Source organism: Streptomyces sp. NPDC031418, from assembly GCF_055581605.1.
Map to the genome: position 1 here is coordinate 344,878 of NZ_JBVIJC010000005.1, position 47,233 is coordinate 392,110.

The window sequence follows — 47,233 nt, forward strand, 5'->3', positions numbered from 1 at the left end:
AGCTGGTCGACCATCGTGTTGATGGTGTTCTTGAGTTCGAGGATCTCGCCGCGGGCGTCCACGGTGATCTTCTGCGACAGGTCGCCCTTCGCCACCGCGGTGGTCACCTGGGCGACATTGCGGACCTGGTTGGTCAGGTTGCCCGCCATGAAGTTGACCGAGTCGGTGAGGTCCCGCCACACCCCCGCGACACCGGGCACCTTGGCCTGGCCGCCGAGGCGTCCTTCGGTACCGACCTCGCGGGCGACGCGGGTGACCTCGTCGGCGAAGGCGGACAGCTGGTCCACCATCGTGTTGACGGTTTCCTTCAGCTGGAGGATCTCGCCGCGTGCGGGCACGTCGATCTTCTGCGACAGGTCGCCCTTGGCCACGGCCGTGGCGACCTGGGCGATGTCCCGGACCTGGGTGGTCAGGTTCCCGGCCATGGCGTTGACCGAGTCGGTCAGGTCGGCCCAGGTCCCGGAGACCCCGGGCACCTCGGCCTGTCCGCCGAGGGTCCCCTCGGTGCCGACCTCCCGGGCTACGCGCGTCACCTCGGAGGTGAACACGGACAGCTGGTCGACCATGCCGTTGAACACGGTCGCGATATCGCCCATGAGGCCGTCGGCGTCCTCCGGCAGACGTGTGCCGAAGTCACCGTCCCGTACGGCAGTCAGCCCCGCCAGGAGCTGTCTGAGCTCCTCGTCACCCGGCCCGGCGTCGATGAGCTCGGTCCTGTCGCTGGTCATGCGCACCCTCGTCCCGCTCCCCTGGAGCCCTCAGCGATGAAGACTCGAACACCGCGGCGGCCCGCGGTGGGTCCGAAAACGCTCTGCATTTCCTCACCTCAACGGCCTGGGGCGAGGAGAAAAGACGTCGCAGGCTAACCCACTCGGCACCCGCCGAACAAAGCGTCCCCTCGCCGCCCACCTGGGAAGGGATCCGCCATGAAGAGCCATGCATGACATCGGAATCACGGGGTACGTGATCTGGTTTCCCCTCTCGATGTCCGCCAGGATCGCGGGGCTGGGGGAGGGCGTCGGATCAAGCCCGCGAGGTACGGCGGAGCCGGCTGTTCGAATACAAGCGCCGCTGTCCCGATGCCGACGGAGCGGCAACGGTCAGCGGCCGATGTAGAAGCGGATCGTGGTGCCCGCCTCGCCGGTGTGGATACGCACGAGGTCGGCGACGTGGTTGACGAGGAGCAGGCCCCGGCCGCCGGGCCGTTCGGGTGCCGCGGGACGCCGGCCTGCCAGTGGGTCGGTGAGCCGGCCCGCGTCCTGAACCTCGCAGACGACCTGCTCGTCCTCCGCCCAGATCCGCAGCGTGCCGCCGCCCGCGCCGTGCACGACGCTGTTGGTGGTCAGCTCCGCCACCGCCAGCTGGAAATCCTGCAACCGTGTCCCGTCGAGCCCCAGCCGCTCGCCCTGCCGTACGGCGAACTCACGCGCCATCGGCAGGTGGCCACTGCCCTCGAAGCGCGTCGCCCTGGCGGCGGGCGGCACGGGCAGAGCCTGGTTGTACCGGGCGACGACCGCCTCGGGACTGTACGCGGCGGAGGCCGTCTCACTCCCCTCGGCGACCACCACCGGGTGGGTGGCCCACGCGTCCTCCAGCACCTCCTGGTCGAGCCCGTCGACGTCGTACGGACACAGGATCGTGACGGCGCGCCCGGTGAACGCCTCGTTGATCAGCGCCTCGTGCTGCACACACGCGGGATACTCCACCGCGCTGCGACCGGGCCAGATCGGCTCACCGATGATGCGGACCCGTCCACCGGTATGGGCATCGGCGAACCGGCGCAGCACGCCGGGGATGATCCGCCCCGGGTTCCGGCCCGCCTGCGTCATGTCCACGAAGTGAACCCGACTGGCCTGGTCACCGAGCTGGTCCCTGATCAGCTTGAGCCGGTCCGGCGGCGCGGCGACCGCAACCGGCTCCTCCCTGCCCAGCCCCTCGAGAACGAAGGGGACTGTACCTGCCACATACTGCTGCTCCCCGCTGTAGAACAGCGCCGGATGCACGAAGTCCCGGGAGCTGGGGGCGGTGCCGGTCATGCGGTCACCTCGATCCCGCTCAGGCCGGACCAGAACAGGTCGAGAATGCGCGGTACCTGGGGCGGTGGTTGCTCGAGGACGAACAGACGGTCCCCGCTCAGCGACCGTGCGGCCAACGCCAGATCCGTCACCCCGGCCACGTCGATGAACGTCAGCTGGGACATCTCGACGTACAGGCAGCTCTCGCTCCGCCGTGACAGCCGGCCGAGGGCCTCCTGCCACACCGCCCGGGTACTCACGCCGACCTCGCCTTTCGCACACACGCCTGGGCGTTCCGACAGCGGACGCACTTCCAGCCAGGCACCGCCGTTCGACGGCGTGGCCCAGTGTCCCTCCGAATCGAGTGGGACATCCACGCTCTTCCCCTCACTCTGCCGGAATCGCCCCTCGACGGTGGTGTACCCGGCTCAGTACCACCGCTGTCCATCTATCAGGGTGCGACGCGAACCGGCAATCCGGCGGGCTGTGTCCTGCCCCGACCACGGATGCGGGTACCCCGAGCGGGCGAGTTCACCGGAACCCGCCGGGCCCAGTGGTGATGGGCCACCGCTCCGGCATACATCCCATGTAATGGCTTCGAAGCGGCGGCGTTCGTCGGCCAAATCCCGGTCCGTGGCAGGAATCTTTGCCGCACGTCTCGACAATCGCTGCATGCGCGCCCCTTAATTCATCCGATGTCTCGGGAGGGAACGACGGAGCAGGAGGAACCCCCGTTGCCGCACTCCATGTCACGCAGATCGGTCCTCGCCGCCCTGGCGGTCACGACGGCGGCCGCCGCGGCCGGTTCCGTCCCGGCGGCACCCGCGTACGCCGCGACGGACGCGCCGCTGCCCCTGCCACCGCTGCGGATCCCGCAGACCGACCTGGGCATCGAGCAGCAGCCGGACGCCGCGATCCAGTGGCTCCAGGACGCCAAGCTGGGCATGTTCGTCCACTGGGGCGTGTACGCGGGACCGGCCAAGGGCGAGTGGTGGATGCACGCCGCCCCGGTCACACCGGCGGACTACCGGAAGTACCTCACGGACGCCACCGACGAGCAGTTCACCGCGGACGCCTACGACCCGGCGGCCTGGGCGCAACTGGCCAAGGACTTCGGGGCGCGGTACGTGACCCTGACCACCCGCCACCACGACGGTTTCGCGTTGTGGCCGCTGAACCATCCCAACAGCTGGAACTCCGGTCAGGCGCCGCTGCACCGCGACTTCGTCAAGGACTACGTCGCGGCGGTACGGGCGGCCGGACTGAAGGTGGGCCTCTACTACTCGCCGATCAACTGGCGCTATCCCGGCTACTACGACGTCCACGGCACGAACTGCGCGCCGAACCCCTGGCACTACACCACCGATCCGGCGCACAAGGAGAACGCGCGGGTCCTGAAGACCGAGGTGTACCAGTCGGTCAAGGAGCTGGTCACCCGCTACGGCCCCATCGACGACCTGTGGTGGGACGGCGGCTGGCTGGCGGAGCAGGGCAGTGACGCGGACGCCGCCTTCTTCTGGGAGCCCGGCCGCTTCCGCGACCCCGCCAACGAGTGGCCGGTGGACGCCGCCTACGGCGAGACCGACGGCGACGGCAGGCCGCTGGGACTGATGGGCATGGTGCGCAGGCACCAGCCCCATATCGTGGCCACCTCGCGGTCCGGCTGGATGGGCGACTACGCCAGCGACGAGGGGCCTTCGGTCCCCAGCGGGGCGATCCGCACCGGCCGTCTCGTCGAGAAGGTGTTCACCGTCGACGGCAGCTGGGGTTACAACGCCGACGCCACCGTCATGCGGTACGACACCGCCATGGACATCCTGGTCAACTGCTGGGTGCGGAACATGACCGCGATGGTCAACGTCGGCCCGGACCGGCACGGCACGGTGTCCGAGGCGCAGGCCGGCCTGCTGCGGCGGATCGGCGCCTTCATGGCGTCCTGCGGCCAGGCGGTCTACGGGACCCGCGGCGGCCCGTGGAACCCGGTCGACGGCCAGTACGGCTTCACCTACCGGGACGACACCTTCTACGTGCACCTGCTGCCCGGCTACGGCGGCACGTCCTTCACCACACCGGCGGTGGGCGATGCCAGGGTCGTGCGGGTCTTCGATGTGCGCTCCGGTGCCGACCTCGCCCACTCGGTCGACGGCGCCCGGGTCACGATCACCGGCATCGACCGCACCGGCCACCCCGAGGACAGCGTCGTCGGGGTCACCCTGGACCGGTCCGTGGAGCCGGCCGACATCGCCCTCGGCCGGACCGCGACGGCCGACAGCGAGGAGTCCTCGAAGGGCAACACCGCGGCACGGGCGGTCGACGGGTCCACCTCGACCCGGTGGTGCGCGAACGACGGCCGCACCGGCCACTGGCTCACGGTGGACCTCGGCTCGCCCCGCCCGCTCACCGGCAGCCGCATCGCCTGGGAACGCGACGGGACGGACTACCGCTACCGGATCGAGGGCTCCGTCGACGGCCGGACGTGGACGACGCTGGTCGACCACACGGCTGGCACCGGCACCGCTCAGGTCCACGTGGCCATGTTCCGGGCCCGGGCACGGTACGTGCGCGTCACGGTCACCGGGCTGCCCGCCGGGGCATGGGCGTCCATCCGCACACTGGAGGTCTACGACCGGCCCTTCGCCGCGGCCCCGGGGAACCCCGGCGGGTGACGGCGCGGCATGGTCACCGACCGGTTTTCACACTCGGGCGGTGGGTGAAGGCGCTCCGGTAGGCGGCCGGGGTCATGCCGATCTGGCGGCTCAGATGCTGGCGGAGTGACTCGCCGGAGCCGAGGCCGCTGCGGCGGGCGACATGGTCGACGGTGAGATCGGTGGTCTCCAGCAGCTCGCGAGCCCGCAGCAGCCGCTGCTGGAGCAGCCATTGGAACGGGGTCACACCGGTCTCGGCGGTGAACCGGCGGGTCAGGGTTCGCACACTGACCTTGGCCTGACCGGCCAGCTCGTGCAGAGAGATCGGCCGGTCGAGGTGCTGGAGCGCCCAGGTGCGAGCCGCGTCCAAGGAGGAGTCCGTCTCGGCCGGCAGCGGAGTCTGTACGAACTGCGCCTGCCCGCCGTGGCGGACCGGGGTGACGACGGCGGCACGAGCCGCCGCGTTGGCCGTGGCCGCGCCGTAGTCGCGGTTGATCAGATGCAGACACAGGTCGATCCCGGCGGCCGAGCCCGCTCCGGTGACGACCTGCCCGTCCTCGGCGAACAGCCGGTCGGCGTCCACGCGCACGGCAGGGAAGGCGCGTTGCAGTTCCTGGGCGAGAGCCCAGTGGGTGGTGGCGACGCGGCCGTCGAGGAGCCCGGCCTGGGCGAGGACGAAGGCGCCGCTGCAGATCGAGGCAACGCGCTTGCCCGCGGCGGCCGCCTCCCGCAGGGCGTCCAGCGCGGCCGGTTCGGCGTCGTGCCGGCTGGCGGTCGAGGGAACGATCACCGTGTCCGCCGCCGCTACCGCCTCGAGCCCGTGCCGGATCACCACATCGATACCACCGGAAGCGGTGACCGTACCCGGCACAGCGGTGCACACCGTCACCTCATAGCAGGGGTGTCCGCCCAGCGTGGCGGCGCCCAGCAGCGTCGACGGCATGGACAGGTCGAAGGGCTTGACCGCCGGGACGGCCAGGACGGCGACACGATGCATGGCTGGATCCTTGGACCTCGTGGCTATCAGGCCACTCACCCTACCCCGCGGCCGCACGACAGAGTGGGGCGTGCGGACGGGCCCTCCGCGAACCACGAACCAGGTTCCCCCCTTCGGGGAACGTTCCGCTTTTGAAGGTGAACGGAGACAAGATCATGGGTGGATCAGTCGTCATCGGGGCAGGCGCGACCGGCGTCGCGACCGCCAGGCAACTGGCCGACAGCGGCAGGCGGGTCCGCCTCATCACCCGCAGCGGCAGTGGTCCCGACCACCCCGGCATCGAACGGATCGCCCTGGACGCGGGCCGCACGGACGAGCTGGCCGAGGCCATGGCCGGAGCGACCACGGTCTTCAACGCCGCCATGACCGCCTACCAGACCTGGCCGGAGACCATGCCGCCGTTGTTCGCCTCGATTCTCGCCGCGACCGAGCGGGCCGGGGCCGACTATGTGATGCTCGGCAACCACTACGGCTATCAGCGGACCACCGGGCCGGTCACCGAGCGCACCCCGATGGTCCCGAACACCCGGAAGGGCCGGGTGAGGGCCGAGCTGTGGCGGCAGGCCAAGGACGCCCACGACGCAGGGCGGCTGCGGGTCACTGAAGTGCGAGCCGGCCAGTACCTGGGCCCGGGCGCGGTCTCGGCGTTCACGCTGCTGGTGGCGCCCCGGGTCCGTGAAGGTGAACTGGCTCTCGTCCATGGCAACCCCGATGCGGCGCATTCGTTTTCGTACACCGAGGACGTCGCCGCGGCGCTGGTGGCGGTCAGCGGTGACGACCGCTCCTGGGGACGGCCCTGGCACGCCCCGGTCATCACCACGACCCTGCGTCGGGCTGCGACCCACCTCGCCGAACTCCACGGAGCACCCGAGCCGCGGTTGGAGCCGCTCACCGAACGGGACTTGGCGCTGCTGTCCTTCACCGACCCGCTGTGGCGGGAGTTCGCCGAGATGAGCTACATGTCCGAGCGTCCGTTCGTCGTCGACGACAGCGATGTCCGCGACACGTTCGGGCTCAAGCCCTCCAGCCTCCGCGAAGCACTGGCGGCCTGATGCCATGGCGGGCGGGCCGGGGCTCCCGGCCCGGTCCCGCCCGCTGTCCCTCGGCTACGGGTGCCGGTGTCGATTCACGGCGTACGGCGTCCATCATGCTGCCGTGGCCCGGGAAGTCAGGACAGCCCCGAGGCCCGGAGCACCGCCTGCACCGTTTCGTCGTCGATACGGTGCCCCAGCCGCTCCAGGACATCCGCTCCGTGGCGCAGCGTGCCGCGTTCCAGGGAGCGACGGACGCCGGTGTCGAGTTCGTGCCACAGGAGCGGATTCGCGGAGAGGACGCGGGGGTCGAGTTCCAGGCGGTGGCCCTGGACGTCTCGCAGGACCAGGTGCGAGGAGACGCCGTCGTACTGCCGTACCGTCGTCAGCGCGTCCGTGCGGACCAGGTGCCGGCCCCAGGGGGTGCGGACCGCGAGCCAGCCGGGTCCCGCGCTCACCCGCGGGGGGAACAGGACGGCGCCCACCGCGGCCGACAGAGTGACCCAGAGCAGGGCGCGCGGCGGCGTCAGGCTTCCCGCGTCCCAGTCGACCAGGAGGCTCAGGGCGCAGAACAGCAGGGCGCAGCCCACCGCGAGCCGGGCGCTGCCACGCCAGTGGCGGTCGCCGGCCGTGCCTGATGGCGGTCCGCTCTGTCGCATGAGGCCGACGCTAGGCGGCCGAACGGGGTCCGGCGACCGCTGCTGACGCGATCCTGGCGCCGTACGCGCGAATCCTGACGCCGTCCTGACGCCCCCGGGCGGAGCCGGTCCTCAGCCGGTGTGGACGCGAGGGCGCCTGTCGCGGTCCGGTTCGGCCTCGCGCAGGACCTCGCGGGTGACGGGGGCGACCTCGCCCTGGCCGAAGAGGAAGAAGCGCAGGAAGTTGGTGAAGGGGTTGCCCTCGGTCCACTCGAAGTACATGTGCGGGGTGCAGCCCGTCATGTCCCGGACGTGCAGGAGGAGCGCGGCGAGGGCGTTGGGGATGGAGGCGGACTCCACCGTCAGCACGCGGTAACGGCCGTGCAGGACCTCGCCCCGCACGGTCAGGCCGGCCTCGAACTCGGACGGGTCGGTGACCGTGACCTCGACGAAGACGAAGTCCTCCTGCTCGGGCATGTCGTTGTCGGCACGGATCTGCTCGACCTTGTCGCGGTACTCGGCCTTGTCCCGCGCACCGGGCTCGTTGGCGATGAACCGGATCTTGCGACTGGACATGTCGCGGATGAATCGTTCCGCCATGTCGTCCAGCTCCACGTGCGTGACGCGCAGCTCGAAGGCGCGGGCCAGCCGGGACGCCAGGGAGATGAGGATGATGCCGACGATGAAGCAGGCACCGATCTTCACACCGTCCGGGCGCTCGACGACGTTCGCCACGGTGACGTAGAGCAGGACGGCCGAGACGACGGCGAAGCCGATGGTCCAGCCGCGCTGGCCGGCCCTGCGGGCGGCGATGGTCACCGCGATCGCGGCGGAGGACATCAGGACCAGCACGCCGGTGGCGTAGGCGCCGCCCTGCGCGTCGACGTCGGCGTCGAAGATCCAGGTCACCAGGAAGGCGACCAGGGTGAAGACGATCACCATCGGGCGCACGGCGCGGGCCCAGTGCGGGGCCATGCCGTAGCGGGGCAGGTAGCGCGGCATGAGGTTGAGCAGGCCGGCCATCGCGGACGCGCCGGCGAACCACAGGATGGCGATCGTGGAGAGGTCGTAGACCGTGCCGAAGGCGTTGCCCAGGTACTCGTGGGCGAGGTAGGCGAGGGCGCGGCCGTTGGCCTGGCCGCCCGTCTTGAACTCGTTCGCCGGGATCAGCACCGTGGTGATGAAGCTGGTGGTGATCAGGAAGACGCTCATGATCAGCGCGGCGGCCGTGAGCAGCTTCTTGGTGTCCCGGATCCGTCCGGTCGGCTTGTCCTCGGTGTCGTCCGGGTCGCCCTGGACGTGGGGCATGACGGCGACGCCGGTCTCGAAGCCGGACAGGCCCAGGGCGAGCTTGGGGAAGACCAGCAGCGACACGCCGATCATGGCGAAGACGTTGCCGTGCTGGGCGGTCAGGGCGCTGGTCCAGTCGGTGACCAGGTGTCCGGCGGTCAGGACGTGCCAGAAGCCGACGACCACGACGACGGCGTTCAGACCGAGATAGACCACCACCAGGGCGACGGCGACGCCGATCGCCTCCAGGAAGCCCTTGAGGAACACCGCCCCCAGCAGAGCCACCAGCAGCAGGGTGATCACCATCTGCCGGCCGTGCAGCACATGGGTCAGGTGCGGGTTCTCGATGAGGTGGGTGGAGGCGTCGGCCGCCGAAAGAGTGATGGTGATCAGGAAGTCGGTGGCGGCGAAGCCCAGCAGCGCCAGGACGAAGAGCTTGCCCTGCCAGAAGGACAGCAGCCGCTCCAGCATGGCGATGGAGCCCTCGCCGTGCGGACTCTCCTCGGCCACCCTGCGGTACACGGGGAGAGCGCCCGCGAGGGTGACGACGACGAGGACAAGGGTGGCTATGGGGGAGAGCAGCCCGGCCGCCAGGGCGGCGATGCCGGGCTGGTAGCCGAGGGTGGAGAAGTAGTCGACACCGGTCAGACACATCACCCGGTACCAGCGCTGGCCCTGGTGCGGGGGCTCGGGCTCGGCGTGCGGGCCGGTGTGGCCCCCCGCCTTGCCCATGTCGGACAGCCCCTCCAGCATCCAGGTCCGCAGGCGGGTCGTACTGGGAGGGTGTTCGGTGGTGGCCATGGACGTGCTCTCCTGATGTGCGGCTCAGCGTGGGGTTCCGGCCATCACGCGGACGGCGGCACCAGCCTAAGCACGGAGTGACGTGGGGGCCCACCTGTATGTGCGCTTGACGCATCAAGACCGCGTTAAGGCCGAGCCTGTCGTGTGCTGCGCCTCCTGAGCGTCAAAGTCCCGTCAAGATCGCGCCGATTGGCGCGAAGAAGCCGCAATGAAGCGTCGAAGCCTGTCGGAAACGGTCAGAACCTGAGGGCACCGCGCACATCTCGACGTAGCTGCGCGGTTTTCACCGAAGGAGTACCGCACCCATGACCGTCCTGACCACCGAGCCGGATGCCGTTCCCGCCGGCGAGGAGCCCCCGGATACCGGGGAGCGCCACCGGCTCACCGCCGTCACCGGGCTTGCCGCGCTGTCACTGGACGCGCTGGCGTCCGTGGCCTACGGCCCGGAGGCCATCGTGCTGGTGCTCGCCGCCGCGGGCGGGCACGGACTCGGCTTCACGCTGCCGGTGACGCTGGCCGTCGCCGCCCTGCTGGCGGTGCTGGTGGCGTCGTACCGGCAGGTGATCGCGGCCTTCCCGGACGGCGGTGGTTCCTATGCGGTCGCGAAGACGCATCTGGGGCCGCGGACCAGCCTGGTGGCGGCGGCCTCGCTGATCCTGGACTACGTCCTCAATGTCGCCGTGGCGGTCACGGCGGGGGTGGCCGCGCTGACGTCCGCCTTCCCGGCGCTGTACGGCGACCGGCTGTGGCTGTGCCTGGCCGTGCTCGGGCTGATCACGCTGGTGAACCTGCGGGGTGTCGCGGAGTCGGCGAAGGCGTTCATCGTGCCGACGATCGCCTTCGTGGGTGCGGTCTTCGTGCTGATCGGCGTCGGTCTGTTCCGCTCCGAGCCGGTCAGTACGGCGGCAACGGCCGGACACGCCCCGGCCGTTGCCGGCCACGCGACCGGTGTCGGCGTCCTGCTCCTGCTGAAGGCGTTCGCCTCCGGGTGCTCCGCCCTCACCGGAGTCGAGGCGATCGCCAACGCCGTCCCCTCCTTCCGCCGCCCGCGCGTCCGGCGGGCCCAGCGGGCGGAGATCGCGCTCGGTGCCGCACTCGGTCTGATGCTGATCGGTCTGGCGGTGCTGATCGGCCGCTTCCACCTCCAGCCGGTCGAGGGCGTGACGGTCCTCGCCCAGCTGGCGGACGCCGCGCTCGGCCACAACTGGGCCTTCTACGTCATCCAGTTCGCGACGATGACCCTGCTGGCCCTGTCCGCCAACACCTCCTTCGGCGGGCTGCCGGTGCTGCTGAAGCTGCTGGCCCGGGACAACTACGTGCCCCACGTCTTCGCCCTGAAGGCCGACCGCCAGGTGCACCGGCACGGTGTGCTGGCCCTCGCCGTCGTCTCCGCCGTGCTGCTGGTCTTCTCCGGCGGGGACACCAACACCCTGGTGCCGATGTTCGCCATCGGTGTCTTCGTCGGCTTCACCATCGCCCAGACGGGCATGGTCCGGCACTGGCGGCTCGAACAGGGCCCCGGCCGGCGAGGCAAGGCCCTGCTCAACGGCTTGGGCGCGCTGCTCACCGCGGTCTCGGCGGTCGTCGTCACGGCGAGCAAGTTCACCGACGGCTCCTGGCTGGTCGTGGTGGCGCTGCCGCTGCTGATCGCCGCCTTCGTGGCCGTCCACCGCGCCTACGACCGCATCGGCGAGCGACTCGGCCTGGGCCGCGTCCCCGAGCCCCCGCACCGCGAGCGTTCGCTGGTGATCGTGCCGGTGTCCTCGCTGTCCCGACTCACCTCCGAGGCGCTGACCGCTGCCACCTCCCTCGGCGACGAGGTCCGTGCCGTCACGGTCGGCCACCCGGACCCCGAGGACCGCGCCCGGCTGCACGCGCTGGAGCGCGCCTGGACGGCGTGGGGCCCGGGCGTCCCCCTGGTACGGCTGTCCTCCGAACGGCACAGCGTGGGCCGCCCCATCGCCGCGTACGTCCGTCAGGTGGCCGCCGCCGAGCCCGGCACCCGGGTCACCGTGCTGATCCCGGAGACCGAGCCGCGGCGACTGTGGCAGCGGCTGCTCCAGAACCAGCGTGGCGCGGTCGTGGCGCACGCGGTGCGGCGGGAGACGGACGCGGTGATCTGCCGGCTGCGCTTCCGGCTGCTCTGAGGAGAAAAGCTCCGCCACCGGCCGGTTCGGATCGGCGGCCGTAAGGGTCCCGTCAAAGCCAGGGGCGAGGCCGTAAGAGGGCCGTCAACGAGCGATCGGATCCGGTCAGGAGGAGGTTTCCTCTGATTGTCCTTGTTCCACCCCCGAACCTCTTCAGGAGTTCACGATGGCCGATCTGGCCTTCGTCGTCACCGTGCTCGCGGGCTTCGCGCTGGTGGCTCTCGTCGCCCGGGGGGTGACGAAGCTGTGACCGCCGAAAACGTCGTCGGCCTGGTCGTGGCCGTCGCCCTGCTGGGCTATCTCGTCCTCGCCCTGGTCTTCCCGGAGAGGTTCTGAAGCCAGACATGAGTCCAGAAGTCGCAGGCTTCCTCCAACTGCTCGCCCTCATGGGCGCGCTGGCGCTCGCCTACATCCCCCTTGGCACCTACATGGCCAAGGTCTACTCCTCGGAGAAGCACCTGCGGGTGGAGAGGTGGATCTACCGGGCCATCGGCGCCGACCCCGACGCCGAGATGGCCTGGCCCGCCTACCTGCGCGGGGTCCTGGCCTTCTCCGCCGCCGGCGTCCTCTTCCTGTACCTGCTCCAGCGGCTCCAGGGCGTGCTGCCCGGCTCGATGGGCTTCTCCTCGGTCGACCCGGCCCAGTCGTTCAACACGGCTGTCTCGTTCGTGACCAACACCAACTGGCAGTCGTACTACGGCGAGCAGACGATGGGGCACGTCGTGCAGACCGCCGGTCTGGCGGTGCAGAACTTCGTCTCGGCGGCCGTCGGCATCGCCGTCGCCGTGGCGCTCGTGCGTGGTTTCGCGCGCTCGCGCACCGGTGAACTGGGCAACTTCTGGAGCGACCTGGTCCGTGGCACGTTGCGCATCCTGCTGCCGGGTGCCGCGATCGCGGCCGTCGTGCTGGTGGCGTGCGGTGCCATCCAGAACTTCTCCGGCATCCACGAGGTCGGCCAGTTCATGGGCGGCTCACAGCAGTGGAACGGCGGCGCGGTCGCCTCGCAGGAGGCCATCAAGGAGCTGGGCACGAACGGCGGTGGCTACTTCAACGCCAACTCGGCCCACCCCTTCGAGAATCCGACCCCCTTCACCAACCTGTTCGAGATCTTCCTGATCCTGGTGATCCCGTTCTCGCTGACCCGCACCTTCGGCGTGCTGGTCGGCGACGTGAAGCAGGGGTACGCGATCCTCGCCACCATGGTCACCATCTGGCTGGGCTTCACCGCCTTGATGATGTGGACCGAGTTCGCCCACCACGGCGCCGCGCTCCAGGCGGCGGGCGGTGCGATGGAGGGCAAGGAGACACGCTTCGGTGTCGGCTCGTCGTCGATCTTCGCGACCTCGACCACGCTCACCTCGACCGGTGCGGTGGACTCCTTCCACTCGTCCTTCACCGGCCTGGGCGGCGGAATCGCGATGCTCGGCATGATGCTGGGCGAGATCGCGCCCGGCGGCACCGGCTCCGGCCTGTACGGCATGCTGATCATGGCGATCATCGCGGTGTTCATCGCCGGTCTGATGGTGGGTCGTACGCCGGAGTACCTGGGCAAGAAGATCGGCGCCCGTGAGATGAAGCTGGCCGCCGCCTACATCCTGGTCACCCCGGCGCTGGTGCTGGTCTTCACCGCGGCCTCGATGGCGCTGCCGACGCCGCCGCACTCGATGCTCAACTCCGGTGCGCACGGCTTCTCCGAGGTGCTGTACGCCTTCACATCGGCGTCGAACAACAACGGTTCGGCCTTCGCCGGGCTGAACGCCAACACCGACTGGTTCAACACCACGACCGGGCTCGCGATGCTGCTGGGCCGCTTCCTGCCGATGGTGTTCGTGCTGGCACTGGCCGGCTCCCTCGCCGGGCAGCAGCCCGTCCCGGTCACCGCAGGCACCCTGCGCACCGAGAAGCCGCTGTTCACCGGGCTGTTGGTGGGCGCGATCCTGATCATCACCGGTCTCACGTACTTCCCGGCCCTCGCGCTGGGCCCGCTCGCGGAAGGGCTCGCGTGATGACCACCCGTACAGAGAAGACAGAGAACCCAGAGGACTCCATGTCCACAGCCACTCCCACCAGGGCGCCGCACAGCGACGTCCCCACCGGGCACAAGCCGGCCGAGGGCCGTGTCGGTTCCGGCCTGTTCGATCCCAAGGCGCTGATCACGTCGCTGCCGGACGCGTTGCGCAAGCTCGACCCGCGGGTGATGGCCAAGTCCCCCGTGATGTTCGTGGTGTGGATCGGGTCGGTCCTGACCACCGTCTTCTCCTTCCAGCACCCGGCCGACTGGTTCGGCTGGACGATCAGCGCCTGGCTGTGGCTGACGGTGGTCTTCGCCAACCTGGCGGAGGCGGTCGCCGAGGGCCGGGGCAAGGCGCAGGCGGACACGCTGCGCAAGGCCAAGACGGACACCGTGGCCCGCCGGCTGCTGCGGGACGGCTCCGAGGAGCGGGTTCCCGGTACCGCGCTGACCATCGGTGACCTGGTGGTCTGCGAGGCCGGCGACATCATCCCCGGCGACGGTGACGTCGTCGAGGGCGTCGCCTCGGTGGACGAGTCGGCCATCACCGGTGAGTCCGCCCCGGTGATCCGCGAGTCCGGCGGCGACCGGTCCGCGGTCACGGGCGGTACGCGGGTCCTGTCCGACCGGATCGTCATCAGGATCACGACGAAGCCCGGTGAGACGTTCATCGACCGGATGATCAACCTGGTCGAGGGCGCGGCCCGGCAGAAGACGCCGAACGAGATCGCCCTCAACATCCTGCTGGCCTCGCTGACCATCGTGTTCCTGCTGGCGGTGGCCACCCTGCCGCCGTTCGCCGGCTTCGCGCACGCCGAGCTGAGCATGGTCGTGCTGGTGGCCCTGCTGGTCTGTCTGATCCCGACCACGATCGGCGCCCTGCTCTCCGCGATCGGCATCGCGGGCATGGACCGGCTGGTGCAGCGCAATGTGCTGGCCATGTCCGGGCGTGCGGTCGAGGCCGCCGGTGATGTCTCGACCCTGCTGCTGGACAAGACCGGCACGATCACCCTCGGCAACCGGCAGGCGGCGGAGTTCGTGCCGGTGCGCGGGACGACGGAGGCGGAGGTGGCCGACGCCGCCCAGTTGTCCTCCCTCTCGGACGAGACCCCCGAGGGCCGTTCCGTCGTCGTCCTGGCCAAGGAGAAGTACGGGCTGCGCGAGCGCCACCAGGGCGAACTGGCCGGCGCCGAGTGGATCGAGTTCACCGCCCAGACCCGTATGTCCGGTGTGGACGTCGACGGCCGCAGGATCCGCAAGGGCGCCACGGCCTCGGTCATCGCCTGGGTCGAGGAGCAGGGCGGCACGGTCGCCGAGGACGCCCAGGCGCTGACCGACCGGATCTCCGAGGCCGGCGGCACCCCGCTGCTGGTCGCCGTCCAGGACGGCAAGGGCACCCGGGTCCTGGGTGTCATCCACCTGAAGGACGTGGTCAAGGAGGGCATGCGGGTGCGGTTCGAGGAGCTGCGCCGCATGGGCATCAGGACGGTCATGATCACGGGGGACAACCCGCTGACCGCGAAGGCGATCGCCGAGGAGGCGGGCGTCGACGACTTCCTCGCGGAGGCCACCCCCGAGGACAAGATGGCCCTGATCAGGCGGGAGCAGGCCGGCGGCAAGCTGGTCGCGATGACCGGTGACGGCACCAACGACGCCCCGGCGCTCGCGCAGGCGGACGTCGGCGTGGCCATGAACACCGGCACGTCGGCCGCCAAGGAGGCCGGCAACATGGTCGACCTCGACTCCGACCCCACCAAGCTGATCGAGATCGTCGAGATCGGCAAGCAACTCCTGATCACCCGGGGTGCGTTGACGACGTTCTCCATCGCCAACGACGTCGCGAAGTACTTCGCGATCATCCCGGCGCTGTTCGCGGCGGTCTACCCGGGCCTGGACAAGCTGAACATCATGCAGCTGTCCAGCCCGAACTCCGCGATCCTGTCCGCCGTCATCTTCAACGCGCTGATCATCATCGCCCTGGTGCCGCTGTCCCTGAAGGGCGTGCGCTACCGGCCGATGAGCGCGGACAGGATGCTCCGCCGCAACCTGGGGATCTACGGCATCGGCGGCCTGATCGCCCCCTTCATCGGCATCAAGCTCATCGACCTGCTCATCTCTCTGATCCCCGGAATCGGGTGAAGGACATGAACAACTCCTTTGTGAACACAGCCCGGTTGCTGGGCGCGGGTCTGCGTGCGCTGCTGGTGCTGACCCTCGTCGCCGGCGTCGTCTACCCGCTGGTCGTCACCGGCATCGCCCAGGCGGCGTTCCCCGGCAAGGCGAACGGCTCCGAGATCACGGCGCACGGCAAGGTCGTCGGCTCGTCCCTGATCGGGCAACAGGGCTACGGCCTCAGCTACTTCCAGCCCCGCCCGGCGAACGGCCTCGGCACGAACAGTGTCAACACGCGGTACAAGCTGATCCTCTCCGGTGCCACCAACCTGTCCGCGGACAGCAAGGTGCTCCGCAAGCAGATCGACGACGCCAAGGCCAAGGTGGTCAAGGACAACTCCGTCCCCGGCTACACGGTCAAGCCGTCGGAGGTACCCGCGGACGCGGTGACCTCCTCCGGCTCCGGCCTGGACCCGGACATCTCCCCGGCCTACGCCGAACTCCAGGTCCACCGCGTCGCCGCGAAGAACGACCTGCCGCTCGCGCAGGTGGAGAAGCTGGTCGAGGACCACACCGAGGGCCGGACCCTGGGCTTCATGGGCGAGCCCCGGGTGAACGTCCTGGAGCTGAACATCGCGCTCAAGGACCTTGTGGCGAAGAAGTGACCGCCTTACGCGATCCGCGACGGGAGTCGGCACCCCGGGGTGCCGACTCCCGCAGGCATGACAGGAGAGGCACACACCCATGACCCGGGTGCTCGTGGTGGAGGACGACCCGCAGCTCGTACGGGCCCTCGTGATCAACCTACAGGCACGTCACTACGGCGTGGACGCCGCTCCCGACGGCGCCACAGCGCTCCGGCTCGCCGTCGCCCGCCAGCCCGATGTGGTGCTGCTGGACCTCGGTCTGCCCGACATGGACGGCGTCGACGTCATCAAGGCCTTGCGCGGCTGGACCCGTGTCCCGATCCTGGTCCTCTCCGCCCGGCAGGCGTCCGACGAGAAGGTCGCGGCCCTCGACGCGGGCGCGGACGACTACGTCACCAAGCCGTTCAGCATGGACGAGCTGCTGGCCCGGCTGCGGGCCGCTGTCCGCCGTACCGAGGACACACCGCTGGTCCGCTCGGCGCCCCTGGTCGAGACGGCGCACTTCACCCTGGACCTGCTGGCCAAGAAGGCCGTACGGGACGGGCGGGACGTACGGCTGACCCCGACCGAGTGGCATCTGCTGGAGATCCTGGTGACCCATCCCGGCCGGCTGATCACACAGCGGCAGCTGCTCCAGGAGGTGTGGGGGGTCGCGCAGAGCAACAAGTCCAACTATCTGCGGGTCTACATGGCGCAACTGCGCAGAAAGCTGGAGGCGGACCCCTCCCACCCCCGCTATCTGATCACCGAGCCCGGCATGGGTTACCGCTTCGAAGGATGACGTGGAGGAGAGTGAACTCCTCAGGCGGGCTCGACACGTACGACGAGCGCGTAGGACCCGAGGCCGAGGAGACGGTCTCCGGAGATGTCCCCGAGGGCTGTGTAGAGGGTGTGCAGGCGTCCGGTCGCATGGTCGAAGGCGATGTCCTTGACCGTGCCGTGCGCGACGCCGTCCTCGGTCAGTATCCGGTGTCCGAGAGCCTCGTGATGGACGGGGAGACTGCTCTGCCCGGGATCGGCGGCGGTGCGGGAGCGCACGATCACGGCGTCCCGCCCCACCGCCTCGATCGAGTTCCAGGCGATGGTCGTGGCGTGCTTCGGAGCTCCGGACAGGCGCAGGCAGGCGATGCTCCGGCTGTGCGCGTCGATGGTCAGGCCCTCCACCCTGCCCAGGAGTTCGGCCTCGGCGGCGGTGATCACTGGAAGGCCCTGGGCCTGAGTGAACAGCATCATGCAGGGCCCCCTTCTCCAGTGCCGGGGGTACTGGTGTACGACCGTGCCGTGTGCGCATGGAAGGCTTCGACCTGGGCGCTGAAGCTGGGCAGGTCGTCGGCGACGAAGTGCGGGGCGTGTGCGGGGACGACCAGCGCTCGCCCCGAGACGGCCAGCGTGTCTCCGCGTGGAATGAAGACCTTCCGCTTCCGTTGGTCCAGGTTCTCGTTGGAGCCGATCTCGAAGCCGACCACGCGCCCGCCGGCGCCGGCCTCGATCACGACATCCAGGACGGTACCGACCTCGGTGCCCTGGTCGGTGAGGACGGGCGCGCCGATGACCCGGCCCTGTCCGGCTTCGCCGGACCCCACGGCCATGCCGCCCTTCTCCAGGACCGCCTCACTCGGAACCATCACGGCGGACGGCCCGATGGCGTGCACTCCCGGGAAGGGCAGGATCTTCTTGAGCGGGCCGGCCAGCAGACCGCGCCCGCTCAGGGTGAAGCCGGTGATCCGGCCCGCCCGAGCGTCGAAGACGGTGTCCCTGATCTGGGCGACCGCCTCGCCGCCCAGCGTCACGACCACCCGTCCGGTCAGTTCCGAGGCGAGCATGAGGGTGTTCACCGCGGACCCTCCCGGCCGGGCCGGTGGGCCGTGCGTACCGCGATCACCGTGCCGCTTCGGCGCCTGGCCTGCACCACCAGCGTCGCGGCGGTGAGCAAGCCCACCACCGCGATGAGGAGAACAACCCAGCTCCACCACACCATTTGCCGACCTCCTCGTACCGTCTTCACCATGGCCGTCGTTCTGTCCGGCGGTCCCTGGGCTATCCACTTGCCCGCAGGACGGATGTGCACGCCTGGGGACCGCCGGCGGTGGGGTGGGGGGGGCTGGGGCCGCTCAGCCCAGTTCGGCTCCCTTGGCCGCGGCCTCCTCCTCCGTCCGGGCCTGTCCGGTGGCGAGACTGCCGCCCGCGCTCTCCAGGTGGGCCCGCACGAACCACTGGAACTGCTCCAGGTCGCGCAGCTGCTCGATGAGCAGGTCCTCCGTGGCGGGATCGATGTCACCCGCTTCCTTGATCGCGGCGCGGACCCCTTCGATCACTCCCGTGTAGACCAGATCGAGCGCACCCAGATGGGCGATCGCGTCGGCCCTTCCGATGGAGTAGTCGTCCCAGGTCCGCTCGGCGACGAGCGCTCCCGGCGTTCCCTGTGCGACGCCACCGAGCGCGGCGATGCGTTCCGCCACGTCGTCGGCCATGTCCCGGACGCGGTCCACCTGCGGGTCGACCATTTCGTGCACGGCGATGAAGTGCGGCCCGACGACGTTCCAGTGGACGTGCTTGAGGGTCAGGTGCAGATCGTTGAGGGCGTGCAGGCGCAGCCGGAGCAGACCGATCAGCCGGCCGGCGGCCTCGCGCCCGATGCCGGGGACCGTGTACTTCGGGGTCGGATCCTGCGTCATGACTCACCTCGGTTTTCGACGGAGTGCGTGGTTGCATCTCCACGCGTGCCCCGGTTCGCCCAGGTCAGACATGGGCCGTACCGACCTGGACGGGTGCGGTGCGCGGTTGCCGTGCATGGTGAGGGACAACCCGGCAATGCGGGGATGTGTGACTCGTGTGGGAATCGTGCTCCTGACTCTGGTGACCGGCCTCGGGGCTGTGGCCGCGGCGGTCGTCATCTCGCCCTTTTGGCTGTTCGCGGCCCTTCCGCTCACGTTCTTGGGTGCTCTGGGCGCCTGGGACCTGGTACAGCGTCGGCACTCGGTGCTGCGCAACTATCCCGTCCTCGGTCATGTCCGCTTCCTTATGGAGCGCATTCGTCCAGAGCTCCAGCAGTACTTCGTCGAGCGGAACTACGACGGACGCCCCTTCGACCGGGACGTGCGCAGCATCGTCTACGAGCGCGCCAAGGGCACCGACGCGGAGGAGCCGTACGGCACCGAACGGGACGTCTACCAGCCCGGTCACGAGTTCTTCGTCCCGTCGATGGCGCCGTGTCCGGTGCCGGAGAACCCGCCCCGTGTGCGGATCGGCGGCCCGGACTGCGACCGGCCGTACGACATGGCGCTGCTGAACGTCTCGGCGATGAGCTTCGGCTCACTGTCCGCCAACGCGGTTCTCGCGCTCAACGGGGGTGCCGCCGCCGGAGGTTTCGCCCAGGACACGGGCGAGGGCGGGCTGTCCGAGTATCACCTCCGTCCGGGAGGCGACCTCGTATGGGAGATCGGCACCGGGTACTTCGGCTGCCGTACCGAGGAAGGCGGTTTCGACGCGGCCGAGTTCGCCGCCAAGGCCGCACACGACCACGTCAAGTGTGTGTCCCTGAAGCTGTCGCAGGGAGCCAAGCCCGGTATCGGAGGTGTCCTGCCGGGGGCCAAGGTGAACGCCGAGATCGCCCGGGTCCGGGACGTGCCCGAAGGGCGGACGGTCGTCTCCCCGCCGTATCACCGGGTGTTCTCCACCCCGCGCGAACTCGTGCGTTTCATCGCCCGCATGCGCGAGTTGTCCGGTGGCAAGCCCGCCGGATTCAAGCTGTGCGTGGGCTCGCGGCGCCAGTTCCTGGCCGTGTGCAAGGCCATGCTGGAGGAAGGCACGTCGCCCGACTTCATCGTCGTGGACGGCGCCGAGGGCGGGACGGGTGCCGCGCCGCTGGAGTTCGCGGACCATGTGGGCACCCCGCTCACCGAGGGCTTGCTCACCGTGCACAACGCCCTGGTGGGCATGGGCCTGCGCGACCGGATCAAGGTCGGTGCGAGCGGCAAGATCGCGACTGGCGCCGACCTGGTCAAGCGCATGGTGCAGGGCGCCGACTACGGAAACGCCGCGCGGGCGATGATGTTCGCCGTCGGGTGCATCCAGGCACAGAGGTGCCATACGAACACCTGCCCCACCGGCGTCACGACCCAGGACCCCCGCCGCGCCCGCGCCCTCGACGTCGGCGACAAGACGGCGCGCGTCCAGCGCTTCCAGGAAGCGACCGTGGCCGGCGCGTTGCAGATCATGGCGTCCATGGGCGTCACCGACCCCGCGGACCTGCGCCCGCACATGCTGCGCCGGCGCGTCGACCCCTTCACCGAGCGCTCCTACGAGGAGCTGTACGAGTGGCTCGCGCCAGGGCAGCTGCTCGCCGAGCCGCCGGCCTCCTGGGCGGCCGACTGGAAGGCCGCCGACCCCGACCGCTTCACCGTATGACCCGACCGTTCGACCTGGAGGACTCACGTGCCCCGTACTGTTGCCCGCGTCATCGTGGACGCGCTGAGCGAGCTCGGCGTGCGCCAGGTGTTCGGCGTCGTGGGAGACGCACTCAATCCCCTGACCGACGCCATCCGCACCACCGAGGGCCTGGAATGGGTCGGCTGCCGGCACGAGGAGGCCGCGGCCTTCGCCGCGAGCGCCCAGTCGCAGCTCACCGGAACCCTCGGCGTGTGCATGGGCACCGTCGGACCCGGTTCCGTCCACCTTCTCAACGGACTGTACGACGCGGCCAAGAGCCATGCTCCGGTCCTGGCCATCGCCGGCCAGGTTCCGCTCGCCGAACTCGGCACCGACTACTTCCAGGAGGTCGACAACGACGCCGTCTTCACCGATGTGGCCGTCTTCCGCGCGACCGTCACCTCGCCCGACCAACTGCCGCAGATGCTGGAGACGGCGGTGCGCAACGCGCTGGGGCGCAAGGGCGTCGCCGTTCTCACCGTGCCTGGCGACCTGGGCGAGCGGGAACTGACCGCCGACCGGCCCGCCAGGTTCTCACTGACCCCTGCGGTGAGCCGGCCGGACGACACCGCGGTCCGCCGCGCCGCGGAACTCCTCGACCGCTCCGAACGCGTCACCCTGCTCGTCGGGGAGGGCGCCCGCGCCGCCCGCGAGAACGTCCTCACCCTCGCCGACCGCCTGGCCGCACCGATGGTGCTCACGCTGAAGGCCAAGGCCGGATTCGAGGGCGACACCAACCCCTTCCAGGTCGGCCAGACCGGGCTGATCGGCAATCCCGCCGCCGCGGCTGCCCTCCAGGATGCGGACACCCTCCTGCTGCTGGGAACGGACTTCCCCTACCGGGACTGGTATCCCGAGGGCCGGACCGTGATCCAGGTGGACACCGAGGCCGCCCACATCGGACGCCGGGTGCCGGTCGACGTCGGGCTCGTGGGGGATACCGGCGCCACCGTACGCGACCTCCTGGACCACCTCGCCGCCGAGCCCGCCGGGTCGGCCGGTTCCGCAGGCGCACGCGACCGCTCGCATCTGGAAAAGGCGCGAGAACGCTTCGACCAATGGCGCACCGGTCAGGCCCGGCTCGCCGACCCCTCGCACGACAGGGGCCTCGTCGGCCGCGTCCGCTCCGCGCTGGACAACCGCTCCCACGACATCCGTCCCGAGGTGCTGGCCGCGGCCGTCGACCGGATCGCGGCCGATGACGCCGTCTTCACCTCCGACACGGGTATGGCCACGGTGTGGCTCTCGCGCTTCGTCGAGATGCGCGGCGAGCGACGCCTCATCGGCTCGTACAACCTCGGCTCGATGGCCAACGCCATGCCCCAGGCGCTGGGTGCCCAGTGCCTGGACCGTGAGCGCCAGGTCGTGGCCTTCTGCGGCGACGGCGGTCTGAGCATGCTCCTCGGCGACCTCATGACGCTGAAGACGTACCGCCTTCCCGTCAAGCTGATCGTCTTCGACAACCGCCGGCTGGGCATGGTCAAACTCGAACAGGAGCAGGCCGGCCTGCCCGAGTTCGGCACGGTGCTCGACAACCCCGACTTCGCCGCCGTGGCCGAGGCCATGGGCATCACCGGCATCCGCGTGACGGACCCGGCCGACGTCGCGAGCGCCGTGCGACGCGCCTTCCGTGACCCCGGCCCGGTGCTGCTCGACGTCCTCACCAACCCCGACGAGATCGCCGTCCCGGCCAAGCCGACCGTCGAGCAGGGCTGGGGGTTCGCGGTGGCCAAGGTGAAGGAAGCCATACGCAGCCACGGAGAGCCGACGGGGAACTGAGCGTTCGTCAGCATGCATTGAGTGCGGCTCATGAACGCGGGTATACGGATTCGCGTGCCGGGCTGAGAGGCGTCCCGGACGTTGGCCGACATGGCTGACGACACCTTGCTCCCCGGAGAATGTGCCGGACCAGTGGTTGGGACAAGTCATGCGGCGGACAATGACGCGCGAGTCGGATGCCAAAGCGAAATCCGTCAGTAATCCACCTTCACGCAGGCTGCTCAGTCCGTGGGCGCGGGCCCTGCTCATGCTTGTCGCCCTGGTGGGGATGATTCTCTTCGCGGTGGTGCTGGCCAGGTTGACCCTGGAGCCGAAAGCGGCATCGGCGTCCTTGACGCACAACAACCTGCGCCCGGGTGGCTCGATCCGCGCGTACCTGGACCGGCCGGGGGTTCAGGACGCCGTCAAGCAACTCGGCGGCAACATTGTGCTCGGTATGCCGTTCGGCCTGCTCCTGCCCGTTCTGGTTCCTCGTGCCCGCGGTCTCCTTCGCGTCGCGGCCGTCACCGCCCTGGTGATGCTCCTGGTGGAACTGATACAGGGCACCTTGATCACCGGGCGCGCCTTCGACATCGACGATGTACTCCTCAACACCTTGGGCGCCCTGCTGGCCTACCTGCTGCTCGGCCGCCGCCTCGGCCGAGCCGTCCACCCACGGCGGCACCACTGGTGGCACCGAATCGCCCCCGGAACCCACCGGCCAGTGACGGCCGAACTCTCGGAACGTCCCGGTGAGAGGGCGTGAGTCAGCCCTCTCGGCATGGTCGTCACCGGCCCGTCTCCGTGGGCGCGCCTAGATGGTGGCCGGGGGATCGTCTCCTGCCGGGCGGTACACGGTCAGGGCCTCGTCGAGCTTGTCGAGGAGGAGAGCGGGAGGGGCGTCGGTCACCTCGCCGTCGTAGGCCATGCAGGCCTCCTCGGGCAGGCCGGAGATCACCAGACGCTTCGGTGTTGCCGCCGCGTAGAAGGGTGTCCTCGTCAGGCGGCCGACGCATGCTGCCGCCAGAAGGCGGGTGCGGGCGAAGCGGCCGGCATGGGCGACCCGTACGTCGAGCATGCCGTCGGCCAGGTCGTGGCGCCGGACCGGCGCGATGCCGACGCTGCGGTACACGCCGTTTCCTGCGAAGAGCAGCCACAGGGATCGGCGGTGTCCGTTCAGCTCGACCTGGAGGGGGTCCGCCTGGCGCAGAATCCGGGCGACGCCGAGGAGGGCAGCCGGCGGCCCACCGATCCTTGGGGCCCATCGCTCGCGCAGCCGTACCAGTTCCGGGTAGGCGCCGATACTGAAGGTGTTGAGGAAGTAGACCGGCTCGGCATCGCCGTCCGCCGCGCGCAGAGGCCTGATCCGGCCGACGTCGGTACGGACGGCACGGCCCTGCATCACCGCGGTGCAGGCGTCGGCCACCGTGTCGATCCCCAGATCGGCGGCGAAGTGGTTGAACGTGCCGCCGGGGAGCACCATCAGAGGCACGTCCGCCCCGAGCGCGGCCGTCGCGGCGGCGTTCACGGTGCCGTCGCCGCCGCACACTCCCAGCGCACCGTCGCGGTTCGCAGCCTCTCCGGCCGCCTTCGCCAGCACCTTGGCCAAGGGCCCGGCCTCCTCGTCGTAGAACACGACTTCGGCACGCGGCAGCAGTGCTTTCAACTGCCTGACCGGGGCAGCCAGTTGCGGCTGACTCCCGGAAGACGGGTTGACGACGACGACCAGCCCCTCGCCGTCGGGGAGCGCGGGCACGTCCACCCGCGGCCTGGCCGGCGGCGGCATCTGCGTGCGGGACGGTACCAGGCCGCGCACCGCATAGGCCGCGCCCACACCGAGGGCTGCACCGGCCAGGACATCGCCTGGATAGTGGACTCCGGTGTAGACACGGGAGAAGGCCACTGATGCGGCCAGCGGAGCCAATGCGCCGCCCCACCGCGGCGATTCGAGGGCAACCCCCGCCACGAACGCCGCGGCCGAGGCGGCGTGCCCGGAGGGGAAGGAACTGGTGATGGGCTGACGAGGCAGATGCCGCACGACCGGTACGACGTCCAGTATCGGCCTGGCCCGGCCGACGGAGCGTTTGGCGATGGTGTTCACCGTGGCGGACGCGAGCGCCAGTGATGTCATTCCGCGGACAGCGGCCCGGCGGCCCGGCGCCCCGCCGAGGACCCACATACCGAGGGCGGCTCCGCCCCACAGCAGGCCGTGGTTGGCGCTCCGGCTCATCCTCGGTAGCACCGCTTCGGCTGCGGGCCACTCACGCGCCGCCACCTGCTGGAACAGCGACTGGTCGGCGGCGCGTAGGAGACTCCTGATGCGGTGCCGGGTTCGATCATTCATTGCCCCCCTTTACCCCGCCGAGCGCCTCACACTCTGGGACGGACCGAGTCACTGTCCACTCATCGGGCGAACATCTCTCGCCCTGTCGCGGGAAGCCGATGAAGGAGGACAACAACCGTGGCGCTGCCCGAGGGAGGAACAGTGATCGACCCCGATGCCGGAGAAGTCACCCGCGCTCCACGGCGCCTGGTACTCCGCAACCGTTCCGACGCTGCGGCGAAAGCGCGGCAGGCTTGCCGGCGGTTCGTGCGCCGGCTCGCTCCTCCGGTCGACGACCGGGCCGCCCAGGACGTGGATCTCGTCGTGACGGAACTCGTCACGAACGCGGTGCGGCACGCCCGCGGCGCGACCTGCGTGCTCAGCCTCGACGCGCGGCCGGACGCCGTCGAGGTGACCGTCCTCGACTCGGATCCCGAGCCGCCTCGTCCGCGTGCTCCGGACTTCAGCGGACGCCGGGGCGGATTCGGCTGGCCCATGATCCGCCGTCTGGCGGCAAAGGTCACCGTGGTGCTGGTCCCCAACGGAAAGGCCATCTGTGCCCTGGTTCCCAGGTGACTCGCACGGCTGGGGCTTGGTGACCCACAGATGGCATTGACCACAGTCGGCTTGAGGCGGTCTCGGGGTATCCGGATGTCAGAGGGCCCCAGGCGTCACTTGTCATTTGACAATAATGACCCTAGGGCAAGAAAGTAGCCGTGTCGTGCTGCACGGGGAAGGGTGTGGAATGTTCCGGTGGGCGGACACTCCGGTGGCGCGGCCCGGTATTCAGGCGGTCTGGTCGTCCGGGTGCTGGGCCTTGTCCTGTATCTGCACCGCCGCCGCGTCGCAGAACGCCTCCAGCCCCTCCAGCAGTGCCATGCGTTTGCCCGCGGGCATGAGTGCCAGCACGGCCTGCAGCTCCTGTTCCCGGCGTGCGCGCAGGTCGTCGAGGAAGGCGCGGCCCCGGCTGCTGAGGTGCAGTCGCACCTCGCGCCGGTCGGCCGGGCTGACCACACGCTCGACGAAGCCGGCTGCGACCAGTCGGTCGCACAGCCGGCTCGTGGAGGGCGGCGTGGAGGCGAGGGTGTCACAGAGCGTGCGCAGGTTGATACCGTCCTGGTGCTCCAGGGTGAGCAGCACCCGCATCTGGGACGCGGACGCCGGGGCGGTCGACGCCCGGCCCCACAGGACTTCCAGCAACTCTCCGGCCGTCGCGGTCACACGGGCGACCTCGACGGGTTCCGGGCGGGGGCGGAAAGCAGCCACTGTCACACTCTCGCAGGCACTGGGACGGCCGCCAGCCTACTAGGCGCTCGCAGCGGCCAGAGATGGTTCGGACGGCTTGGACGGCTTGGCGCGGCTGAATGGTACGGCCTCGTCGTGTGAACGGGGTCGGTAAGTGTCCGCCGAATGATTGGTGTGTTTACCATCGTGAACAGATTTGTGACCGCCGAGCGCGCCCTGCGCACGGCGGCACCCCATGAGTTGCTCGACGCTGTCCGTCGGGTGCTGATCGAGCAGTACGCGGCCGAGTCCGTGGAGCTCTTCATGGCCGACTACGGCCTGACCGTGCTCCAGCCGATGTCGGTGCTGCCGCACACCACGGAGCCGGTGTCCGTGCACAACAGTGTGGTGGGACGGGCTTTCGGGGCCCAGGAACCCCTCGTCGAGTCCGCCATCGACAGCCGTGTGCGCGTGCACCTCCCGGTCAGTGTGCGCGGGGACCGGCTGGGTGTGCTGTCCGTGACACTGCCGGACGACGGCGGGGTGCACGGCCTCCTGGACGAACTCGCGGACATCGCCGAGGTGCTCGGCCACGAGGTGCTCGTGGCCGAGCGGGACACCGACATCTATCTACAGGCGCGGCGCAAGGACCGGCTCACCCTGGCCGCGGAGATGCAGTGGCAGCTGCTGCCCGGCCGTTCCTGCTCGCGCTCCGAGTACGAGCTGGGTGCGCAGCTGGAGCCGGCGTACGCGATCTTCGGTGACAATTTCGACTGGTCCGCCACGGCCGACCACCTGATGCTCTACGTCACCAACGGCATGGGGGAGGGCATAGAGGCTTCCCTGCTGACCAACCTGGCCCTCAACGCCCTGCGCAACGCCCGGCGCGCCGGGATCGCCATCGATGACCAGGCCGCACTGGCCGACCAGGCGGTCTATGCCCACTACCAGGGCCGCTGCTACCTGTCGGTGCTGATGTTCGACTTCGACCTCGCGACCGGGCACGCCAAGGTGGTCGACGCCGGCTCCCCGCAGCTGCTGCGGCTGCGTGACGGCAAGGTCGAGCGCGTCACCTTCGACGCCCAGCTGCCGCTGGGCATGTTCGAGGAGACCGACTACGTGGCCCAGGAGTTCCGGGCCGAGCCCGGGGACCGGCTGGTCTTCGTCAGCGACGGGGTGCACGCGGTGGCCGACTCCCGGGGCGAGGCCTACGGCGATGCCGCACTCGCCCGGGCGATCCAGGCCACCCGACTGCTGCCGGCCGCCGAGGTACCGCGCGCCATCCTCCGGGAGTTGACCGGGCACCGCGGCCGGCCCGCGCCCGACGACGACGCCCTCGTGGTCTGCCTCGACTGGCGCGGACGCTGACCGGACCGGGGTCGCGCAAGCTCCTTCTCGATATGTGTCGATCGTGTGTAGTTTGCACCACATCCTCGGCGTGAATGTTTGTCATGAGGCAATAATCGCCTCTTGTGGATGGCCGCCCGGCGGCCGCTGATCCTGTACAGAGGAGACGATGTAGGTGTCGGAGCAAGAGGCGGTCGCGTCGACGACGCGCCGGCTGGGGACCTTCCTGGAACGCCGCCGGGAGCAGATCGCTCAGCGCTGGGCCGATGCCGCGCTCTTCCGGACGGTCTTCACCGTCTCGCGCGACGAAGCCGTGGAGGCGTGCAAGGCCGTCGTGGACGCGCTCTCCGAAGTGGCGTCGGCCGGGAGGCTGGAGGACATCGAGGCGCCGGGATTCGAGAGCGTCCGCGAGCAGCTCGGGCGTATGTCCGGCTCCCGGACGCGCACGGGAGCGGGCCCCGCGCAGATCGCGGACGAGGTCGCCGCGCTGCGGGCGCCGGTCGTCGATCTGCTGCGGGCCGAGTTCTCCGACCCCTCCGCTCCGGAGGCGGCGGAGAGCCTGCTGGCGCTGACCGCCCTGATGGGCACCCTTCGTCTGGTGGTGATGCAGACGGCGCTCAGCGCGGGGGAGGAGCTGATCGCGCGGCAGCGGCAGCAACTGCTCGAAGTGGCCACCCCGGTGATCAACCTCTGGGAGGGCGTCGTCGCCGTGCCGCTGATCGGCACCCTGGACAGCGCCCGCAGCCAGGTGGTCATGGAGGCCCTGCTGGAGGGCATCGTCAGCCAGCGCGCCCGCTACGCCATCCTCGACATCACCGGTGTGCCCACGGTCGACTCGCTCGTCGCCCAGCACCTGATGAAGACGGTCGCCGCCGCCCGGCTGATGGGCGCCGAATGCATCGTCTCCGGCATCCGTCCGGCCATCGCGCAGACCATCGTGCAGCTCGGCATCGATCTGGGTTCCGTTCTCACCCGCGCCTCGCTCGCCGACGCCCTCGCCTACGCCCTGGGCCAGCAGGGCATCGAAGTGTCCCCGCGTGCGAGCCTGACGTGACCGGTCGTCGCCCGGAGTACGCCGCCGCGGTGCCGGTCCTGGCCCTGGGGGAGACCCTGCTGGTCACCCTCCAGGGCGAGCTGCACGACAGCCTGGCCGAGCAACTCCAGCACGACATCACCCAACGCATCGCCGACAGCGGCGCGACCGGTGTGGTCATCGACATCTCCGGTGTGGAGATCGTCGACTCCTTCCTGGGACGTGTCCTCGCCGAGATCGCGGCCAGTGCCCGTCTGCTGGCGGTCCGTACCGTCCTGGCCGGTATGCGACCGGCCGTGGCGATCACCCTGGTCGAACTGGGCCTCACCCTGCCCGGCCTGGCCACCGCCCTCGATGTCGAACGAGCCCTGGAAGTGCTCGGGCAGCCGCCGAGCACTCTGGGCGGACGCGAGAGGGGGACGTGATGCCGGCCTCCGACCCTGACACGGTGACGACCCTGCCGATCGGCTCGGACGCGGACCTCGCCTGGGTACGTCAGCAGGTACGCCAGTCCGCGGCCGAACTCGGCTTCGGCCTGGTGATGCAGACGAAACTGGTCACCGCGGCCAGCGAACTGGCCCGTAACACCCTGATCCACGGCGGCGGCGGGCAGGTGGAGATCATTGCGCTGACCCGGGGCGCGACGCGCGGGCTGCGGCTGTCCTTCGTCGACAACGGCCCCGGGATCCGCGATGTGGAGCTGGCCATGACGGACGGATACACCACGGGCGGCGGCCTGGGGCTCGGCCTGAGCGGCGCCAAACGCCTCATGGACGAGTTCGAGATCGACACCGGACCCGGCCGGGGCACCACCGTCACCGTCATCGCCTGGACAGCGGGCGTGCCCGCGGCTCGCTCGGGGGTGCGACAGCGATGACGCGCGTCTGGGACATCCCGGTGCACGACTCCACCCGCGTTCGGGACGTCCGGGTGGCGGCCGAGGCGGCCGGCACGCATGCCCGCCTCGACCCGCACCGGATCGCGGTCGCCGCCCTGGTCGCCACCGAGCTGGCGACCAACCTGCTCAAACACGCCGGCGGCGGGCGGATCGTGATCGACCTTGTCGACTGCCCCCGAGGGGACGCCCGTACCCCGGCGGTGCAGCTCACCGCCCTCGACCACGGCCCCGGCATCCGCGATGTCGACGCGGCCATGCGCGACGGCTACACCACCAGCGAGGCGTCGCTCGGTGCCGGTCTGGGCACATGCCTGCGCATATCCAGCGCCTTCGACCTGTACAGCACCCACCGGGGCACCGTCGCCGTGGCCCGCATCGACCAGAGCCCCGGACGGGAGAAGAACCGGCCGGTCCTGCGGGCAGGAGGAATCAACGTCCCGCTCGCCCAGGCCGAGCACTCGGGAGACGCCTGGTGCTCGATCCGATCGGGTCCCCGCCTGACCCTGATGCTCGCCGACGGCCTCGGCCACGGCGCCAAGGCGGCGGACGCCTCCGGTGCCGCGGTCGACGAGCTGCACCGCGCCGCACACCTGCCGCCCGCCGAGATCATGCGCCAACTGCACCCTGCCCTGCGGCGCACCCGCGGCGCGGCCGTCGCCGTCGCCCAGCTGAACACGGACACCGCGGAACTCGCCTTCGCCGGAGTCGGCAACATCGGCGCCCGGCTGTACACCGGCGGCTCATGGGAGCACCTGGTCTCCCACCCCGGCATCGTAGGCGCCCACTTCCCGGCGACCGTACCCGTGCAGCGCCGGTCCTGGCAGCCGGGCAGTCTGCTCGTCCTGCACAGCGACGGACTGCCCAGCAGGTGGGTGCCGCCCGACGATCCCGGTCTCCTCATCCACGACCCGGCGGTCGTCGCTGCGACCATCCTGCGGGATGCCAACAGCCCCGCCAGTCCCGTACGCGACGACACCAGTGTGGCCGTCCTGGCCTTCGACCCTGCGGACCGGCACCCATGACCACGCCAGACGTTCGGAAGATCACCTCCGCCACGGAAGCCGCCCGCGCCCGGACCTTTGCGGCGCTCCTCACCACCGCCCTGGGCGCTCCCGAGGTCGAGCGGGCCCGTTTCCTCACCGAGCTCACGGCGCGGCTGCGCCAGTGTCTCGGTCAGGGCGGTGCGGAACTCACCCTCACCGTCCAGGAGGCCGGCCCCGGCAGCGCCGGGCAGGTCCAGGCCGTCGTACGACCCACCCCGCCGACGCGCGAGCAGATGCCGCCGTGGCGGCTCACGCTCGCCTGCCCCGGGCCGCCGGCACACGAGTTGCCCGTCCCGGCGGCCCTGGACGACGCCGACCCCGCCGAGGTCGTCCTCGCGGCGGACGAGGAGACCGCGGCGGTCCTGAACCGGCTCGACGAGACCGAGAAGCTGCTCGTCCTGCACCGGGAGGAACTGCACCAGACCAACCAGGGCGTGCTGGCCCTGCACGCCGAGCTGGACGCGGCCGCGCTCACCCAGCGCACACTCCTCGACGCCGAGCGGGCCGCGCGGGCCGAGGCGGAGAAGGCACGGCGCCTGCTGACCTTCCTGGGCGACGCGAGCGCGGCGGTGACCGCGTCCCTGGACCACAGGGACATCCTGCGGCGCCTTCCCGAGCTGCTGGTTCCCGAGTACGCGTGCCATGTCGACGTGTGGATCTTCGACGACGAACAGGCGGACAGGAACCGTGCTCACTCGGCCGCCGCGGTGGCCGCTGCCCGTACCGATCGCCCGCAGCACGCGGCACCCTATCCGGGAGGACTCTCGGGTATCGACGACCTCCCGCCCTCGGCGATGAACCCCACCGGGTCGGTGCTGAGCATTCCCCTCACCGTGCGCCGGACGCTGGGTGTGCTGACCCTCATCCCCCACGGCGACCGCTTCGACCCGGACACCGGCGTCATGCTGCTGGAACTGGCCCGCCGTACCGCCATCGCCCTGGACCACGCCCTGCGCTACGAACAGCACCGGGACACCGCCGAGGCACTCCAACGCGCCCAGCTCACCGACCTGCCCACCACCGACAGCCTGCGCCTGGCCGCTCGCTACCTGCCCGCCACCCGCGGACTCAACATCGGCGGAGACTGGTACGACGCCTTTCCCCAGCCCGACGGCAGCCTGCTGACGGTCATAGGAGACGTCACCGGACACGGGCTGCGCGCCGCCGTCATGATGGGCGAGCTGCGCACCGCCCTGCGCGCCTACGCCGTCGAGAACGACAGCCCCGCTCAGATCCTCAGCCGCCTGCACCGCATGCTCCACCACCAGCAGCCGAACCTGTACGCGACCGCCATGATCGCCCGTTTCCGGCCGGGTGATCCGCACGTCGTGTGGTCCGCCGCCGGACATCCGCCGGCCGTGGTCCGCATGCCCGACGGCGGCGTGCGCGTCCTGGACACCAAGCCCGGCGTCATGCTGGGAGTCCCCCTGCCCTTCGAGTACGAGGACCACACGGCCGAACTGCCGGCCGGCTCGACGCTCGTCCTGTATACCGACGGCCTGGTGGAGAGGCGTGCCGACGGAATCGACCCGGGGATCGAGTTGCTCAGCCAGACCCTGGCCGCCTTGGACGAGCCCGAACTGGAAGATCTCGAAACCTGCGCCGAGTCACTGCTCAAACCGCTGCTGCACGACTCCGAACGCGACGACGACGTCTGTCTCCTGCTGTGCCGCACCACCACGCCGGAGGTCCTGCCCGAGCGCTCGGGAACGGGCCCTCGCCGCGATAGCGTGGAGGCCACAAGGGGAGAGGGTGGACGCCGTGAATGCCTCTGAACCGTTCCCGTCCGCGGAGAGCCTGCTGCGGGCCGTCCCGCCCCACGCGCTCGTCGCCACCGCCGCCTCGTTGCTGGCCAAGCGCTTCGGTGCCCAGGACGTCACCCTGCTCCTGGCCGACTACGGCCTGACAGTCCTGCAACCGGTCACGCACCTGCCGCACACGGGCGAACCGGTCTCCGCGTACGAGGGTCCGGCCGGCACCGCGTTCACCAGTCAGAAGCCGGTGGTCGAGGTCATTGCCGACACGACGACGGAGCGGGTTCACCTGCCCATCACCGTCCGCGGTGACCGGCTCGGCATCCTGACCGTTCGGGTACCCGCCACCGCCGCGGACCCGGCCACGGTGCTCAGACTCGGTGAGTTCGCCACGGCCCTCGGCCACGAGGTGGTCACGGCCGGCCGGGACACCGACCTGTACCTTCAGGCCCGCCGTACCCGCCGTCTCACCCTCGCCGCCGAGATGCAGTGGCAGCTTCTGCCGGGGCGCGGCTGCGCCCGCCGGGAGTACACCATCGGCGCCCATCTGGAGCCGGCCTATGCCGTCGGCGGTGACAACTTCGACTGGAGCACCAGCGCCGACCACCTCACCCTCACCGTCACCGACGGCATGGGTCAGGGCATCGAGGCCTCGCTGCTCACCAGCCTCGCCGTCGGCGCCCTGCGCAACGCCCGCCGCGCCGGCCTCGGCCTCGCCGACCAAGCCGCCCTGGCGGACCAAGCCGTATTCGCCCAGTACGGCGGCAAGGCATACGCCTCGACGCTTCTGCTGCGCTTCGACCTGGACTCCGGGACCGTGCGCGCGGTCGACGCCGGCTCACCGCAGCTGTACCGCCTGGGCGCCACGGGCATCGATCTGATAGAGCTGGAAGCACAGCTCCCGCTGGGGATGTTCGAGGAGACCCCGTACGAGGAGCAGACCTTTCAGGTGCAGCCAGGGGACCGCCTGGTCGTCATCAGCACCGGCGTCCACGGCACCCGCTCGGCCACCGGAGACCTCTTCGGGGAACGCGCCCTGCGCCAGATCCTGAGCGCGACACGTCAGACCACGCCGCATGAGACGGCGCGCGCGGTTGTCGCCGGGCTGATCGAGCACTTCGGCAGCAAGGACCTCACCTCCGACGCGGCGGTCGTCTGCCTCGACTGGACGGGCAGGAGCACCGATACGGCGCGGCTCACCCCCGAAGCCGCCTGACCCCTCCCCGTCACTGGGCGTCCGGCGGTTCTCCCGGCAGGGGCCGCGCTCCCCTCTGAGCGGCGAGAAAGGCCCTCATACCGCGGCTCAGCGCCGACCGCTCCGCCGGCTCCATGGCCGTCAGCGCGACCGTCAGCGCCTGGGCCCGCCGCTGTGCCACGTCCTCCAGGACCCGGCGTCCCTGCGCGGTGAGGCTCAGCCGCACCTCGCGGCGCTTCTCCGGATGCAGCGCGCGTTCCAGCATCCCCGCCGCCTCCAGCCGGTCACAGAGCCGACTGGCCGTGGGAAGCCCTATGTCGAGCCGTTCGGCCAGGGTCGTGAGGTTCAGCCCCGGTGCCGCCTGAAGGGCCCGCAGCGCCCGCAGCTGGTGCAAGGACAGACGAAGGGCCGCCTCCTGCGCGGCCAGCGACCACAGGTTCGTGAGACTGTCCACGGCATCGGCGATCTCCAGCGCGACAGCGTCCGGGCCATCGCCCGCTCCCTCCACACGGTCGCCGCCGGGGTCGTCGAGACGGGTCACGAACACATCGCTTTCAGTGAGATCCGCATACTGTGGAGACAATTCTCATTCAATCGCTGTACCCGAAGAAATGAGGCGCAAGCAGCCTGCTGCGGCGCTGGGCGTCGTCCGGACGCCGGCTGATGCGAACGTTCCGAGTCGATCTGGGACGTACACGGTCCGGTGGTGAAGTATTTGTGACCAAACCTCGGGTGAAGTCGGTGGAAATGGGGACATGGAGGATGCATATCACTACTCCCTGAGGAGCGTGCGCCCATGTCGACGGGAACGCTTCTGGCGATCATCATTCCCATCGTGGTGGTGATCGCTCTGGCCGCTGTGGCGGTCTCACTGCTGATGCGACGCCGTCACCTCCGTGAGCGCTTCGGCCCGGAGTACGAACGGACGGTCGAGGGATCCGACAGCCGGCTCGCCGCCGAGCGTGAGCTCCGGGAGCGCGAGAGGCGACACGACTCGCTGGAGATCAAACCGCTGCCCCCCGTCTCACGGGACCGCTACACGCGGGAGTGGAGCAGCGTCCAGGAGGAGTTCGTCGACCGGCCGGAGGACGCGGTGCACGACGCCGACCGGCTGGTGACCTCCCTCATGCACGAGCGCGGATACCCCACCGAGGGGTTCGAGCAACAGATGAAGGACCTGTCGGTGGAGCACGGCGCCACGCTGGAGCACTACCGGGCCGCGCACGAGGTGGAGAGCCTCTCCACCCGTAGGCAGGCGACGACCGAGCAGTTGCGGGGTGCCATGGTGCACTACCGCGCCCTGTTCGACGAGTTGCTCTCCGACGGCGGCGGCCGGGCGCGATCCGCCCCGACCTGACCGCGATCACAACCCGCAGAGGAACGCCATGCAGAGAAACGAGGACGCGGACCGCACCACCGGCGGTCTGTCCACCGAGGACCTCGCCCAGACGACCGACACCGGCCTGGGCGCCGAGCCGGAGGAGACCTCCGGGGGCGCCCCTGTCTATCCGGGCGAGAGCACCGGGACGCCGAGCGAGGGCGGCACGTCCGTCACCGGCGGAGCCGATGCCGAGGTCGCGGAGTCCGAGACCCCGCAGGCCACGGGCGCGTCGGACGACGAGACTCCGCAACTGCTGACGGACGACGAAGAGCGAGCCTTCCGCGACCGCTGGCAGACGATCCAGAACAGGTTCGTGGACGACCCCCGCGAGGCCGTGCACGACGCCGACGCCCTCGTCGCGGACGTCATGCAGACCCTGGCCTCCACCTTCGCCCAGCACAAGAAGGACCTGGAAGGACAGTGGAGCCAGGGCGAGAAGGTGGACACGGAGGAGCTCCGGGGAGCGCTGCGGCGCTACCGCTCCTTCTTCAACCGCCTGCTCAGCACCTGAGCCCGGGATCGCCCCGGGCCGGAGAACAGGCCATGGCGCCCCCTTCGGCCCGGGCCGCCATGGGCTCGTTCTCCTGGCCGGTGCCCCGGCTTACCGGCCCAGCAGGGCGTCGATCTCGCTCAGTTCACCGGCGGTCAGCGGGGGCCGGCCGAGGGCAGCGGCGTTCTCCTCGACCTGTGCGACGGTGCGGAAGCCGGGGATGGGCACCGTGTGCGGACTGCGCGCCCAGATCCATGCCAGGGCGCCCTGGGCCAAGGAGCGTCCGCCCGAGGTCAGGATCTCGCGCACGGCGTCACGGCGCTTGAGCCATTCGCCGGCCGGGGCGCCGTCGGCGAAGTACCGCATCCACGGTGGTGCCTCGTCGCCCCGTACGTCGTCCTGGGCGAGTCGGGTGCCAGTGGTGTACTTCTCGCTGAGCAGCCCCATGGCCAGCGGACTGCGGTTGACGCTGGCCCAGTTGTGCTCGGCGACCAGGCGCAGCATGTCCGGCGCGTCGTTCAGCACGTTCAACTCGTGCTGGACGGCGGCGAAATGGGGACCGGCCAGCGCGGTGGGCAGGGTCGGATCGTCGGTGCTCCACCCGTAGTGGCGGATCTTGCCCGCCGCGACCAGGGCCTCCAGCGCGCCCTGCATCTCCTGCGCCTGCTCGGCGGAGGCGCCGCCCAGATGCCACTGGTAGAGGTCGATGCGGTCGGTGCCGAGCCGGGTCAACGACGCCTCGACAGCGCGCCGGACATGAGCCGGGCTCGGGTCTTCGCCCGTGATCCGGCGGCTGCCCTCGTCGAAGACGTTGCCCCACTTGGTGGCGATCAGCACATCGTCGCGGTGACCGGCCAGGGCCGCGCCCAGGATGCGCTCACTGTGCCCGGTGCCGTAGACGTCGGAGGTGTCGAAGAAGCGGATGCCCAGGTCCACGGCCCGGCGCACCGCCCGGGTGGACTCCGCGTCGTCGACCTTGCCCCAGCCGGCCGGGGTGTCACCGGCCCGGAATGGGCCGCCGATGGCCCAGCACCCCATGCCCAGGGGGGGAATGGCGGTGTCACCGATGAGGCGGTGCGCTTGCGTCATCTTGGCTCCAGACACGTGGGAAGGGCCCTGGTACCGGGGCAGCGTAGAAGAACCTTGGACGGGCCGCCGGGCGGATCCGTGGGCAGAGAAGGATGGCCGGTGGGACGGGTACGACACAGTACGGGGAAGTACGCCGCGCGGGGACCGTTACCGGCCACGGCCGGTTGCGGAGAGGGGGCCGGCCGGCAGCCCCGGGTGCGGCGCCCGAGGCCGCCCGAGGGCTCCCGGTAGCGCCTCGGCCCCCGGCTCGACCATCCGGGAGGTGACGTAGGCGGTCAGCCACTCACTGAACTCCGTCCCCAACTCCGAATGATCGCAGGCCAGTTGTACCACCGAGCGCAGGTAGTCAAGGCGGTCGCCGGTGTCGTAGCGGCGGCCGGAGAAAACCACGCCGTGCACGGAGCCGCCGGCCGCCAGCGTCTCCAGGGCGTCCGTCAGCTGGATCTCGCCGCCGTGCCCGGGGCCCAGCCTCTCCAGTACACCGAAGACCTCGGGCTGGAGCACATAGCGGCCGATGACCGCGTAGTTGCTGGGCTGGGCGCCGGGCGGCGGCTTCTCCACCAGGCCGGTCACGCGCACCACGTCGCCGCCGTCGGCCCCGGCGATCCGGGCGCAGCCGTACAGGTGCGTCTGGGCGGGATCGACCTCCATGAGGGCGATGACGCTGCCCCCCATGGCCTGCCGCACGTCGAGCATCCGGCGCAGCAGGGCATCCCGCGGGTCGATGAGGTCGTCGCCGAGGAGGACCGCGAAGGGCTCGTCACCGATGTGGGAGCGGGCGCAGAGCACGGCGTGGCCCAGGCCGCGGGGCACCTTCTGCCGGACGTAGTGGAGGGTGCCGAGTTCGCTGCTGGCGCGGACCTTGGCGAGTTTGTCACGGTCACCGCGCTGCGCGAGGACGGACTCGAGTTCGAAGTTGTGGTCGAAGTGGTCCTCCAGGGAGTGCTTGTTGCGGCCGGTGATCATCAGCACGTCGGAGAGGCCCGCCGCGGCGGCCTCCTCGACGACGTACTGGATGGCCGGCTTGTCGACGACCGGCAGCATCTCCTTCGGAGTGGACTTGGTCATCGGCAGGAACCGGGTTCCGAGGCCGGCGGCGGGGACGACGGCCTTGGTGACGGGGGGATGCGCGAACATGCGTACCTCTCTCATGGGGAGCAGGCGGCAAGGAGGGAGAGATGTGCCCGGCTCAGACTTCGGAGGGGGCCGAGGGCGCCAGGTCCGCGGTGCGCCCAGGGCCGTCCGGGGCCGGACGCGGCCCGCGGCGCGCCAGCAGCGCCGCGGCGGCCAGTCCGGCGAGCGAACCGGAGACCTCGGCGAGGGTGCACGCCAGCCGGCTGACGACGACGGCCGTCACGGTCTGCTGGGTGGTCAGGACGGGAGCGAGCGCCAGGGTCAGCACGACCTCGCGGACCCCGGCGCCGTCCGGGACCACCAGCACGAGCATCCCGGCCGCGGAGGCCAGGGCGAAGCCGCCCACGCACAGCAGTACGGTGTGGGCGTCCAGCGGGCCGCTCAAGACGGCCACGATCAGCGCCAGATGCAGCCCGCCGACCGCCCAGGACACCACCTGCACGATGATCGACCGGCGCAGCAGCCCCTCCGCGAACGGGGCCTGTGGCGGTGGCCTGCGCAGCACCCGGGCGATCGCCCCGGCCAGCATCAGCACCAGCCGGGGCCGGTGCAGCAGCACGCCGAACAGCGCGAGTCCGAGGACGAGCACGACGGCGGAGTGGTCCATGACGGCCGGTGCCGCGGCGATGCCCACCACGCCCGCGGTCAGCAGCACCAGCGCCGAGTTCAGCGCGTACGCGGCGATCATGCGGGCCGCGGGCACACCGCTGGCCCGCCCGGTGTGGACGCTGGCCAGACCGCTCCAGAACGGGCCGGGGAGGTACTTGCCCAGCATCGCGGCGCCGTAGATCCGCATCGTGGGCCCGGCGCCGAGCGGATGACCCAGACCGCTGAGCAGACTGCGCCAGGCCGTCATGCCGAGGGTCAGCCCGGCCAGGTCGAGCACGGCGGCGCCGGCGAGCACGGCGGGAGCGTCGCCGCGGGCCAGGAAGTCGGCGACCCCGCCGGTGGAGTCGCCCAGCGCCCGGTACATGCCGTAACCCGCGGCGACCACGAACGCGGTCGTGACGACGGCCCGCAGGGCCCGGCGGCGGGACAGTGAGGTCATCCGGTCTCACCGCCCAGGCCGGCCGGTTCCGGCCGGCGGCGTGCCGTCGGGGTCCCGAAGTCGGTGAAGACCATCCGCACGACGCCCCAGAGCGCCCCCAGACCGATGGTCATGTTGACGAGCAGATGGCACAGCAGGAAGAACGGCAGGAAACCGGAACCGCGGTGGCGGCGCACCACGCCGAGCAGTCCGGGATCGGAGAAGACGAAGCCGGTCAGTGCTGCGAGCGGCGCCAGCGTCCACCAGGAACCCGCGGCGACCAGCGGCAACGTGACCAGGGTGAGCATCGCCGTTGCGACACCGCCGGTGGTGTTGACCCGGAGCGCGCCCTTCTTGCGGCGGTGCGCGGCGCCGAACGGCACCAGGAACTGCGAGCGTCGGAAGGACTCGCGCAGCATGCGGCCCATCCTCGACTCCTCGTCGTGCCAGGCGACGATCCGGTCGGTCAGCAGGATGCGGTACTTGGCGGAGAGACGGTCGCTGTACTCCACGTCCTCCGCGTCGCGCAGGGTGGTGTCGAAGCCGCCGACCTCGTCGAAGACCCGTCGCGGCATCGCGGTGGCGACGAAGATGACGGTGGATGTCTCGCCCAGCGCCTTGGTGCGCCAGTGGTGGGCGTGCAGGGTGCGATACCACTCGACGGGGCCGTCGTCGATGAGCGGTTCGGGGGCGAAAACGCCGTGCACACAGCCGAGTCCGGGGTCCTCGGTGAGGAGGCGCACCGCCTCCTTGACGGCGTTCGGCGCGATGGTCTCGTCGGAGTCGAGGAAGAACAGGATGTCGCCGCTGCTGGCCGCCACGGCGGCGTTGCGGGCGGCGGACACCCCGCCGTTGGGGTTGAGGTGCAGCACGGTGCAGGGGAACTCGGCGGCGATTTCCCGCGAGGCGTCGGTGCTGTTGTCGTCGGCCACGATCACCTCGTGCAGAGGATATTCCTGATCGAAGACGGACTTCAGACAGAGCCGCAGTGTCCTGGCGTAGTTGTAGTTGGGGATGACGACCGAGACGGTGGGTTGCACGAGGCCGGGCCTTTCGGTTCAGCGGTCCACGAGTCGCGGGACGGCGGCCGGACAGGGGCCGCCGTCCGGCCGGGCCGTCAGACGGTGAACGACATGATCTGCGCCCGGTGGTCGGAGATCCCGTCCATCGGGTCGATGCGGTAGTGGTCGGCTGCGATGGAGCCGCTGAGGAAGGCCCAGTCGAGCCGCCACAGGTGGCCCCAGGAGGCCGTATAGAGGCTGCCCCCGGCGTCGGCGGCGTCCCGCATCATGCCGCGCAGGGTGTGCAGGTCCCCCATGGCCGGACTGGTGTTGAAGTCACCGGCCACCACCGTGGGCAGGGAGTTGGTGCGCAGGTCGTCGGCCAGGCCCTCGAACTGGGCCTTCCGGGCACGTTCGTTGGCGTGCATCATCCGGTACAGTCGGCTGCCCAGCGGGCTGACGCCGATGTTGATCTGGACCGGGACGTGCACGTTGTACAGGGACACGGTGTGTCCGCCGACCCGGACGTCGGTGCGCAGCACCTTCTCTTCGGCGAACCTGGTCTGCCACGGCCAGCGCCCGTGCTCCACGCCGGCGCCGGGCCCGATGCTGTGCGCGGACACCACGGGTAGCCGGGAGAGGGTGACCAGCTCGCCGCGGACGATGATGTGGTAGCCGGGGAAGTAGGTCCGCAGTTGGGCGAGTTCGTCGATGGGATCGGACGTCGCCCCGTTGTCGTGCGAGGTGATGTACTCCTGGAGGAGGTAGACGTCCGCCTTCCGCTCCCGGATGGTGCGGTAGAACACCGCCCGGCCGGTGCCGCTGCCCCAGAGCCGGGTGTTCCAGGAGACGACCCGCAGATCGGGGGTGCCGGACGGGGAGTCGTGGACGAGCACGCCCCACTGCACCCCGCAGGAGTTCCAGCTGAGGACGAGCGCGGCGACGGCGCCGGCCACGATCGTCCAGGTGACCCGGTGCGGGGGCGCGGTCCGCCGCAGCCGGCCGGCGAGGGCGGCCGCCACCAGCAGCAGCGGTACGGCCGCGTACACCAGCGGCGGCGCCAGATCCGGGAGGAGCATCAGCCACCAGCGACCCGACAGCGCCAAGTGGATCAGGGCCACGGCCAGCCAGAGCCAGGTCGCCGCCCACAGCCACCGCACTCGGCCGAGCCGCCGGGCGGCACGCCGGAACGGCCCGGGGCGGTCGGTGTCGGACGGCCGCTGCGGGCCGGCGGAGAGGCGGTCGGTGGCGGTCGGGCCGCGGCCGGTGGTGAGGTACTCGGTCACGGCAGGAGCACCCCACCGGTCTCGTCCTTCGCCCCGCGCCGCGGCGCCGGCACGCCCGGCGCCGGGCCGGCGGTGTCGGCGCGTGGCTCACGCTCGTAGAGCCGGCGGAACCCCGGGGAGATCAGCCAGTGCACCGCGCCGAAGAGGACGGCGGTGGCCACGGTGACGTTGAAGACCAGCAGCACGCCGAAGAAGGCGGGCAGGAACAGCAGGCCCTTGCGCCGCGCGACGAAGGCGTACATGCCCAGGTCGCAGAGGACGACCGCGGTGAAGGCCGCGGCAGGCAGCAGCCAGCCGAGCGGCCCCAGCAGGAGCGGTGCGCACAGCAGCAGGACGGCGGCCAGGCCGAACAGCGCGGCCCAGGACCGTGCCATGGTCTCGAACCCCTCGGCGTGCCGCTTGCGCTGGGCGTACAGCGGCACCCGCAACCGGCCCCGCACGAACATCTTGCGGATCAGGGCGAACAGTTCGTGGTCGTCGTCGTGCGCGCCGCGCATGCGGTTGGTCAGTCGTATCTCGTAGCGTTGGGACAGCCGCTCGCCGAAGTCGACCTCCTCGGTCTGCCGCAGCTGCGGGTTGAAGCCGCCGATCTCGTGAAAGATCTCGGCGCGCATCGCGCAGATGGCGGAGATGAGGAAGCTGACCGAACCCTCGGAGTCGTAGCGCCAGTAGTAGGCCTGGAGGCAGCGGGCCTCCTCCACCAGGCTGTCGCGGATGAGCGGTTCGGGTTCGTACATGCCGCAGACGGCGCCCAGCTCCGGGTCGGCCAGCAGCTGCTTTACGGCCTCGGTGATCGCGCCCTGGGCGAGGGCGACGTCGGAGTCGAGGAACATCAGGATCTCGCCGGAGGCGTGCTCGACACCGAGGTTGCGGGCGACGGCGGAGCCGCCGTTGGCCGGCGTGCTCAGCACGGTGATGCCGGGCATCGCCCGGGCGGTGGCCAGGGAGTCGTCGGTGCTGCAGTCGTCGACGACGATGATCTCCTTGTTCGGATAGTCCTGCTCGAGCGCGGAGCGGATGGAAAGACCCAGGGTGCGGCTGTAGTTGTAGTTCGGGATGATCACTGACACCAGCGGTGTGCCGGACATGGCGGTGCCTTCCTCGGAAGCGGTGGTCGGTGCGGGGCGGACGGCCTGAAGACGTCAGGCCGGGCCGGGCAGGAGCACGATCAGTACGGCCCACAGCAGTCCCACGGCCATCAGCACCCGGTCGCTGAGCAGCAGCCGGACCGGGTCGCCGCCACCGCCGTGGACGAGGACGACCTGGAGGTAGCGGAACAGCGCGAAGACCGCGCAGGGCACCGTCACCAGGATCAGGGCGATCGCGGCCGGGTGGGACGGCGGGACGAACAGATGGACGACGTAGATCATCACCGACAGGCTGGCGCTGACCACCACCATGTAGTCGAGCAGTTGGGTCGTGTAGCCGGTCAGCGCCGGGCGGTGCGCGCTGCCGCTCTCGCTCAGTTCGCGTCGGCGCTTGCCCAGGGCGAGCACCAGGCAGAGCGTGAAGACGCACATCAGCAGCCAGGCGGACGGCGTCAGGCCCGGTGCCAGGTAACCCTCGGCGCCGCGCAGCACGAACCCGCCGGCGAGCGCGAACACGTCGACGATCGGCAGGTGCTTGAGGCGGAAGCTGTAGGCGACGTTGAGGGCGACATAGACAGGCACTGGCCAGAACCGGTCCACGCCGCCGAGCAGCACCCCGGCGACCTGCACGGCGGCCAGCACACCGAGCGTCACCCAGGCGGACCCGGCGCTCAACTCGCCGGCGGCGAGCGGCCGGTGGCGCTTGACGGGGTGCAGCCGGTCGCGTTCGCGGTCCACCAGGTCATTGAGTACGTACACGCTCACCGAGGCGGTGATGAACAGGGCGACGGCGACGCCCACGGCACGCAGCGCCGACGGGGTCACCGGTCCGGTGAGCAGCACCGGCAGGGCGACGACGAAGATGTTCTTCACCCAGTGCTTGGGCCGGGCGAGCGCGACGAAGGCGCGTACCGGTCCCCGCCGGTACGGCAGAGGATCAGGTGGCAGCAGATGCGGCGCGGGCGGCGCGGACACGGCGCCCGGCGGCGGGCCGACGGCGAGCTGCGAGGGTGCGGCACCCTCGGTGGGGGAGGGGCGGGGGGCGGAATCCGCAACGGACATGGCTCTCCTAGAAGTGGGAGGCGCGTCGTGAACGGTGGTCCGGGAGTAAGGAGGCGTCACCGGGCGCGGCGGCGGAGGGAACCCGCGGCGGATGGGCGCCATCAGAACAGCGCCTTGCCGAGGGAGAGGGCGCCCTGCTTCCAGGGCGCACGGCTGGTCCGCCCGGTCGGGGCGCCGTGGCTGCGGGCGTGCTCGCGCCGCCACCAGTCGAAGGTGCGCAGCAGCGCCTCGCGGTTGGAGTACCGGGGACGGAAGCCGAGCACCTCGGCCGCGCGCTCGGTGGAGACGTAACTGTCCACCTGGAGCTTCTGGAGCAGCCTGCCGTAAACGGGGGACAGCCCCGTCCGGCTGAGCACCTTGAGCACGGCCACGGCGGGTGCGGTGGGGAGGGCGACCACGCGCTTGCCGTGGCCCGCCGCGTCGAGCACGGACTGGAAGTCCTGGCGCAGCGTGCGGAACTCGGTGGCGGCGATGTTGAACGCCGTGTTGACAGCGTTGTCGTCCGGATGGGCCGCCGCGGCGACGACCGCGTCGACCAGGTCGTCCACGTCGAGCATCTGGGAGCGCACGTCACCACCGCCCAACATGGGGAAGTTGTGGCCCTCGTGCGCCCATTCGAAGAGCATGGCGAACAGGCCGAGCCTGCCCGGTCCGACGAAGGTCTTGGCGCGCAACGCCGGTATCACCATGCCGGCCGCGCGGAACTCGGCCACGACCTCCTCCGCCGCGGCCTTGGAGCGGCTGTACGGGTCACAGGGCCTCGGGGGGTGCACCTCCGGCGTCGGCACGGTCCTGGGCACGCCGTACACGGCGGCGGAGGACAGGTGGATGACGCGGGGCACGTCCGCGTCCCGGCACCCGGTGAGCAGGGTGCGGGCGCCGTCCACGTTGATGGAGCGGATCTCGTGCTCGGCGTACGTGGGCAACGCGGTCGCGCTGTGCACGACCAGATCGGCTCCCCGTACCGCCTTCCCGACGGCGGCGGGGTCGCGGATGTCGCCCTCGATCCACTCCACGTCCGGGTGGGCGGCGGCGGGCGGGAGCAGGTCCAGGCCGACAACCTGACGGCCGTCCCGGGCGAAGCGGTCGACCAGGGCGGTGCCGAGCATCCCGGCTGCCCCGGTCACGACGACGCGGCTCACCGCGCGCCGGCCCGGCCGGTGCGGGCGGTGGACAGGTGCCTGACGGTCCGAGGCGTTCGCCGTCGGCTTCGAACCGGGATGGGGGAACCATGCAAGCGGGACATGCAACACCTCTTCGCGGGAGTGTGTCGTACGGCGGGGAGCGGCAGTCCGTGGGAGCCTCGCGCAGGCACGGCCTCGTTGCCGTGGGGAGGGTGCTCCTCGCGCCTGCCGCGCAGGAGAGGGCGGACGTCGCAGCGGGGGTCTGCCCGCGCCGACCGGCTGGGTCCTGCCCGGGGCGGCGGCGCCCGCATCGTTGCGGGGGGCCCGGGGCGGAGGGTCCGCGGGTCACGTCCATGTCGCGCTGTTCACTGGTCGGTGTGCCGGTCAGTCGCCGGTGGCGCTGACGGCGCCGGTACGGAGCGCGGCACGGGCGCTCCGGGCGCGGGCGGCGCGGACTACCGGTCGGTGGCCGGTGCGGTACCGGGCCGGGGGCTGCCTCCCGGTCGGCCACCCCAGGCGGTGTCGTGTGAGGCAGAGAATTCGCTCTGCGGACGACAGGGAACACACATTGTGGAGACCCTTTGATCGGCTGATGTCCTACAGATCATCGTTTCCGGCTCAAGTGAATGTACAGTGATCCTGGCTGCATCTTGATGCATGCAGCAAATGCCCTCACGGAAGGCGAAAAGTGTCGACACCAGATTCTGAGGACGGGAAACTGGAGCGCATCCAGGCGCAGGTATACGAGCGGGCCCGACGGAGAGGCGGCGTTGACGTGCGGGACGCGGCTCAGGAACTCGGAATTCCGGTGAAGGAGGCGGAGGAAGTACTGAAAAATTTACGTTCCCTTCATCTATTGCGTGCCGTCGGCGGTGCGGACGTTCCCGCCGAGCCCCCGGACGAGCGGATGGAGGCGGTGCCCGCCGAGCTGGCCTTCGGGCTGCTCACCGGCGACTTGGAGCACTCGCTGCGGGAGGCCCTGGACTGCCTCGGGTCGGCGCGTCGGGGTGTGGCCGGCCTGCGGGCGGTGTTCCAGACGCTCACCCTGGAGGGCGGGAACGGCGACGGACCGCTGCGCATCCCGGACGTCGGCACGGTCAACGAGCTGATCGAGGAGGCCGCTTCAGCCTGTGTGGAGGAGGTGCTGACCTGCCAGCCCGGCGGTGGGCGGCCGGCGCACCTGCTGGAGGAGGCGATCGACCGCGACCTGGCGATGCTGGGCCGGGGCGTACGCATGAAGGTGCTCTACCAGCACGCGGCGCGGCGGGACCGGCCCACCCAGGCGTATGTGGAGAAGGCGGTGAGCCACGGGGCGCAGGTGCGCACCCTGGCAGACCTGCCGCCGCGTTTCATCGCCTTCGACCGCTCCGTCGCCTTCCTGGCGGACGAGGAGGCGGCGGAGGGTGCGACCGTTGTGACCCAGCCTTCGACGGTGCGTTTCCTCTGCCGTGTGTTCGACATGACGTGGACCCACGGAACACCTTTCCCGTCGAATGCGGAAAACAGTGCGCTGGCCGAGGGTGTTCAGCGGTCGATTGTCAGGATGCTGGCTGACGGTATGCGTGACGACATGATCGCGCGGCGCCTCGCGATATCAGTGCGCACCTGCCGCAAGCACATATCAGAGATCATGCAGCGATTTGATTCCGAGACGCGTTTCCAGGCCGGTTTCGCGATCCGTGAATTTGTGGACGCGGAAGCCCTTGAAGCGCCGTCGGAATAGGGGTGCGGTCGGCATTCCGAATCATGGGAGCGCTCCCATATGACATCGTAGCGCAACGGCACGGTCGTTGGCCACCCTGGGACTCGGCACCGGGGCGCACGGGCCGGTCGCAGACGGGTCGTGGACCACACGCCCGTCGCCCCGGCGCGGGTGACTGCCGTGCGTTCGCACCCCGCCGGTCGACCGACGGCCCCCTGGCGCTCGTGCCCCTCAGGGGCCGCATGGCCAGCTGCACGGTGTTCGGGCGGAATCGGCTCTGCCGCCTACGGTCTGTCCGCCGGCCGAGGGCCTTTGGGCGAGCACGAGGACGGTGACGGTCCCAAGCCGGGTGCAGCAGTCCGGGTCCGTGAGCCAGAACCTCAAGCGGAGCCTGTGACCCTCGCTCGGTCAGAGGCGACTGGATCGATTCTGCTTACGACGTTTGGGTGAAGCGGTGCGTCTGCGCCGCTGTGGTGGAAAAGACGGATAGCGTCCATCGTTCATCCGGAAGGTCGTCATGAAACGCACCCGCCTCGTAGGTCTGGCCGTCGTGACGGCCCTCGGCGTCGGCGCAGGAGTCGCCGCTGTCGTTCCACTGGCGTCTGGCCAGGCAAGCGCTCAGGGGGCCGCCGTAACGCACGTGGTCACAGGAGGGGCACGGCTGGGGCCTGGGCAGACCGGTTTCGCCCAGACCGGTGAGTGCCCGCCCGGGGAACTGGTTACCGGGGGCGGCAGTTTCGTCTCATCGAGCACCGGCAACGCGGACAGCACCTTCGTCCTGAGCCGCAGTAGCCCTCGGTTCCCCCGTGATGGTCTGCCCCTGCAGTGGTCGGTCGCGGGCAGGAACACCGGTAACTTCCCGGTGGACATCACTGTCTTCGGCCTGTGCTCCGAAAGTATCCTCGGCGCTGCGGTCAAGGGGTCGAGTGCGAGCCTGCCGCCGGTCCCGCCCGGGAAGTCACCTGGCACACACTGACCGCGGAGGCATCGTGTGGCCATGCGCACACTGCAACGGGATCACCTGATGATGAGGTTCTGTCCGGCGGATCATGTGGACTCCCCTCGTGTCAACGCACCCTTCCGCGCGGTTTCAGCGGTACTTCCGGCAGCTTCGGTGCGCGCAGTGGGGCCCCGTCGTAACCCTTCACCGCGCCGAAGCGGACGCCGTTCATCCAGTCCTCCCGCGCCCGTTCGATCTCGTCCTGGGAGCGGGCGACGAAGTTCCACCACATATCGCACTACGCCGCTGTTTCCGCAGGTCAATGACCTGCGCGACTGCTCCTGGTCAGCAAAAGGTCAGCATCAGGCGCGAGGAGTCGATCGGGCGTGGCGCGGGATTCGTTGGTTCGGGGGATGGGCTCGTTCTTCAAGGAGTGCGAGCATCCGCGGTCTCGGTGGTCGAAGTGCCCCCACCCTTAGACGTCATTTCAGTTGGCGTGATCTTGCGGCAGTCTGGGGTGATGACTGCTGCGCTTGTCGAGCGGATGGCGCCGGAAGAACTGTGGACGTTGT

At 70.4% G+C, this 47,233-nt stretch carries 43 protein-coding genes and 1 pseudogene (1 of these 44 cut by a window edge); 22 read left to right on the forward strand and 22 right to left on the reverse strand.

The features are described 5' to 3' along the window. The 3 genes from ACZ5CZ_RS09045 to ACZ5CZ_RS09055 form a co-directional block, all read right to left on the reverse strand. Window positions 1-728, reverse strand: partial view of a HAMP domain-containing protein gene (locus ACZ5CZ_RS09045; protein WP_468940643.1) — the 5' portion only. The gene continues 3,550 nt to the left of window position 1, outside the view; the window shows 728 of its 4,278 coding nt (coding positions 1-728); its start codon is at window positions 726-728; its stop codon lies off the left edge, out of view. Window positions 729-1,100: 372 nt separating this feature from the next. Further along, window positions 1,101-2,036 carry an anti-sigma factor RsbA family regulatory protein gene (locus tag ACZ5CZ_RS09050; RefSeq protein WP_468940645.1) on the reverse strand — a complete coding sequence of 312 codons (936 nt, stop codon included), beginning with the start codon at window positions 2,034-2,036 and terminating at the stop codon, window positions 1,101-1,103. Continuing rightward, a complete protein-coding gene (locus ACZ5CZ_RS09055) occupies window positions 2,033-2,275 on the reverse strand; it encodes an STAS domain-containing protein (RefSeq protein WP_385846162.1) in 243 nt (80 codons plus the stop codon). The genes ACZ5CZ_RS09050 and ACZ5CZ_RS09055 overlap by 4 nt, the downstream gene beginning before the upstream one ends. Before the next feature lie 486 nt (window positions 2,276-2,761). Here ACZ5CZ_RS09055 and ACZ5CZ_RS09060 point away from each other — a divergent pair, with 486 nt between their 5' ends. Then, window positions 2,762-4,681 (forward strand): alpha-L-fucosidase, encoded by a 1,920-nt coding sequence (locus tag ACZ5CZ_RS09060; RefSeq protein ID WP_468940649.1) that lies wholly within the window; start codon window positions 2,762-2,764, stop codon window positions 4,679-4,681. 13 nt (window positions 4,682-4,694) lie between these two features. Here the strand turns inward: ACZ5CZ_RS09060 and ACZ5CZ_RS09065 are convergent, their stop codons facing one another. Then, window positions 4,695-5,657: a GlxA family transcriptional regulator gene (locus ACZ5CZ_RS09065; protein WP_468940652.1), complete on the reverse strand. Its 963-nt coding sequence runs from the start codon at window positions 5,655-5,657 to the stop codon at window positions 4,695-4,697. A gap of 155 nt (window positions 5,658-5,812) precedes the next feature. On the opposite strand from ACZ5CZ_RS09065, the gene ACZ5CZ_RS09070 reads away from it, so the two are divergent. Beyond that, window positions 5,813-6,709: an NAD-dependent epimerase/dehydratase family protein gene (locus tag ACZ5CZ_RS09070; RefSeq protein WP_385846158.1), complete on the forward strand. Its 897-nt coding sequence runs from the start codon at window positions 5,813-5,815 to the stop codon at window positions 6,707-6,709. Between the two features lie 116 nt (window positions 6,710-6,825). Here the strand turns inward: ACZ5CZ_RS09070 and ACZ5CZ_RS09075 are convergent, their stop codons facing one another. Both ACZ5CZ_RS09075 and ACZ5CZ_RS09080 read right to left on the reverse strand, forming a co-directional pair. After that, complete coding sequence (locus tag ACZ5CZ_RS09075) at window positions 6,826-7,347, reverse strand: hypothetical protein (RefSeq protein ID WP_468940656.1); 522 nt, start codon at window positions 7,345-7,347, stop codon at window positions 6,826-6,828. A gap of 111 nt (window positions 7,348-7,458) precedes the next feature. After that, window positions 7,459-9,417 (reverse strand): APC family permease, encoded by a 1,959-nt coding sequence (locus ACZ5CZ_RS09080; RefSeq protein WP_468940659.1) that lies wholly within the window; start codon window positions 9,415-9,417, stop codon window positions 7,459-7,461. Between the two features lie 305 nt (window positions 9,418-9,722). Here ACZ5CZ_RS09080 and ACZ5CZ_RS09085 point away from each other — a divergent pair, with 305 nt between their 5' ends. The 6 genes from ACZ5CZ_RS09085 (at window position 9,723) to ACZ5CZ_RS09110 (ending at window position 17,115) form a co-directional block, all read left to right on the forward strand. Further along, on the forward strand, window positions 9,723-11,564 hold the full coding sequence (locus tag ACZ5CZ_RS09085) for an APC family permease (RefSeq protein WP_468940661.1): 1,842 nt from the start codon (window positions 9,723-9,725) through the stop codon (window positions 11,562-11,564). 246 nt (window positions 11,565-11,810) lie between these two features. Next, window positions 11,811-11,900, forward strand: a complete 90-nt coding sequence (kdpF, locus tag ACZ5CZ_RS09090) for a K(+)-transporting ATPase subunit F (RefSeq protein WP_037802756.1) — start codon at window positions 11,811-11,813, stop codon at window positions 11,898-11,900. Between the two features lie 8 nt (window positions 11,901-11,908). Then, window positions 11,909-13,570: a potassium-transporting ATPase subunit KdpA gene (gene kdpA, locus ACZ5CZ_RS09095; protein ID WP_468940664.1), complete on the forward strand. Its 1,662-nt coding sequence runs from the start codon at window positions 11,909-11,911 to the stop codon at window positions 13,568-13,570. Window positions 13,571-13,611: 41 nt separating this feature from the next. Further along, complete coding sequence (kdpB, locus tag ACZ5CZ_RS09100) at window positions 13,612-15,714, forward strand: potassium-transporting ATPase subunit KdpB (RefSeq protein ID WP_468940666.1); 2,103 nt, start codon at window positions 13,612-13,614, stop codon at window positions 15,712-15,714. A gap of 5 nt (window positions 15,715-15,719) precedes the next feature. Beyond that, window positions 15,720-16,352, forward strand: a complete 633-nt coding sequence (locus ACZ5CZ_RS09105; RefSeq protein WP_468940669.1) for a potassium-transporting ATPase subunit C — start codon at window positions 15,720-15,722, stop codon at window positions 16,350-16,352. A 79-nt stretch (window positions 16,353-16,431) separates the two neighbouring features. Beyond that, window positions 16,432-17,115, forward strand: a complete 684-nt coding sequence (locus ACZ5CZ_RS09110; RefSeq protein ID WP_385846149.1) for a response regulator — start codon at window positions 16,432-16,434, stop codon at window positions 17,113-17,115. Between the two features lie 20 nt (window positions 17,116-17,135). On the opposite strand, the gene ACZ5CZ_RS09115 is transcribed toward ACZ5CZ_RS09110, so the two are convergent. From ACZ5CZ_RS09115 to ACZ5CZ_RS09130, 4 genes are all read right to left on the reverse strand, one after another. Then, complete coding sequence (locus ACZ5CZ_RS09115; RefSeq protein WP_385846148.1) at window positions 17,136-17,567, reverse strand: hypothetical protein; 432 nt, start codon at window positions 17,565-17,567, stop codon at window positions 17,136-17,138. Continuing rightward, window positions 17,564-18,169 (reverse strand): PRC-barrel domain-containing protein, encoded by a 606-nt coding sequence (locus ACZ5CZ_RS09120; RefSeq protein WP_385846146.1) that lies wholly within the window; start codon window positions 18,167-18,169, stop codon window positions 17,564-17,566. Before ACZ5CZ_RS09120 ends, ACZ5CZ_RS09115 begins: the two co-directional genes overlap by 4 nt. Next, on the reverse strand, window positions 18,166-18,312 hold the full coding sequence (locus tag ACZ5CZ_RS09125) for a hypothetical protein (RefSeq protein WP_385846144.1): 147 nt from the start codon (window positions 18,310-18,312) through the stop codon (window positions 18,166-18,168). The genes ACZ5CZ_RS09120 and ACZ5CZ_RS09125 overlap by 4 nt, the downstream gene beginning before the upstream one ends. A gap of 133 nt (window positions 18,313-18,445) precedes the next feature. Continuing rightward, window positions 18,446-19,009: a Dps family protein gene (locus ACZ5CZ_RS09130; protein ID WP_385846143.1), complete on the reverse strand. Its 564-nt coding sequence runs from the start codon at window positions 19,007-19,009 to the stop codon at window positions 18,446-18,448. A 148-nt stretch (window positions 19,010-19,157) separates the two neighbouring features. Between ACZ5CZ_RS09130 and ACZ5CZ_RS09135 the strand changes: the two genes are divergently transcribed. The 3 genes from ACZ5CZ_RS09135 (at window position 19,158) to ACZ5CZ_RS09145 (ending at window position 23,286) form a co-directional block, all read left to right on the forward strand. Continuing rightward, a complete protein-coding gene (locus ACZ5CZ_RS09135; RefSeq protein ID WP_468940674.1) occupies window positions 19,158-20,741 on the forward strand; it encodes an FMN-binding glutamate synthase family protein in 1,584 nt (527 codons plus the stop codon). Window positions 20,742-20,768: 27 nt separating this feature from the next. Then, window positions 20,769-22,541 (forward strand): thiamine pyrophosphate-dependent enzyme, encoded by a 1,773-nt coding sequence (locus ACZ5CZ_RS09140; protein WP_468940676.1) that lies wholly within the window; start codon window positions 20,769-20,771, stop codon window positions 22,539-22,541. 160 nt (window positions 22,542-22,701) lie between these two features. Beyond that, window positions 22,702-23,286, forward strand: coding sequence for a VanZ family protein (locus ACZ5CZ_RS09145; protein ID WP_468940678.1), 585 nt, complete (start codon window positions 22,702-22,704; stop codon window positions 23,284-23,286). A 48-nt stretch (window positions 23,287-23,334) separates the two neighbouring features. On the opposite strand, the gene ACZ5CZ_RS09150 is transcribed toward ACZ5CZ_RS09145, so the two are convergent. Continuing rightward, a complete protein-coding gene (locus ACZ5CZ_RS09150; RefSeq protein ID WP_468940681.1) occupies window positions 23,335-24,864 on the reverse strand; it encodes a diacylglycerol kinase family protein in 1,530 nt (509 codons plus the stop codon). A 117-nt stretch (window positions 24,865-24,981) separates the two neighbouring features. On the opposite strand from ACZ5CZ_RS09150, the gene ACZ5CZ_RS09155 reads away from it, so the two are divergent. Further along, complete coding sequence (locus tag ACZ5CZ_RS09155; protein ID WP_468940683.1) at window positions 24,982-25,419, forward strand: ATP-binding protein; 438 nt, start codon at window positions 24,982-24,984, stop codon at window positions 25,417-25,419. Between the two features lie 210 nt (window positions 25,420-25,629). Here ACZ5CZ_RS09155 and ACZ5CZ_RS09160 read toward each other — a convergent pair whose 3' ends face one another. Next, window positions 25,630-26,115: a MarR family winged helix-turn-helix transcriptional regulator gene (locus ACZ5CZ_RS09160; RefSeq protein WP_468940685.1), complete on the reverse strand. Its 486-nt coding sequence runs from the start codon at window positions 26,113-26,115 to the stop codon at window positions 25,630-25,632. 159 nt (window positions 26,116-26,274) lie between these two features. Between ACZ5CZ_RS09160 and ACZ5CZ_RS09165 the strand changes: the two genes are divergently transcribed. The 7 genes from ACZ5CZ_RS09165 (at window position 26,275) to ACZ5CZ_RS09195 (ending at window position 33,358) form a co-directional block, all read left to right on the forward strand. Further along, window positions 26,275-27,435 (forward strand): PP2C family protein-serine/threonine phosphatase, encoded by a 1,161-nt coding sequence (locus ACZ5CZ_RS09165; protein WP_468940687.1) that lies wholly within the window; start codon window positions 26,275-26,277, stop codon window positions 27,433-27,435. 154 nt (window positions 27,436-27,589) lie between these two features. After that, window positions 27,590-28,468 (forward strand): STAS domain-containing protein, encoded by an 879-nt coding sequence (locus tag ACZ5CZ_RS09170; RefSeq protein WP_468940690.1) that lies wholly within the window; start codon window positions 27,590-27,592, stop codon window positions 28,466-28,468. Continuing rightward, a complete protein-coding gene (locus tag ACZ5CZ_RS09175) occupies window positions 28,465-28,872 on the forward strand; it encodes an STAS domain-containing protein (RefSeq protein WP_468940693.1) in 408 nt (135 codons plus the stop codon). The genes ACZ5CZ_RS09170 and ACZ5CZ_RS09175 overlap by 4 nt, the downstream gene beginning before the upstream one ends. After that, window positions 28,872-29,324, forward strand: a complete 453-nt coding sequence (locus ACZ5CZ_RS09180) for an ATP-binding protein (protein WP_468940695.1) — start codon at window positions 28,872-28,874, stop codon at window positions 29,322-29,324. The genes ACZ5CZ_RS09175 and ACZ5CZ_RS09180 overlap by 1 nt, the downstream gene beginning before the upstream one ends. Beyond that, on the forward strand, window positions 29,321-30,367 hold the full coding sequence (locus tag ACZ5CZ_RS09185; protein WP_468940698.1) for an ATP-binding SpoIIE family protein phosphatase: 1,047 nt from the start codon (window positions 29,321-29,323) through the stop codon (window positions 30,365-30,367). The genes ACZ5CZ_RS09180 and ACZ5CZ_RS09185 overlap by 4 nt, the downstream gene beginning before the upstream one ends. Continuing rightward, on the forward strand, window positions 30,364-32,163 hold the full coding sequence (locus tag ACZ5CZ_RS09190; protein ID WP_468940701.1) for a PP2C family protein-serine/threonine phosphatase: 1,800 nt from the start codon (window positions 30,364-30,366) through the stop codon (window positions 32,161-32,163). Before ACZ5CZ_RS09185 ends, ACZ5CZ_RS09190 begins: the two co-directional genes overlap by 4 nt. Continuing rightward, window positions 32,141-33,358 carry a PP2C family protein-serine/threonine phosphatase gene (locus tag ACZ5CZ_RS09195; RefSeq protein ID WP_468940704.1) on the forward strand — a complete coding sequence of 406 codons (1,218 nt, stop codon included), beginning with the start codon at window positions 32,141-32,143 and terminating at the stop codon, window positions 33,356-33,358. Before ACZ5CZ_RS09190 ends, ACZ5CZ_RS09195 begins: the two co-directional genes overlap by 23 nt. A gap of 10 nt (window positions 33,359-33,368) precedes the next feature. Here the strand turns inward: ACZ5CZ_RS09195 and ACZ5CZ_RS09200 are convergent, their stop codons facing one another. After that, complete coding sequence (locus ACZ5CZ_RS09200) at window positions 33,369-33,878, reverse strand: MarR family winged helix-turn-helix transcriptional regulator (protein ID WP_468940707.1); 510 nt, start codon at window positions 33,876-33,878, stop codon at window positions 33,369-33,371. A 255-nt stretch (window positions 33,879-34,133) separates the two neighbouring features. On the opposite strand from ACZ5CZ_RS09200, the gene ACZ5CZ_RS09205 reads away from it, so the two are divergent. Both ACZ5CZ_RS09205 and ACZ5CZ_RS09210 read left to right on the forward strand, forming a co-directional pair. Then, on the forward strand, window positions 34,134-34,694 hold the full coding sequence (locus ACZ5CZ_RS09205; protein ID WP_468940710.1) for a hypothetical protein: 561 nt from the start codon (window positions 34,134-34,136) through the stop codon (window positions 34,692-34,694). A 28-nt stretch (window positions 34,695-34,722) separates the two neighbouring features. After that, window positions 34,723-35,229 carry a hypothetical protein gene (locus tag ACZ5CZ_RS09210; protein WP_468940713.1) on the forward strand — a complete coding sequence of 169 codons (507 nt, stop codon included), beginning with the start codon at window positions 34,723-34,725 and terminating at the stop codon, window positions 35,227-35,229. A 90-nt stretch (window positions 35,230-35,319) separates the two neighbouring features. On the opposite strand, the gene ACZ5CZ_RS09215 is transcribed toward ACZ5CZ_RS09210, so the two are convergent. The 8 genes from ACZ5CZ_RS09215 to ACZ5CZ_RS09250 all read right to left on the reverse strand — a co-directional run bounded on the left by ACZ5CZ_RS09215 (window position 35,320) and on the right by ACZ5CZ_RS09250 (window position 44,022). Next, window positions 35,320-36,297, reverse strand: coding sequence for an aldo/keto reductase (locus ACZ5CZ_RS09215; RefSeq protein WP_468940715.1), 978 nt, complete (start codon window positions 36,295-36,297; stop codon window positions 35,320-35,322). A gap of 147 nt (window positions 36,298-36,444) precedes the next feature. Further along, window positions 36,445-37,434, reverse strand: a complete 990-nt coding sequence (locus ACZ5CZ_RS09220; RefSeq protein WP_468940717.1) for a UTP--glucose-1-phosphate uridylyltransferase — start codon at window positions 37,432-37,434, stop codon at window positions 36,445-36,447. Window positions 37,435-37,486: 52 nt separating this feature from the next. Then, the gene (locus ACZ5CZ_RS09225; RefSeq protein WP_468940719.1) at window positions 37,487-38,479 is read right to left on the reverse strand and encodes a hypothetical protein; all 993 of its coding nucleotides are present in this window, start codon (window positions 38,477-38,479) and stop codon (window positions 37,487-37,489) included. Next, window positions 38,476-39,498 (reverse strand): glycosyltransferase family 2 protein, encoded by a 1,023-nt coding sequence (locus ACZ5CZ_RS09230; protein WP_385848435.1) that lies wholly within the window; start codon window positions 39,496-39,498, stop codon window positions 38,476-38,478. Before ACZ5CZ_RS09230 ends, ACZ5CZ_RS09225 begins: the two co-directional genes overlap by 4 nt. Window positions 39,499-39,575: 77 nt before the next feature. Beyond that, window positions 39,576-40,745 carry an endonuclease/exonuclease/phosphatase family protein gene (locus ACZ5CZ_RS09235; RefSeq protein WP_468940722.1) on the reverse strand — a complete coding sequence of 390 codons (1,170 nt, stop codon included), beginning with the start codon at window positions 40,743-40,745 and terminating at the stop codon, window positions 39,576-39,578. Then, complete coding sequence (locus tag ACZ5CZ_RS09240) at window positions 40,742-41,833, reverse strand: glycosyltransferase family 2 protein (RefSeq protein WP_468940724.1); 1,092 nt, start codon at window positions 41,831-41,833, stop codon at window positions 40,742-40,744. The genes ACZ5CZ_RS09235 and ACZ5CZ_RS09240 overlap by 4 nt, the downstream gene beginning before the upstream one ends. Before the next feature lie 54 nt (window positions 41,834-41,887). Next, complete coding sequence (locus ACZ5CZ_RS09245) at window positions 41,888-42,895, reverse strand: UbiA prenyltransferase family protein (protein ID WP_385848440.1); 1,008 nt, start codon at window positions 42,893-42,895, stop codon at window positions 41,888-41,890. A 101-nt stretch (window positions 42,896-42,996) separates the two neighbouring features. After that, complete coding sequence (locus ACZ5CZ_RS09250) at window positions 42,997-44,022, reverse strand: NAD-dependent epimerase/dehydratase family protein (RefSeq protein ID WP_385848442.1); 1,026 nt, start codon at window positions 44,020-44,022, stop codon at window positions 42,997-42,999. 685 nt (window positions 44,023-44,707) lie between these two features. Between ACZ5CZ_RS09250 and ACZ5CZ_RS09255 the strand changes: the two genes are divergently transcribed. Further along, the gene (locus ACZ5CZ_RS09255; protein WP_468940728.1) at window positions 44,708-45,742 is read left to right on the forward strand and encodes a helix-turn-helix transcriptional regulator; all 1,035 of its coding nucleotides are present in this window, start codon (window positions 44,708-44,710) and stop codon (window positions 45,740-45,742) included. 1,046 nt (window positions 45,743-46,788) lie between these two features. Here ACZ5CZ_RS09255 and ACZ5CZ_RS09260 read toward each other — a convergent pair. Further along, window positions 46,789-46,953 (reverse strand): annotated as a pseudogene (locus tag ACZ5CZ_RS09260) (pirin family protein); the annotation flags it as partial. Window positions 46,954-47,233 lie beyond the last annotated feature (280 nt).

Coding starts and splice junctions, on each gene's coding strand:
- ACZ5CZ_RS09070 (WP_385846158.1), top strand. CDS start 5,813: ATGGGTGGATCAGTCGTCATCGGGGCAGGCGCGACCGGCGTCGCGACC.
- ACZ5CZ_RS09210 (WP_468940713.1), top strand. CDS start 34,723: ATGCAGAGAAACGAGGACGCGGACCGCACCACCGGCGGTCTGTCCACC.
- ACZ5CZ_RS09190 (WP_468940701.1), top strand. CDS start 30,364: ATGACCACGCCAGACGTTCGGAAGATCACCTCCGCCACGGAAGCCGCC.
- ACZ5CZ_RS09050 (WP_468940645.1), bottom strand. CDS start 2,036: ATGACCGGCACCGCCCCCAGCTCCCGGGACTTCGTGCATCCGGCGCTG.
- kdpA (WP_468940664.1), top strand. CDS start 11,909: ATGAGTCCAGAAGTCGCAGGCTTCCTCCAACTGCTCGCCCTCATGGGC.
- ACZ5CZ_RS09105 (WP_468940669.1), top strand. CDS start 15,720: ATGAACAACTCCTTTGTGAACACAGCCCGGTTGCTGGGCGCGGGTCTG.
- ACZ5CZ_RS09150 (WP_468940681.1), bottom strand. CDS start 24,864: ATGAATGATCGAACCCGGCACCGCATCAGGAGTCTCCTACGCGCCGCC.
- ACZ5CZ_RS09060 (WP_468940649.1), top strand. CDS start 2,762: ATGTCACGCAGATCGGTCCTCGCCGCCCTGGCGGTCACGACGGCGGCC.
- ACZ5CZ_RS09245 (WP_385848440.1), bottom strand. CDS start 42,895: ATGTCCGTTGCGGATTCCGCCCCCCGCCCCTCCCCCACCGAGGGTGCC.
- ACZ5CZ_RS09215 (WP_468940715.1), bottom strand. CDS start 36,297: ATGACGCAAGCGCACCGCCTCATCGGTGACACCGCCATTCCCCCCCTG.
- ACZ5CZ_RS09240 (WP_468940724.1), bottom strand. CDS start 41,833: ATGTCCGGCACACCGCTGGTGTCAGTGATCATCCCGAACTACAACTAC.
- ACZ5CZ_RS09115 (WP_385846148.1), bottom strand. CDS start 17,567: ATGATGCTGTTCACTCAGGCCCAGGGCCTTCCAGTGATCACCGCCGCC.
- ACZ5CZ_RS09220 (WP_468940717.1), bottom strand. CDS start 37,434: ATGTTCGCGCATCCCCCCGTCACCAAGGCCGTCGTCCCCGCCGCCGGC.
- ACZ5CZ_RS09130 (WP_385846143.1), bottom strand. CDS start 19,009: ATGACGCAGGATCCGACCCCGAAGTACACGGTCCCCGGCATCGGGCGC.
- ACZ5CZ_RS09145 (WP_468940678.1), top strand. CDS start 22,702: ATGACGCGCGAGTCGGATGCCAAAGCGAAATCCGTCAGTAATCCACCT.
- ACZ5CZ_RS09065 (WP_468940652.1), bottom strand. CDS start 5,657: ATGCATCGTGTCGCCGTCCTGGCCGTCCCGGCGGTCAAGCCCTTCGAC.
- ACZ5CZ_RS09110 (WP_385846149.1), top strand. CDS start 16,432: ATGACCCGGGTGCTCGTGGTGGAGGACGACCCGCAGCTCGTACGGGCC.
- kdpB (WP_468940666.1), top strand. CDS start 13,612: ATGTCCACAGCCACTCCCACCAGGGCGCCGCACAGCGACGTCCCCACC.
- ACZ5CZ_RS09075 (WP_468940656.1), bottom strand. CDS start 7,347: ATGCGACAGAGCGGACCGCCATCAGGCACGGCCGGCGACCGCCACTGG.
- ACZ5CZ_RS09080 (WP_468940659.1), bottom strand. CDS start 9,417: ATGGCCACCACCGAACACCCTCCCAGTACGACCCGCCTGCGGACCTGG.
- ACZ5CZ_RS09125 (WP_385846144.1), bottom strand. CDS start 18,312: ATGGTGTGGTGGAGCTGGGTTGTTCTCCTCATCGCGGTGGTGGGCTTG.
- ACZ5CZ_RS09225 (WP_468940719.1), bottom strand. CDS start 38,479: ATGACCTCACTGTCCCGCCGCCGGGCCCTGCGGGCCGTCGTCACGACC.
- ACZ5CZ_RS09185 (WP_468940698.1), top strand. CDS start 29,321: ATGACGCGCGTCTGGGACATCCCGGTGCACGACTCCACCCGCGTTCGG.
- ACZ5CZ_RS09085 (WP_468940661.1), top strand. CDS start 9,723: ATGACCGTCCTGACCACCGAGCCGGATGCCGTTCCCGCCGGCGAGGAG.
- ACZ5CZ_RS09180 (WP_468940695.1), top strand. CDS start 28,872: ATGCCGGCCTCCGACCCTGACACGGTGACGACCCTGCCGATCGGCTCG.
- ACZ5CZ_RS09205 (WP_468940710.1), top strand. CDS start 34,134: ATGTCGACGGGAACGCTTCTGGCGATCATCATTCCCATCGTGGTGGTG.